This is a genomic window from Rufibacter glacialis, from assembly GCF_008271745.1.
GTDB classification, from domain to species: domain Bacteria; phylum Bacteroidota; class Bacteroidia; order Cytophagales; family Hymenobacteraceae; genus Nibribacter; species Nibribacter glacialis.
Genome location: NZ_VKKZ01000020.1, coordinates 1 through 57,671, shown reverse-complemented (window position 1 = coordinate 57,671; position 57,671 = coordinate 1). Strand labels below are relative to the sequence as shown.

Genomic DNA, 57,671 nt, shown 5'->3' with positions numbered 1-57,671 from the left:
TGGATAAAGATACTCCATATTAAAGACCTGGGTTGGTTTTCCCTTTCTTTACCGAAAACGCTCCAAAAACTTCAATCGACATTTAACCTTCTCCAAAAAGCTTAAAATACATCGGGTGAGCACTTTATCGCATTGATTGGTTCCTCCTTTCCGGTTTCTTTTTGAAAAAGAGGACCAAAACAAGAATGTTCCAGGTAATTACTTTTGGCTGGTAGCGGATACGGCAGATTGCGTATTTTTGTCTTTTCCTGCCTTTTGGCTTCTACGAGATTCGCTTAGTTTTCCGTTATACATGAAATTTGACACCGCCTCCCTCACTAACCTTTCCATTCACCACGTAGGCAACAAGGGCTTGGAACAGAAACTGACCTTGTCAGAGAACACCTTTGATTTTGGCGACAGCCTCACCGAGAAACTGGAGAAGTTCTTTCTCACCAAGTTTGCCCAGGCCCATGAGCGATTCAAATTCACCCATCCCTCCTCTTTGCAGTTCAATGAGGTGTACAGCTACGCCGACAATATTTTCGCCAACAAGGAAGCGTTCCACGAGAACTCCCGCAACATTGCGCGGCACCTGTTTGAAAGCACCACGCACCCAAAAATCAAGCCTGGGGAATTGTACGTGGCGCACTTCATCAACTGCGAGGTGGAAGAGCGCGTGGTAGAGGCCGTTGGTATTTTCAAGACCGAGGTGAAAAACGGTTTCTTTGACGTAAGCCGGAAAAACCGCGACTTCACCATGTCCTATCTGGAAGGCATTGACAGCAACAAGTTTGACAAAGGCTGTATCATCTTCAACACGCGTGGTGACGAAGGATTCATAGTGGCCATCATTGACAACCAGAACCGCGGCGAGGAAGCCCAATACTGGCGCGAGAATTTCCTGGGTCTGACGCAGGTGAAAAATGAGTTCCACCAAACCAGCCATTTGCTTAACCTCACCAAGGAATTCATCTCAGAGCGTATGTCAGAGGAATTTGAGGTAGAGAAAACCGACCAGATCGTGCTTCTGAACAAGTCAGTGGAATATTTCAACAAACACGAGACCTTTGACAAAGATGAGTTTGCTACCGAGGTATTCGGGCAACCAGAGCTGATTGAGTCCTTCAGGAACTATGACACCGAGTACCGCCAGAACTATGACGTGGAGTTGGAAGACAGCTTTGAAATCTCTCCCCAGGCGGTGAAGAAACAAGCCCGGGTTTTTAAAAGCGTGCTTAAACTGGACAAGAACTTCCACGTGTACATTCATGGTAACAAAGACATGATTGAGAAAGGCGTAGACGAAGACGGCCGTAAGTATTATAAACTCTATTTCGAGGACGAGGAATAACGCTTAATTAGCAAAGGATCAGGGGTTTCACAATCCAATATGGAGCAGGGTCGGTGGGTAATCCTGTTCTTTGCTAAAACACCAGAGTGGGTCTTTACGTCTATGCAGGTAGCCCTTCTTTAAAAAAAGGGCTACTTCACTCCCACTGCTCTCCTTTCTGTTTGAGCCAAAGCTTATTGAAAATGAACCTGTTTATCTTCGCTGACCTGGACCTCAATCAGCAAACGTACCTTTCATCTCAGTTACCCGCCACTATCACGCCTTATTTTTATTCTGGGGATTCCTCTAAAGAAAGTGAGGACGCCTTTGCGGCTGCGGACCTTCTTTTCGGGAACCCTCCCTCCTCCTGGTTTCAAATCTCTTCCCCGGCTCTCTTATTCTGGCAATTAGAATCAGCGGGATTTGACCAGTACCAACAGGTGGAGCTAACTGGGCAGGTGGCCAATATGGGGGATTATTTCGCCCAGCCCTGTGCGGAAACGGTGGTGGCCGGAGTGCTGGCTTTTTACCGGGGCCTTCCCTCCCTGCTCCGTCTCCAAGGGGAGAAAACCTGGCAAGGGAAAGAGGTACGGGCCCGGCTGGAGTTGCTAGGCCATAAAACTGCCATCATCTTAGGTGCGGGAACCATTGCCCAAGCCATAAAGCGCATTCTGGAAGGGTTTGGCACCAGCGTTAAATTGTCGGCTAAAACCAATCCTGCGGCACAAATCCTTTCTTATGATGATTTGTTGGCCCAATTACCCAAAACAGATCTGGTGATCAACACCCTGCCGGGCAACCTGGACAACTACGTTTCTGAGGCGTTTTTACAGAAAATGAAGCAAGGGAGCGTGTATGCCAATGTAGGCCGAGGCAACACCACAGATGAGGCGGCCCTCATCAAGGCACTAAAAGAAGGGCATTTGGCCGGGGCAGTACTAGATGTAACCGAACAGGAACCTCTTCCAGCGCAAAGCCCATTATGGGAACTAGACAATGTGGTGCTTACCCAACACACAGGCGGCGGGCAAGCCCTGGAGGTGGAAGGCAAAATAGACCGTTTCCTCAAGAACCTTCAGCTGTTCCTGGCCGGCCAGGAAGTACCAGATAAAGTAACGCTCTCCCGGGGGTATTAGAATCCTTTTACTCCATGGTTCAGAAGTTGAAACTTCCTTTTTTATAGAATAGCTTTTTTATAAAAAACCAAAAGCGCCCGCTCCTACTGGAACGGGCGCTTTTGGCTTATAAGGGCTTTATTCCCTTTATCCAATCATGCTGGGTTGCGTGGGCTGCACCAGCGCATTCTGATATTCAGCAGAATCATATTCCTCGTCGTTGCGCTCAATTAAGGTACTGGCAACGGCTAAGGCAATGGCGATCACCAAGGCCGGCCAAAAGCCTTTCACCTCAAAGTTCTTGATCAGGGCATCTACTACTTTAATAATAATGGCCGTCACCACCAGTTTCACCACAAATTGGAGGAAGAACAAGGTTACCAGGTTCAGCGGAAACCGGATAAGCAATCCTAGGGTGGCATTGAGAATACCAATCAAAAAGGCTACCCAAAGGGCAGTCCAGAAACTTTTGATATGTACTTGTGGCATTAGGTAAGCTAACAGCATCAAAATACCAGCACTCACAAGCAGGTTAATTAAAAAGTCCATAGTTTTTCATAGTTAGGTAGAACTGTTGATTCGCGTACCAGACAGTACTTGTCTGTTTGCACATATACTGTAAAAAGTAGGAAGAGGTTAAAGCGCCAGTTTAAAAGTAGCCACCAAGGTGTCCTGAAGCTGCTGCCATTCAGGCCCGTTCTCCACCGGAAAGCGCTGGCTTACTTCCAGTTCTATTCCAGTATATTGGTCGTTGGAATAATTTCTTCGCAACTGCGTCACGAAACCATCTGCGGTGCCTTTGTAAGGGTAATTGTACCTGATTTTGTGTTTGGTTTTCATCTGCATCTGCTGGCGCCAGCGGGCAGCCAGAAACTGCTCCCGCTCCCGTTTAGGGTCATACAAAAACCCGATGTCGGTTTTCCGGGCTTTTCCGTCCAGTTCAGGCGTAAACGTGTGCACCGACAAATGGACCACTAGGAATTTTTGCTGGACCCAATCCTCAATCTTAGCTTCGGCCCTCTGGCGGTAGGGATAGTAATGCTGCTCCAGCACCTTTTCTGCCTGGGCGGTAGATAGCGGGAGCATGAATTCAGAAAACAACTGGGGGTGGTGCAATGACCGGTTCAATTCCACTACCAGGCGGCTGGTGGTACTATAGAGGGAAAAATCTGCTACCGGTTTAAACTTCTGGAACAACTCCAATGCGCCAATGTCATAGCCCCGGTGCGAAGAAAGCACCCCATCCGCGGGTTTGAAACCCGAGGCATATTCTTCAGGAATCTCGTTCCCGCCGTGCTCACACGTCACAATTATTTTGAACCGCTCGTCTTTCACGGCTGAAACAGTTTATTCTCAGACAAACAAGTTGCTAGAATTTTATATACGGCTTTCAACTTTTCTAAGGAAGGATTAGGACCCAGAAACTTTAAAATTCGCAAAGAAAGGCAGCCTTGCCGAAGAAGGACCTCCACGGCCTGGCTTATTTCTGGGGTAAAAGCCTGTTCTTGCTGCACTTCCTGCCACAGATAGTCCCAAATCTCCTGAACAGTAGCCTTTTCCTGACCCAGCCCGAAGTGGCGCAAATAAGCTGCGTCAGCTACCTCAGTTAGGGGCCCGTTTTTCAAAGATTGGATGAAAACGGCCGCTAAACCCACTGTCTGGACTTGCTGCTGTTCTTCATAACTGCTCCAGCTTTGAGCCACCAGTTTCTTTAGCACCTCAGAAACCAGGGTGACAATGGCGATGTCGGCCAAGGGGCATTCCTGGTTGTCAATGATTCTGATCTCAATGGCGCCCCGGCTGAAACGTGCTATGGCCCCCCTGGAATTGAGGAACTCCTCCTGCAGTTCGCCTTCCGGGTCATACAGCGAAATTGCCTGGAACATGGGCTGGAAAATTTGGCTTTGGTAATTGGCTTCTGAAAAGACCGGCTCCGGTACCACTTCCCCCGCTATGAGCGGGATCTTCTGCTGGTTTTTGCGGTACACCTCTAACCGGGTATCCAGCAAGCCAGTGACGGCACTATCCAATACCGGGGAGGCCGCACTAAGGGCCGGGATGAGCGGCAGCAGGAGCCGGATAGCCGCGTGTAGCCTCCCAAATTCCCCATCATCCTGGAAAGGAAGGTTCAGGTGCGTACTTTGCAGGTTAGCCCAGCCATGGCCCTGGCAGTTGAAAATGCGGTTGTAGGCTTCGTAGATCTCGTTGGCTTCATGCGGCCAGAGCTTCGTTTCTGAAAAAGGGTCCATAAACGGATGGGTCCCGGAAGGCAACAACATGGCATTGAACGGCAAGAGCAATTGGTTTACCCGCACCACTTCGGAATGGAACATTTGAGCTAAGGGCGCCAAAGCAGGGGCCGGACCATTTGTCTTCAGTTCCAGCACATGGAGCACCAGTTCATTTGACCAGGCCATGGCTCCCCGTTCCACATCTGAGGTGAGGTGACCGGCTTCTGCCTGTAATACCTGGTCTGACATGGGCCGCACCTGCAGCGTGTCGCGGTCCACGATCATGTATTCCATCTCCACGCCGTAGCCTGCGAACAATCCCAATCTTTTTGCTACGCTCATGGCAGGATAAATTTCTTCTGGTTATCAATACGGCGCTTAATGGACTTTAGAATGGTGAGGTAGAGGCTTTTCTTCAAGATGCGGTCTTCCACGCCATGGTCAATGTTGGGGTTGTCATTTACCTCAATCACATAGGCCTTCCCGTTTATCTCTTTCACGTCTACCCCATAGAGGCCATCACCAATCAGATTGGCCGCCTTGAGCGCCGTGTGGAGCACGAAGAAAGGCACCTGTTCAAAGGGAACGGTCTCAAAATTACCGGTGATGTCTTTTTTCTTGCCTTCCCAGTTGTAGATCTGCCAGTGGTCTTTGGCCATGAAATACTTGCAGGCGTACAGGGGCTGCTTGTCCAATACGCCAATGCGCCAGTCAAAATCGGTGGGTTTGAATTCCTGGCCAATGATCAGGTCAGATTCAGAGAGCATTTCTTTCAGTTGATCCTCCAGTTCATCGCTGGTTTTCACTTTTACCACGCCTTGGGAAAAGGAAGAATCTGGTTTCTTAAGCACACAAGGCAACCCCAATTCCTCCACTACCTTGCAGCAGTTGTCTCTGTGGATGATCATGCTTTTGGGAATAGGCACCTTGGCCTTGGTCAGCAGCTCCGCCAGGTACACCTTGTTCGTGCAGCGCAAAATGGAAACTGGGTCGTCAATGACCACCAGCCCTTCGGCGTACGCCCGGCGGGCAAACCGGTACGTGTGGTGGTTGACAGAGGTGGTCTCTCTGATGAAAAGGGCATCAAATTCAGAGAGGCGCCGGTAGTCTTCCTTGGTGATCAACTCGGTGTAGAAGCCCAAAGATTCTGCGGCCTCCACAAAATTCTGGATGGCTTTGTCATTAGAGGGTGGATCGCTGTCGGCGGGGTTTACAAGGATGGCCAGATCATAGATTTTCTTGTTCATCCGGATGCTGGAGAACCGGTTGCGGGCAAAATATGCCTTGGCAAACCTGAACAGGTCTTTCAGGTGGTGTTCCGGAACCTCGTTCACCGGTATTGGATTGATGCTTTCCAGTACCCACTCTTTGTTGTACACAAACTGGGCGCGCAGCAAAGGCGCCTGGAACAGGTCATGCAACTGTTTGCTTAGCTTATCATACTGTTTGGCCACGTTTTGCCCAAAATAGATGCTTAACGTGAAGTTCTTTGATTTCAGCTTGGCCAGGCTCTTCTGAATGGTTTCATTGATCTCATCGGTGATGGCCCGAACAATGGTCTGGGACTTCAGGTCCTGAATGGTGGTCACATTGGGGATGGCCCGGTGCCCCCTGGCCTCTGCCAGCAAAGAGACGTAATAGCCACTGCTCTGGTATTTATAAGACCGGCAAAGGTTGAAGATACGGGCACTTTTAAGCTCAATGTAGGCGGGGTCTGTCAGGTACCGTTGCGCGTCTACCACTTCCACATCCTCTACATCAAGATCCCAGTCTTTGGGATTATTGACCACTACTAGTTTGCGCATGAAGATTGGGTTGTTCTGATGGTTGGTTTGAGGTGATTTTTGGTTCAATGGCCAATAAATTGGCATCATAGGTCACTATGCCCAGCATGATGGCGTTGAGCAGCCGGGTAATAGGAACGTTGTAGTAATTGTTCTTAGACAGCGGGTTCTCCTGGTAAGGGTCGGCCACGATCACGTTTTCTTTTTCCTGCTCGTTGTCAAAGCCTGCCAAAACCACGAAATGCCCCAGAGGCTCCCCTCTCACATCGTCATAAATGGCCTCGCCCCGGTCATTGGTTCGCTCGCGGGCGCAGTTATAGAGGTAGGTGGCACTGAGGCCCGCCAACAAGGGAACCCCTTTAGAGAAGTACCTGTCCAGCAGGCTAAGGGTAAGGTCTTTGTGAAAAATCTCCCCTCCCAACCGCAGGAACTCAATGTAGGCATGGGTGGCCACGTGCAACTTGGCATCTGATTTATAGATTAACTGCTCCTTGAGGTTGGCAATCAGCTTCTCCTTGCTCAATTTAAACCAGGTGGGGTCAAAAACATGCAGGTTGTAGGTGTAAATGCGGGCCTGGTAACCCCGGCGCAAGGCATGGCAGCCCAACAACACCGCCAGGGTGCCTCCTTCTTCCAGGAAAGACACCTCAGAGATTACCTGGTCCAAGGGGACTGTATCTTTGAAATAATGATACACCGCGTGCAGACTGGTGGGCCCGCAGGTGGAATCATCTGGTTGGGTAAGGATTTTAAGCGAATTGAGTAAGGTAACGGGAAGCACAGGCGACAGTTCTTTTTGTGCCTTTTATACGTGTTTTTTCGAGGTAGTTACCAAACGGACCATTCTGCTTTTTGCTTTCAGGGTTTCTTTTCAATGGTTTTTGATATATTAGCCCAACAATGGCTTTACAGGCTTATTTCCAAAAGGGAAAACTGGATGCCTTAAAAGAATATTTCCTCTGCCTGGCAGGTGAAAAGTGCTAAAGAATAATACCTTTACGGCTAGAGGCGAATTCTTTATAAGTATATAGTACAGATTTCAATAGGACAGATTTGAAAACGCACTCCCCCTACCGCGCTATCATCATTGATGATGATGAGCTGAGCCGAATGATTCTGGAACGCCACATCCAGGCAACCCCTTCCCTGGAATTGGTGCAAGCCTTTGGCTCCAGTGTGGACGGCCTGGCCTGGCTCCTGAAGAATGAACCCATTGACCTGCTTTTCCTGGACGTGGAGATGCCGGAGATGACCGGGTTGGAACTCCTCCGGACCCTTCCCCAGAAACCAGAGACCATCCTGATCACGTCACACAAGGATTTTGCCTTACAGGCCTTTGAGCTGCAGGTGTCAGATTATCTCCTCAAACCCGTTGATTTTACCCGGTTTACCCAAGCCGTGCTGAACACCATCAAGAAGTTGCAGCCTCAGATTGCCCCCGCTCCGGTAGCGGCGGCGGCCCTCCCAGATGAATTGTTTGTGAAGGTGGACAACAAAATCATCAAGCTTAACCTCAACAACATTTCTTTTATTGAGGCGCGGGGCGATTATGTGGTGATCAACACAGACAGCAAAAAACACATTGTGTACACCACTATGAGCGCCATTGACAAAAAGCTGCCCGAAGATCTGTTCCTTCGCATTCACCGCTCTTTCATCATCAACCTCAGAAAGATTGAGCTCATTGAAGACGATTCGGTGTTCATGCAAGACAAATACATTCCCATAGGCGGTTCTTACCAGAGCAAATTCTACGGCCGCATCAATAAACTGTAATAAATCCTACCGGCAGTAGCCAGGTATTTGACCACCCCGTTTAACGTCCTTTTTAGAAAAGAAGGTGGTAAACGGGGTTTTGTTTTCACTGGAATATTCCCGACCTTCTTCCTACAAAAGCCAAAGAAAGATTTAACTCTATTCCTGCTAAAGAAGAACCAAAACGGTAAAAGCCTATATTACTTAGTTCTTCAAGTTAATTAAGGCTGGAAGAGACTATAAGTTAAATAAGGCTTTACCATTGTTAGGACGGGAGATATACGAGGGTAGGCCCTGATAAAGGCATTTGTAATATTATGACCATTAACCACCTATTACTTCCTTAGATAAAGTGGTTTTAGCACCTAAATTTCTGCTTTTCTCATAGCGTAATTAAGAACATTAATTTTGGGCTGCCATGGAAAGACCTGACACGCTTGACCAAACGGCGTATCCTTTTGCCTCCCACTATTTCAGTCAACCGGCTGGAGAGCAGCATTATATTGTGGAAGGGGAAGGTCCTCCCCTATTGTTTGTTCATGGAACCCCCACCTGGTCTTTTTTGTGGCGTAACCAAATCAAGGCTCTTTCCAACCACTATAGCTGTATTGCGGTAGACCACCTGGGGTTTGGCTTATCAGCAAAGCCGCTTCACTTCTCCTATTCTTTACAAGAACATAGTCAAAACCTGGCCCGCCTGGTGAATCACTTGCAATTGACTGAGGTCACTTTGGTGGTCCATGATTTTGGAGGGCCTATCGGGTTAGGGTGGGCTGTGCAGAACCCTGAGAAAGTGGCCCGTATCATTATCCTGAACTCTTGGATGTGGCCCCTCACCCAAGAGAAACGCATGATGCAGGCCAGTAGATTCTTTGGAAGTGCTATTGGGAAGTTTATCTACCAGCAATTTAAATTCTCCCCTCAGGTATTGCTGCCCCAAGCTTTTTACCAAAAAAAGAAGTTAACTAAAAAGCTGCACCAGCAGTACCTGCTCCCCTTCCAGAAAAAACAAGACCTCCTAGGCACCTGGCATTTTGCCAAAGCCCTTCGTCAGGAATCTCCTTTTTTTGAAGAAATAAACCGCCAAAAGGTTTTTTTAAAAGAAAAGCCAGCCTTGGTGCTCTGGGGAACGGAAGACCAATTGATTCCGGCTTCTTTTTTAGAAAAATGGCAGGAAGCCTTTCCTCAGGCTGAAATAAAAACTATTAAAGCAGGTCACTTCTTACAGGAAGAAGCGCCGGAGGAAGTAACCGGAAAAATCAGTGAATTTTTAAAAGGTACTACCTTATAAAAAGAATTCTTCGTCACTTAAATTCTGTACCCATCAGCCTGCCATGGCTGACAAGCCTGAACCAATATAGACAAATAGAAACTCAGGCAGTAGGAACGGGAAGATCCTGTAATGGACCATAGAGGGCTTCGAATTGTACTCGGTGCATGACCCAACGTTTTACAGGCTGCTCAAAATTGATCCAGCCAGGAGTGGTAATGTATTCCTTTTCTAAATGGAACCCCACCTTCTCCAGCGTTTTATTGGGGGCTGGGTTAAGCGCGTAGGGTTCGCAGTAAATTCTTTGGAGGTGCAGGTCCAGGAAGAAGTGCGGCAAGGTGCGCTTCAAAAGTTCGGTGCCAAACCCTGATTTGCGTCCTTCAGGAAACCAAAGGTGCAGGTGCAAATATGCCTCTTCTCCCCAGACAATTTTGTTCACGTTGCTATGCCCAACGGCATTGCCGTCTACTTCCCAAATAAGGCAATACGACTGCTTCTGCGCCAGCGGTGTGTTGATTTGCTCCGTAAGCATCTGGGACCATTCTTCTGGGCTAGGAAGCTTTGTTAAGTCTACTCCCATTCCCTCTAGAAAGGCAGCGTCTGATGTCAACCAATAATGGGTAATAGTGGTGATGTCGGCAGGCTGGAGTTGGCGCAAGGAGAGTTTCATGCTTCTTCAATGAAAGATGGACAACAGTCGGTTCAAAAAGAAGAGGTCTTCATTGGCAGGAGATTTTCTGCGTTAGCCATTGATATTTCACCCTCAATACTATTTACTCTTCCAAAAAATATAAAGTTGGAGTTTATCTCTTCCTTTACAAGAAGTTGGCCTCAGGAATTTAAATATTTTCTTTAATAATGTTTCCCCTACTCCCTCGGTTTATGCCTGCTTTCCAGCACCTGCACTACTTCAGCTAAGGACAAGCCAGAGGCTTCCAACAGCACCAGTAAGTGGAATATCAAATCAGCGGCTTCGCCTTTCATGGTTTCGGTTTTTCCGGCTACGGCGTCAATGACTACTTCCACCGCTTCCTCGCCAACTTTCTGGGCCATTTTATGGAGACCTTTGTCAAAGAGGAAATTGGTATAGGAACCTTCAATTGGGTTTTTCACCCTCTCTTTGATTGTTTGCTCTAATTGGGCAATGAACTGCAGGGCCTGCTCAGTTGGGGTAAACGACTGAAAACTTCTATGGTGGTAAGATTGGGCGGAGCCTTCCGTATCAAAGCAGGTTTCCGTGTTGCGGTGACAGGCAGGACCGGTTGGGTTCACCAACACCAGAAGCGTATCTTGGTCGCAGTCCAGCTCTATGTGCACCACTGTTAAGGTATTGCCCGAAGTTTCGCCTTTGGTCCAGAGGCGGTTTTTGGAACGGGAGAAAAAGGTCACCAATCCAGTTTGCTGGGTCTGCTGGAAGGCTTCCTGGTTCATGTAGCCCAACATCAGAACTTTTCCGGTACCGGCGTCTTGGATGATGGCGGGCACCAAGCCCTCACCTTTCTTGAAATCTATGGTCATATAATTCTTTTTGAGACATAAGAGGCAAGACTTAAAGGATAAGTTTTACTCTGTACAAGTCTAGAGTCTTCTATCCTGGGTCTTGTGTCTCATATACGGATGTCAATATTATTTTGGGCCAGAAACTGTTTCAGTTCCGGCAAGGGCACTTCCTGGAAGTGGAAGATACTGGCGGCCAGGGCGGCATCTGCCCCGGCGGCGAACACGTCCAGGAAGTGTTGCTGGTTTCCGGCGCCGCCTGAGGCAATAACCGGCACAATCACGTTCCTGGAGATTTCACCGGTAATGTCCAGCGCGAAGCCGCCTTTGGTGCCATCGTTGCTCATGGAGGTGAGCAGGATCTCACCCGCCCCACGCTCCACCACTTCCTTCGCCCAGTCCAGAGCAAACAAACCGGTATCAACGGTTCCCGCCTTGCTGAAGACCTTCCAACCTTCTGAGGTGTTCTTGGTATCAATGGCCACTGTCACGCATTGGCTCCCGAACCGGCTGGCCAACTCCGTGATCAACTCCGGGCGGTGCAGCGCAGAAGAGTTTACCGACACCTTATCGGCCCCGTTCTGAAGCAGCACCTCCACGTCTTCCACCGCACTGATGCCACCGCCCACCGTGAACGGAATATCAATGTGCCTGGCCACCTCGCGCACCAAATCGCGCAAAGTTTTGCGTTTCTCATTAGTGGCTGTGATGTCCAGGAACACCAATTCATCGGCGCCTTGTTTGGCGTATAGCGCCGCCAGTTCCACCGGGTCTCCGGCATCTCTGATATCCTCAAACCGCACGCCCTTCACGGTACGGCCGTTCTTGATGTCCAGGCAAGGAATGATTCGTTTTGTTAGCATAGGGTTGGCCTCCCCTGCCTCCGTTTCTGTGGGAAAGCAGAGCAGGGTTCTTCTATTTTATCAGTGGTACGGTTTTAAGGCCTATTTTTCATAAACTGCCTTAAAACAACAGTTTTCTTTTCTCTGACGCAAGTCTTTAAGCTTAGGACGTTTGATGGGATGAATCACCAGGCTCCAGTATTCGGTTAGGCTCCTGGCTCCCGGCGAGTCTGGAGACTCGCTTCATCCTGTGGCACGAGTCTGAAAACTCGCGCCAGATTGAAATCTTAAGTAGGAACTAGAAAAGTAATGGTTTACTGACACTACCGTTCGCCCACAAGATCCTTTCAGGATGACAAATTGAGTAGACAGTCTATCAATTAAATTGGCCGGGAATTAGCCAAAAACCTAGACTGAACACTCAATTCTTAATTCCTAATTCTTAATTCCCAATTAATTTAAACTACTTCCTTCGCCAGATCCTCCAAGGTGATGGTGCCTTCATAGATGGCTTTTCCTATGATGGCACCGTGCAGGCCCGCTTCGCGGAGGTGGCGCACCTCTTCAATGGTGGTTACGCCGCCGCTCGCAATGAATTGCAAAGAAGGGAATTTCAGGATCAACTGTTGGTAAATCTCCAAGGAGGAGCCTTGCAGTTTGCCATCTTTGCTCACATCAGTGCAGATGAAGGTTTTGGCGCCTTTTTCAGAAAAAGAGGTGAGAAACGACTCCAGGGTGAGGTCACTTTGATCAGCCCAGGCATTGATGGCAATGAAGTTATCTTTGAAATCAGCACCTACAATGATTCGGTCCGAACCGTATTGGGTGAGCCATTTCTGAACGGTCTTTGGTTCACGCACGGCAATGCTGCCGGCCGTGACCTGTTTGGCACCGGCATCAAAGGCCTGCTGGATGGCTTCGCTGCTTTGCAGGCCTCCACCATAGTCAATGTGCAGGTTAGTTTCGCGGGCGATGCGGGCCAGAATTGGCAAATTGACAGGCTGCTTGGCGCGGGCTCCGTCTAAGTCCACCAGGTGCAGGCGGCGCAATCCCAAGCTTTCAAATTGCTTGGCTACTTCCACAGGGTCTGAGTGGTAGGTGGTCTGTTGCGAGAAATCACCTTCGGTGAGGCGCACGCACTGGCCGCCTATGAGGTCAATAGCTGGGATTATTTCCATGCTTACAGGTTTAGGAAGTTCTGGAGAATCTGCGCGCCCGGGGCCCCGCTTTTCTCGGTGTGAAACTGGACCGCGTAGAAGTTTTTGTACTGCAGGGCGGCACTGAAGGGCTCTGGGTAAGAGCTTTGGGCAATGGTATATTCGGTAACCGGCGCGTAAAAGCTATGCACGAAGTACGCGTACTCATCATCCTTGATACCAGTGAATAAATCACCCTTAAGGTGGTGCAGGTTGTTCCAGCCCATGTGCGGCACTTTCATGGCTACTTCAAACCTTTTCACCTGCACGGGAATAATACCTAACATATCAGTATCGCCTTCTTCAGAGTGCTGACAGAGCAGTTGCATGCCCAGGCATACGCCTAAAAAAGGCTGCGTCAAGGTGGGCAGCAACTGGTCCAGGTGGTGGGCTTTGAGCGCACGCATAGCCGAGGATGCCTCTCCCACACCCGGGAAAATCACTTTGTCCGCACTTTGGATTTCTTCGGCGTTTGCCGAGACAGTGGCCTGCACCCCCAGCCGCTCCAGCGCGAAAAGGACGCTCTGCACATTGCCGGCTTTATAATCAACAATAACGGTTTTCATTATAAGATGCCTTTGGTGCTGGGAATCTCCATTTTGTTCACGTCGCGCACCAGCGCCATCTTCATGGCTTTAGCCACGGCTTTGTAAATAGCCTCAATCTTGTGGTGCTCGTTCTCGCCCTCAGCTTTGATATTGAGGTTGGATTTGGACGTGTCTGAGAACGACTTAAAGAAGTGCATGAACATCTCGGTGGGCATATCCCCTATCTTCTCGCGACTGAATTTGGCGTCCCACACCAGCCAGGGCCGGCCGGAGAAGTCAATGGCGGCATGCACCAGGGCATCATCCATGGGCAGCAGGAAGCCATACCGGCTGATGCCGCGCTTGTCCCCGATGGCTTGGGCGAAGGCTTCCCCCAGGGCCAAGGCGGTGTCTTCAATAGTATGGTGCTCGTCAATGTGCAGGTCGCCTTTCACCTGGATGCGCATGTCTACCCCTGAATGGCGGGCCAATTGATCCAGCATGTGGTCAAAGAAACCTAATCCGGTCTGCATGTCTGATTTGCCTTCCCCGTCCAGATTAATCTCCACGCTGATCTGCGTCTCATTGGTGTTGCGCTGGATGGTGGCTTTGCGGGCGGGCAACCGCAGGAAGCTATAGATCTCGTCCCAGTCAGTGCTGGTGAAGGTGGCCTCAGGGTGCGCTTCCGGTTGTAACAAGATACTTTTGGCTCCAAGGTTTTGGGCCATCTGCACATCGGTGAGCCGGTCCCCGATCACATAGGAATTGGCCAGGTCATAGTCGCCGGTGAGATATTGGTTTAACATTCCCAGACGGGGCTTGCGGTTGGGGCTGTTCTCGTGTTCAAAGCTGCGGTCAATGTGGATGTGCGAAAACTCTATTCCTTCGCCGGCCAATATTTCCAACATCTTGTTTTGATAAGGCCAAAAAGTGTCTTCAGGGTAAGAATCAGTGCCGAGGCCGTCCTGGTTTGTGACCATCACAAACTCGTAATCCAATTCGGTGTACATCTTGTAGAGGTTCCGAATCAATTTGGGGTAAAAGGAGAATTTCTCAAAAGAATCCACCTGGTAATCGGTGGGCGGCTCCAGCAAGATGGTGCCGTCGCGGTCAATGAATAAGACTTTTTTCATGGTTTGTTAGTAGCAGGTTTCGTGTTGCTAACAACACGACAGTATTTTGTTTTTTCTGTTATTTCTAGGTGTAAAGCATCAGCTTGCGCCTAGGTGTTCTTTATTTGAAGGCAGTTTTCTAAAAACCGCCTGTTTTCCCTTTTCCTTTTCTCAGACGCGCGAGGTAAGTCAGAAACTACCCAATTTTAATAAGCACCAGTCTTGAGAATCGCGCAAGTACGGGCTAGTCTTTCAGTACCTTTACTTTCCGGCCCTGTTTCTGGCGCCTTTCTGAAATAATGGGCACCAAACGCGGTTATACAGCTGTAGCCTGAGCAGCATAAGTTTGAAGGGCTTCCAGCAAATGGTCATTCTCCGCAGGCGTACCAATGGTGATCCGGAGACAGTTGGCGCAACCGGGTTGGGTGGATCGGTTTCTAACCACTACACCTCGTTCCAGCAGATACCCATACAAGGCATTCGCGTTAGGCACTTGCACCAGCACGAAGTTAGCATCAGAGGGAAATACTTTCTCAATCAGCGGAAAAGCTGCAAAGGCTTCCACCAACCGGTCTCGCTCATTTTTGATAACTGCCAGCATGTCGTGCAGTTGGGCGGTTTTATCTAAGGCGGCGCTTACCAACTCCTGCGTCACGGCGTTGATGTTGTAAGGCGGCTTAATCTTGTTCAGGTACCCAATGATCTCCGGTGAGCCGAAGGCCATTCCCAAGCGAAGTCCCGCCATGCCCCAAGCCTTTGACAGCGTTTGCAGCACCACCAGGTTAGGGAATTCCTCTAATCTGGTACTCCAACTGGGGGATTGGGTGAAATCGATATAGGCCTCATCTACCACCACCAAACCGTTAAAGGAGGTGATCAATTTCTCTACGGTGGCAGGTTCTAAAATATTACCGGTAGGGTTATTGGGCGAACAGAGGAAAAGGATTTTGGTCTGCTCCGTCTGTTCAGCAGTTATTTTCTCAAAAACAGGCTGAAAATGCTCGTCGAGCGGCACGCGCTGAATACCAATGTTGTGGATGTTCGCGCTCACCTCATACATGCCGTAGGTAGGCGGCAACAACAGCACCTCGTCACGACCCGGTTCGCAGACCAGACGCACCAACAGGTCAATGGCCTCGTCTGATCCGTTTCCAATGAAGATTTGCTCGGGTTTCACCCCTTTCAGCTTGCTCAGCTTTTCCTTGATGGTTTTCTGGTAGGGGTCTGGGTAGCGGTTATAGTCGGTGCCTCCGGCCAGGCTGCCCAAGTTGTTCTCGTTCGCGTCCAGGTAGACGCTGGCTTCGCCCTCAAACTCATCGCGCGCCGAAGAATATGGCTTCAGCGATAACAAGTGCGGGCGGATGAAAGTCTCTATGGAAAACATTTTATCAAATTTGGAGATAAAGATTTGGGGATTTGGAAATTAGGAGATTTGAAGATGATTTATCTTTTATTTTTCCTCCAAATCCATTCGTTCATCTATAATAAAGCAGTAACCCTTCCTGTGAGAATTCATTTCCAAATTTTCACATCTTCTCATCTTCTAATTTTACCAAGCCTAAGCGTTACTGCATGCTTGTGGGCATGCAATCCTTCGGCTTCTGCCATGATTTCTACGGCGGGGCCGATGCGCTCCAACCCTGCGCGGGTGAGGTGCTGGAAGGTGATTTTCTTCACGAAGCTGTCCAGGGAGACGCCGCTGTAATTTCGGGCGTATCCGTTGGTGGGCAAGGTGTGGTTGGTACCTGAGGCATAATCGCCTACACTTTCTGGGCTAAAGTGGCCCATGAAGACCGAACCAGCCTGTGTTACCTGCTCGGCCAGGGCTTCAGGCTGCGCCACCGAAAGGATTAAGTGCTCTGGGGCATAAAGATTAGAGAAAGCCAAGGCCTCTTCCAAGGAGTCCACCACTACCCCGATGCTGTTGTCCAGGGCTTGTTCCGCTACGGCCTGCCTTGGAAGTTGGGCCACCTGTTCGGCCACTGCGGCCTGTACCTTTTGGAGCTGGTTTTCTGAAACAGTGACCAAAACAACCTGTGAATCCGGACCATGTTCGGCCTGGGAAAGTAAGTCAGCTGCCACGAAGGCCGGATCAGCGGAATCATCTGCGATGACCAATACCTCTGACGGACCGGCTGGCATGTCAATAGCCACGCCTACTTGCGTCACCATCTGCTTGGCGGCGGTCACGTACTGGTTGCCGGGCCCAAAAATCTTGTCTACTGCCGGCACCGTCTCCGTGCCGAAGGCTAAAGCGGCCACGGCCTGGGCGCCACCGGCCTTCAAGATGCGGGTGATGCCTAATCTGTGGGCGGTGTAGAGGATGGTGGCATTGATAGAACCGTCGGCGCTGGGTGGAGTGGCCAGGATGATGTCACGGCAACCGGCAATCTGGGCCGGTATTCCCAGCATAAGCAAGGTAGAGAACAAAGGCGCTGAACCACCCGGTATGTACAAACCTACTTTTTGGATACCTACTGATTTTCGCCAGCAAGTTACACCAGGCATGGTTTCCACCTGCAGCACTGGTTCATGCTGCGCTTCATGGAACTGGCGTATATTGTTGTACGCTAATTCAATAGCCGACTTCAATTCTTCCGTAACTTTTGGTACAGCAGCGGCTACTTCTTCTGGGGTCACCCACACGCTGGAAAGGGTGGCTTTGTCAAATTTGGCAGCTAATTCAATTAAAGCAGCATCGCCGCGCTGTTGTATCAGGTCAAAGGTCTGTTGCACGCCCGCCCGCAGTTGATCCAGTTTCTGCACCGGGCGCTGAGTGAGGGCGGCCCATTCCGCCTGCGCTGGATATAGGTACGTTCTCATCTTAGCTGATCATCTTTTCAATGGGAACCACCAGAATACCTTCGGCGCCGGCTTCTTTCAATTTCTGGATGATGTCCCAGAAATCGTCTTCATTTACCACCGAGTGCAGCGAGCTCCAGCCTTCCGTAGCCAGCGGAATGATAGTGGGTGATTTGATACCCGGCAACAGCGGCTTAATCTGCGGAATGGCGGAGTTAGGGGCGTTCAACACCACGTATTTTGATTTCTGGGCTTTCTGCACCGCTTCCATGCGGAACAAAAGTTGTTGCAACAACCGGTTCTTCTCCTGCCCCAAGTTCTGGTTCGCGATCAGGACTGCTTCAGATTTGAAGACCGTCTCCACCTCGCGCAGGCCGTTGCTGATGAGCGTAGAGCCTGAAGAGACAATGTCACACACCGCATCCGCTAAGCCTATACTGGGCGCTATCTCTACAGAGCCGCTAATGGTATGAATATCGGCGGTCACCCCTTTGGAAGTCAGGAATTCCTGGAGCAGGTTAGGGTAAGAGGTGGCAATGCTTTTGCCTTGTAAAGAAGAAACATCAGGGTAGGTATCTCCCTTAGAGACGGCCAGAGACAGCCGGCATTTGCTAAAACCCAGGTTCTTCACCGTCAACCGCTGCAGGCCCTCTTCCACCAGCACGTTCTGGCCCACAATCCCAATGTCGGCCACCCCGTCAGCCACATAGCCCGGAATGTCGTCGTCGCGCAGGAACAGGATTTCAAGGGGAAAGTTGGTGGCTTCGGTCTTTAATTTAGAGGTAGTGCTGATAAAGGAAATACCGCACTCACGGATAAGCTTGAGGGAGTCGTCTGATAAGCGACCTGATTTTTGGATGGCTAGCCGAATCATGTAGGATAATGCTGTGAAGCGTGTTGTGTGAAAACAAAGATAGAACCAGTCCGCTGCATCTTAACAGAATAGCGAAGGGTTAAATGGAGCCCAGCCCCAGAATGGACGATATGGTAGTAGTATTCCTCCTAAGAGGAATGATGGAAATGAGCACAATGCACCCCGTGCACCGCGGTGGCGGCGAGAGAGAGGAGAGTATTTTTGTTGGTGCTGCTCATAATGTAGGCCAAAGGTAGTACGTTCTCTTAATTATCAAACAAGATTTTAACTCTTTTTGATTTGTTTTGTTTCTGTTTTACTTCGTTATTTGTTTTATCCTATAAAATAAGCAAAAAGACCAAATTGTATGGCATGGTATTTTCTTTGCCCCTGGTGTTGCAATAGGATTCCTTTGTAGAATCCCCTTCGTTAATTGATCTTCTATGGCAAAATTCACGCTTTTCTCTTTCTTGCTCCTTCTTTCTTTCTCCGGGTTCTCCCAAACGGTTTTAAAGCTTCCCCAACCCAGCCCCCGGGCCATCTTAAAATACACCATAGGCGTGACCGATGTCACCATCAATTATGGGGCCCCAGGAGTGAAAGGCAGAGAGGTATTCGGGAAACTTGTGCCTTATGGCCAGGTGTGGCGCGCGGGTGCGAATGAGGCTACCACCATTACCTTCAGCACCGACGTGCGGATCTCGCAGGAGAACATTCCGGCAGGCACTTACACCCTCTATTTTTTACCCGCAGATTCTGTTAATTGGACGTTTATCCTGAGCAAGCAGAAGGGCCTTTGGGGCACCGAGGGGTATGATCCCAAACAAGACCAGGTGAGGTTGCCCTATGGAGCCCAGCCCGCGGCTTTCCATGAAACCTTTCAATACACGGTTCAAGACATTACGCCTACCAGTGGTTTCCTGACCTTAAACTGGGCCAACAAACAAGTTAGGGTACCCATTCGGGTAGATTCCCATAAACAGACCATGAACCTTCTGCGGCAAACTTTGTCCTCTGCTTCACCCAAGGATTGGAATGCTTACGCTCAGGCGGTCAATTACCTGATCCAGCAGAACGCCGACCATGAGCAAGCCCTGGAATGGGTGAATAAATCCATTTCCCTGGAGGAGAATTTCTACAATACCTTTCTCAAGGCAAAGCTCCTGGCCCAAAAAAATGAGTATGCGGAAGCTCTGGAACTGAACAAAAAGGCGCAGAAGCTAGGGAAAAAGTCGCAAGAGGCCTATCAACCCTACGCCACTGAGATAGAAGACGCCGCCGTGCTTTGGAAAGAGAAACGCTTTGCAGGTAATTGATCTGCCTGCTTTTGGGTTAACAGAAAGGCCACTCCTATTGGGGTGGCCTTTCTGTTTGGTAATGGTTACTCACTATACTTACACCTAAAAGGTAATAGCTGGAATTTGATTTGTTTCAGAGGCCTTTTCTAAAAACAACCCCTTTACAGCTTCACGATACACCGCAGGTTGAGGAGTCTTCCAGTAAGATAATTGGGCACTGCGTAGGTAATGCTGTTATAATCCTTCACATAGTTGTAGGAGATCACATTATTAGCCGAGATCAGGTTCAGCACCTCCAGGCTTAACCAAATGCTTTTCAACCCTACCCCATTCTCTTCCTCCGTTTTCCGGAGCGTGAGAAGTTTAGAGAACCCTATATCCACGCGTTTATAGTCTTGACCAGGAAAGGAGCTCCGGAAATTAATATCCCCCGGCGGGCTAAATGGTACCCCGGTGGAGAAGACCATGTTCAGGTACATACGCCAGGTAGGGTGGTTTGGGAGGTGATCCTGGAAAAACACGCCAAAATTGAGGAGTTGGTCCGTGGGCCTGCGCAAGTACCCGCGCTCTGTTCTGGAAACCACTTTCCCGGTACTTGGGTCACGGGTAATAACAGAATCCCCTGCCAGGTTCTCTCTCGTCCTGAGCAGCCCCAGGCTGAACCACGACTCCTCTCCTTTGATAAATTCACCGTTCACCCGTACATCTAACCCCATAGCGTAGGCGGTGGCGTTCACGTGCGGCAAGTAGCGTACCCGCATGTTGTCCAGCTCATAAGGAATCACCGAGGGAAGGTACTTATAATAAGCCTCAGCGGTGAGTTTGAATGGTCGGCCCCATTTTTTAAACCTGTATTCTGTTCCGGAGATAAAATGCCACGATCTTTGGTTGGCCACATCCTTGACTAATTCGCCCTGGGCATCCCGTAACTCCCGGTAAATAGGTGCTTGCACATATACCCCACTCGCTACCTTGAAAGACCAATCAGGCAATTTTGAAAACTGCATGGCATATTGGATTCTGGGACTCAGCGATAGCTGTTGGTTCACCGTCCAGTAATGGAAGCGCACCCCATAGGTAAGCGTCTTCAGGCTATCTACCGCCCATTGATGCTGCGCAAAGCCTTGGAACCGCCAGGAGGAAAGGTCTTGCCGGGATTGTAGCTGGCCAAGGTTATAGACATAGTCGGAAGAATCCTGGAACGAATACTCCTGCAGTATATCAGAGATTTTCTCCCGGGAGCCTTTTATGCCAGCACTGAATTGACTCTGGACCGTAGGCGACCAGGTGGTTCTGGCTTCCATATGTTGCATGGCGGCTTTGAGTCTGTTCCGGGAGTACTCATAGCGGGTTCCTACACCCCGCTCTCCGGCGCAGCGGTTAAAGGGGGAAACGCCAGGGGATGGCATGACATCACAGAACCGGTACCCCGCCTCCAGATCCCGGAATTCCCGCTCCTGGCTGTACAACCCGGAATAAATAAGCTCTGACGAAAGGTTGGCGTTGAAGGCATGTTGAAGCCGAACTCCTCCTTGGTAGGTAGTGTACTTCATTTGCTCCTGCCCGTCATACCCTACCAGTAACCTCAACATCTGGTTCACGGTACCGAAGGTGGTTTCGCGGGTCTCAGGGCGTACTTGGTAGTTGTTCTGCGCAATATTACCCAGGAAACTCAGCTGCGTTTTAGGCTCCAATCCCGCATCCCGGTGGGTTTGCGAGGAAAGGTCATAAGTGAGGTAAGTCTGCACATCAGAGAATTTGGGCCGATAATCCCCTTCTACTTCCAGGCTGTTTAAAACGTAGGCCGCATTCTTATGCCTGGCCCCCACCAAATAAGTAAAACGCCCGGCCGCTGCGGTTCCTTCGGTATGCACAGAGCCACCGGTAAGGCTACCTGAAAGGGTGGCAGCAAACTTGTTCGGGCGGCGATACTGGATGTCCAACACCGAAGAGAGTTTATCGCCGTATTGCGGTTTCCAACCGCCGGAAGAAAAGGTGACATCCTCCACCAGATCTGGGTTCACGAAGCTCAGCCCTTCCTGTTGCCCGCTGATGTTCAGGAAAGGCCGGTACACCTCAATGCCATTCACATAGACCAGGTTCTCATCAAAATTGCCCCCCCGCACAGAGTAGCTGGAGGAGAGTTCATTGTTGCTGGTCACCCCAGGCAGGGTCAAGAGAATCTTATTGAATTCCTGGAACGGGGCCGGTAAGGTTTGGGTGAGCCGGGGATCTAACTTGGTAATGCTGATTTGCTCCCGGGTATCTTCGGGGTTCTTGCCCAAAATCCGGACCTCGGTTAGGTTCGTTTTTTCCTCCTGCAGCTCCACCGTAAGGAACCGCTTCTCCTGCGGCAGTAATTCCAGTTCTTCCCGGTTCGTCTGGAAACCAATGTACCGGACCACCAACCAAACGCGTACGTTAGGCTCCAGGGTGAGGGAAAACCTACCTCGGGCATCAGTAGCTGTGGCAATATTCTTTCCTTCTATGGTCACCGTGGCGCCAATCAAAGGTTGTTGTCTGGCATCCTGCACCACCCCTTGTACATACGCCTGTTGGGCCAGGGCTGGTACCTGTAGCAACACCAAAATAAGCCCAATCCACCAACCTCTGCCCATACTCTTTTTATTTATAGAGCGATTTGTTTTAGGTCTTCAATGGTTTGCGGCGGATTCTGGGACTGAAACACAAAAGATCCGGCCACTAAGACGTCGGCGCCCGCCGCTAATAATTGAGAAGCATTCTCCTGGTTTACCCCACCGTCTATCTCAATCATACAAGGAGAGCCTTTCTCCTTTATCAATCTTTTAAGTTCCTTGATTTTCTGGTAGGTATGCAGGATAAACTTCTGCCCTCCAAATCCCGGGTTCACCGACATGATACAAACCAAATCAATGTCTTGGATCAGGTCAGAAAGGAGGCTGATTGGAGTATGCGGGTTTAAGGCTACTCCGGCTTTGGCTCCGGTGGCTTTTATCTGTTGCAGGGTGCGGTGCAAGTGCGGGCACGCCTCATAATGCACAGTGATGACGTCAGCCCCCGCCGCCCTGAATTGCTCTATATACAGCTCCGGGTGCTCAATCATCAAGTGCACATCCAAAGGTTTGGTCGCCTTTTTCTGGATGGCCTGCAGAACCGGAAACCCGAAGGAGATATTAGGGACAAAGCGGCCGTCCATGACATCTACGTGTATCCAGTCGGCGGTACTTTGGTTAAGCATTTCTACGTCTTGGTCTAACTGCCCAAAGTTGGCGGCAAGAACCGATGGAGCTATTAAATGAGCCATTTTTAAATTGTTATCCTACAAAGCAACACTTTCTATGGGCAAAAAGCAATGTACAGGCTGCCTAACTCCCTATAAAAGGCTGATCCCCTTTAAGGTAAGTTAAAGGGGATCAAAAATGAGGTAAAAGAAATAATATATAAGGTTTGGGAGCGCTAATTGGCTTTCCCTGCCTCCAAAAGTTTCTCAACCCTGTCTAAACCGCTGATGATATACCCACTGCCAATTTCACAATTTGTACCGGGGCCTGCGTCACAGTAATAACGGTTCTTGGCAGCACGGTATACGGGTCCCTGGTCTTTGGAATATACCTCCACTACATCGGTAAAGGATATATCTTTCGGCGTTCCTTCCGCCTTGACCACCGTCACCGTGAAAGGGAAAACCTTTCCTTCCATATCAAAAGGTTGGTCTATCCCTTTGTAAAAATAATGAGATTGGTTTTGTGCTTCCTCGTCTTTGCCGTACGCGCTGTTGAAGGCATTTGGGTTCCACTTTTTACCTTCTGCCATAGGAAAGACAAGTTCAACGGTCGTGCGGTTATTGTCTTTCACCTGCAGATCAGTATTAGTGGCAGCCACCATTTTCACGCCAATGATGTTCCAGGCGCTAGTAGGGGAATTCCTTTTACTCACCTTCATCCTGAACCATTCTTTGCCTAACTGGTCTTTCGTGACCTCGTCAATTTCTTCTCTGATCTGGAAATTGGTTTTGGAGGTAATATTATTGACGTATTTTGTCTCTGTCACGTCAAAAACCCAATACTTACCTACTTGTAAGGGGAAGTACGCCAGGCCCATTTTGTCTGGATCTCTGGTGATTTCATCGTCACCGCAGGAAGAAAGCAGGCTGGTCAGTAAAACCAGGGAGAGCAGGAGTTTTCTCATAAGAAAAAATTGACTGTTTTAGTCTAGCATAAAGCTGGTTTCTATCCATCCGCCTCCAATGACATCGTCGCCTTCATAGAAGACAGCCGCCTGTCCGGGGGCAATGGCATTGACACCTGCGTGGAACTTCACCAGCATCTTGTCGCCCACTTGTTCAATGGTGGCAGCGGTGCCAGGGTCATTGTAACGAACTTTGGTGATGGTCTCCGTAGGAAGCCCCAACAGGTTCTCGTATTTCCCCATGCTCAGCTTGCCCACGTTCATTCCGTTTTTGGCAAGTTGCTCATAGTTACCCAGCACTACCCTATTCGTTTCTTTCTCAATGCGGGTTACAAAAGCCGGGTACCCTAAGGCAACCCCCAGCCCTTTCCTTTGCCCGATGGTGTAGAACGGATAGCCTTCATGCTTGCCTACCACGGTTCCGTCTTCCAACACGAATTCCCCCCCGGCCACTTCGGCCTGTAAGGTAGGAACCCTTCTTTTCAGGAAGCCCCGGTAGTCATTGTCCGGAATAAAGCAGATTTCATACGATTCCGCTTTTTTCACCAAAGCGTCAAACCCCCGGTCCATGGCCATCTGTCTGATCTCGGTCTTGTGCAGTTGCCCCAGCGGGAAGATGGTCCGGCTCAGACTTTCCTGAGAGATCCCCCACAGGGCATACGACTGGTCTTTGTGGTGGTCCTTGCCTTTGGAGATCACGAACCGGCCGTTTTCCTCCCGGATGTTGGCATAATGCCCGGTGGCAATGAAGTCACAACCCAGCTTGTCGGCGCGTCGGAGCAAGGCATCCCATTTAATATGGGTGTTGCACAGCACACAAGGGTTAGGCGTACGGCCGGCAATGTACTCGTCGGTGAAATGGTTGATGACGAAATCACCGAACTCCTCCCGAATGTCAATGATGTAGTGCGGGAATCCCAGCTGTACAGCTATGTCGCGGGCGTCATTAATGGAATCAAGGCTGCAGCAGCCGGTTTCCTTTTTGCTTCCCCCGGAACTGGAATAATCCCAGGTCTTCATGGTCATGCCCACTACTTCGTATCCCTGCTCGTGGAGCAACACGGCTGCCACCGAGGAATCAATGCCGCCACTCATGGCGACCAATACTCTTCCTTTTGAACTCATTTTTTTCTTAGATGAAACGGGATTCACAGTCCCGCCGAAAAACATGGGGCAAATATAGTGAAATTGTAGCGCTTCGCCTTGCCCTGAGACTGAACCACTTACTCTTGTACCTTTGAAAACCAAAAGTCAGAAAGAATAGTTTATAGAACCAAGGCAAGTACCTCTCCAGTAAAAGCCATACAATTTTTAAGGTATCTATAGGCTTGAACTATGAAACGGAGTACTTTTGGCGCAGAAACGGCCATTTAAAGCCTCTTTTCCAGAAAACTAGTAAAAAACACATGGCACTTACTACTATAGTCCTCGTCAACCAGATCTCCAACTTAAGTGACGCCCGGTATTGCGCCGGAATGGGCGTGGAAATGCTGGGCTTCTCGCTGCAACCCGGGCAGCCCCAACACCTGACCCCTGCGGAGTTCAAGGAAATTTCTGGCTGGGTTTCTGGGGTGAAGCTGGTGGGCGAGGTGACAGACCTACCGGTGCAGGAGCTGGAAGAATTGCTCTTGGACTATAAAGTAGATATGCTGCAACTCAACAGCCTCTACTTCATTGAGGAATTAGACGACCTTCCGCTGCCCATTATCCTGCGGGTGCTCATTGACAAAGACACGGTTGAGGAAAACCTCATCAGTACCCTGGAAACGTACCACCACCACGTAGAATACTTCTTGATTGACTCAGAGGATTTCTCCTTTATTGATGATACCAACCTGCGTTTCCTGCGCGATCTCTCAGACAAGTACCCCGTGTTGCTAGGATTTGGCCTGACCAAAGACAATACCCGCGAAGCCCTGGATAAGATCCACCCCGCCGGCATCGCCCTAAAAGGAGGCCAGGAAATCAGGCCAGGCTTCAAGAATTTCGATGAACTGGAGGAAATTTTTGAACAGCTGGAAGACTAATCTTAATGTGCTAATTGTTTAATGTGCTGATGTGCTAATTTTCAATTTGGAGATTTGAAGATTGGGTGATGTGAAGATATGCTAAACAACATTTAGAACAGGATTTCTAAATCTCATGATGATTACAAAGTAAGATCCCTTTTTAGTCTGTTTTAAGAAAAACAGACTAAAAAGGGATCTTACTTTGTAAAGCCTTTATTCTATAGGTTGCCTGCCATTTTAATTATGTAAGTGGCGGTGCAATTAGAAAAACCTCAAGGGTTTTGCAATAATTAGCTCATCTCCAAATCTTCAAATTTATACTTCTTCAAATTAAAGAGTATACTGCAGGTACTTGATGGGAACTTCCTGCTCCAGGTAGGTTTTCTCAAAGGTTGTGTAGATGCCCATGGTGTGTTCCTGCAGGTCTGAGCTGTATAAATCCCAGGTGTGCAGGAAGTTGTTGACATTCCGTTCCGTGAGCACTTCCACTGAGTATTCAAACAGGGAGGCGCTGTCGGTTTTCAGGTGCAGTTTACCGCCTGGTTTCAGGATGCGTTCATACATCTCCAAAAACCGGGGTGAGGTAAGCCGGCGCTTGATATCCCGCTTCCGCGGGCGGGGGTCAGGAAATGTGATCCAAATCTCATCTACCTCCTGCTCCCCGAAATGCTGGTCCAGGTTCTCAATGAAGATGCGCAGGAAGCCTACGTTCTGGAGTCCGGCTTCCTCGGCCATGGTGCTGCCTTTCCAAATGCGGTTGCCTTTGATGTCAATGCCAACGAAGTTCTTCTCAGGATAGCGTTCGGCCATGCCAATAGTGTACTCCCCTTTGCCGCAGCCCACCTCCAAGATGATGGGATGGCTGTTCTGGAAAAAATCACTGTTCCAGCGGCCTTTCAATTGTTCATACAGTTCTTTGCCCGGCTCCACCACATTGCGGCGGGTAGCGTTCACGGCAAACTTTTCTAATTTCCCTCTGCCCATGTTGTTATAGATCGGCGATTTCCGCCACCACAAAGGTACTACCGCCAATGAAAATTACCTCATCTTCCTGGGCAAAGGCTTTGGCGGCCAGAATGGCGTCTTCCACAGTAGGATATGCGTTCCCTTTCAGACCGGCGAACTGCGCTTCCTCATAAAGCTTCTGCACGGGAAGCGCCCGGGGAATCTGGGCCTCACAAAAGTAATACCGGTAACTCACGGGCAGCAGACGCAGCACGCTTTGGATGTCTTTGTCGTTTACCGCCCCAAAAACGAAATGTACCTGCTTTGCCTGTAAGGCTAGTAACTGTTTCACCACCTGGGTCAGGCCGTCAATGTTATGCCCGGTGTCACAGATCATGAGCGGTTGCTGCCCCAACACTTGCCAACGCCCCTTAAGGCCGGTAAGACTTTGTACCTGGCGCAACCCTTCCCGCACTTGACTTTCAGAAATAGAGAAGCCCTGCTTTTGGAGTTCCTCCAGGGTAGCCAATACCCCAGGCAGGTTATGCCGCTGGTAATTTCCTAGGAGCGAAAGCTCCAATTCGTCCAGGTAAGGCTCCCCTTGCCGGACCACGTTGTAATAAGTTGCTGTTCCTGTAGTTCTTAAAGGCTCTACCGTAAAGCGTTGGTCTGCGAAAGTAAGCGGGCTTCTGGTTTCCAGGCTCCTTTCTAAAAACACCTGTGAAATAGCGGCTTGAGTGGTACTTACCACCGCCGGTACCTCAGGTTTGATGATGCCTGCCTTTTCGGCGGCTATCTCTGGTAATGAGTTTCCTAACAAGGCCTGGTGGTCTAACCCGATGTTGGTGATCAGGGAAACCAAAGGCGTGATGATGTTCGTGGAATCCAGACGTCCTCCCAAGCCTACCTCAATGATGGCAATGTCTACCTGCTCTTCCACGAAATGCTCAAAAGCTAAGGCTACCGTCATTTCAAAGAAAGAGGGTTGCACTTGCTCAAACAGTCCTTTGTGGTTGGTGGTGAAGGCGGCTACCTTTTCGCGGCTGATCATCTGCCCGTTCACCCTGATGCGCTCTGTGAACTCCTTCAGGTGCGGTGAGGTGTAGAGTCCGGTTTTATAACCGGCGGCTTGTAGCACCGCGGCTAACATGGAAGAAGAGCTGCCCTTGCCATTAGTCCCGGCCACGTGCACACTTTTGAACTTATGCTGGGGGTGATCTAAGGCCGCGGTAAGGGCCAAAACGTTGTCCAGGCTCTTCTTAAAAGCAGCGTTGCCGATGCGGTGAAACATCGGCAACTGCTGGTAAAGATATTCTAAGGCTTGTTCGTAGGTCACGAAGGTCGTCTTTTAATTGGATCTGATGATAAAGGTGATGGTTCCGGTAGCCCCGGCGCTGGAAGAGCCACTACTTATACGGCTGAAAGAGGTTCTCTGTACCTGCTCTTTGTACCAGTTGATGACTTTGGGGCTCACGTTGCTTTCAATCACTTTCACGCTTACCAGGTCGCCGTCACCGTCAATCTTGATTTGGAAAACCACGCGCCCACTCTCATTCTCATACGGGTCTGGGCTGGGGGCAATGTCATAGCGCCAACCAGGCATGTTCAAGGATCCTCCGCCGCTACCGCCCTTGCCGTTCTTCTTGCCAGGGTAAAGACCAGCAGGATTTCCTTTGTCCCCTACGTCTCCTTCATCACCGTTGTTGTTCCCGGTGGGTTGGTTGCTGGTTCCGGCGGTACCGTTGCCCGCACCCGTTTTGGCTTTCCCTGGGAACAAAGCCCGGTTATCTACTTTCTTTACTTCCTCTTTTGGCTTCTCTACCTCTTTGGGCTTAGGCTCCTCCTTCACTGATACCGGAGACTCCATGGTAGTGGTGACTACCTTTTCAGGTTTGGCTTCCTCTACGGGTTGAGGTTGGGGCTGTGGCGTGGGCGTTACCTTAGGAGCCACGGCAGCTGGTTTGCTGTCTTCGGTATTAGGAGAAGGATTGGGTTGGGCTTTGCTGTGCACATCGCCGCTGCCCGTCTCAGTGGTACCAAAAGACATTTCAATGCCTCCCAATTGATCCAGTGGCGGATCAGGTGCTTGCCAGGCCAGGAAGAAAAAAAGAAAAAGGAGTAAAAGCGCATGTACCACCAGGCTCACGACCATGGCAATGCGTTTGTTTTTTTCTTCTTCTTGCGTTAAGGCAACCATTTTATCTGTTATTCGGTGGCAATAGTGGCGATAGAAACTTTGGCCTTCAAGTCATTGGCAATACTGCCCACTTTCACCAGGTATTCTACCGGTACGGATTTATCTACATTCAGCACTACAACTCCCATGCCATCCTCAGCGCCACCCAGGGCCGCGGCCAACATAGGTTGGAGAGATTCAAGGCTGCTGGCCTTGTCATTTACGTAATACTTGAGGTCTGAGGTAATGGTCACGCTCACCTTCTGCATCACAATACTGCCTTTGGTGCTGGAAGGCAAGTTTACCGGCAAGGCCGTGGGCGTGACAAAGTTGGAGGTCAGCATGAAAAAGATCAGCAGCAGAAAGATGATGTCTGTCATAGACGACATACTGAACTCTGCGCTGATCCTGTTTTTAGATCTTAGGTTCATTAGGCTTGGGGCTCCTGTAATAAGTCAATGAATTCAATGGAACTGTATTCCATGTCATGCACAATGCTGTCAATCTTAGAAACAAGGTAGTTGTACCCAACATAAGCGGGAAGGCCTATGATTAGCCCAGCGGCAGTAGTCACCATGGCCTCATAGATACCCCCGGAAAGGAGTTTAGGGCTAATAGAACCTTCGGCCTGGGCAATGGCAATAAATGCCCCAATCATACCGGTTACGGTTCCCAGGAACCCCAGCATAGGTGCGGCACCCGCTACCGTGGCCAGACCTGAGAGGTTTTTCTCTAAACGCGCAATCTCGATCTTCCCTACGTTCTCAATAGAGGCCTCAATGCTTTTCAAAGGCTGACCAATGCGGGAAATCCCTTTTTCCAGCATGCGGGAAATAGGCGAATTGGTTTGGGCGCACAACATGCGGGCTCCCTGCACGTCGCCGGCAATCACCAGGGCCTTCAATCTTCCTATAAAGTTAGCGGGGTTCTGCGCCGCTTTCTTGATGGTCAGGAACCGTTCCACGAAAATGTAAATGGCTACCAGGGAGAGGGCTGCCAGGGGAAACATAGCCCACCCACCAGCCATGGTGAGGTCTAATAAAGAAACGGTTTCTGGGGTGGTTTCTGCGGCAGTTGCAGCATTGGCCAACGTGTCTACTGGAGCGGAAGTGGTGATCTGGAGCAGTAAAGAGTTCATGTTAATAGTTATATACCCAAAGTTCATTGCTTATTTTAGAACGCAACGCCGGAAGAGCTGCAAAGGCCTCGGCCTCAGAGGCATAATCTGCTACTGAAACCCGCTGCCTTTTGGAATCATAGACAGAGGTAATGATCTTGGCTTCAAATCCTTTCTTGAGTAACCGCTTCTGGTTCATGGTAGCGTACCCGTTGGAGGCGTCAAATACCCCCATGATGATGTAGAAACGGCCTGTCTTGCGTTTAATTGCAGAAGAGGCAGCAGGTGCCGCTTTTTCCTCTTCCTTCACCTCTACCGCTTTCTCCGTTTTGGCGGGAGCGGCTACGGCTACTTTGGGCGCGACAGGGTTAACTTTTTCCGGGGTGGCTTTAACGGGAACAGGCGCCTTGGTTGTGGCCGCTTCCTTAGAAACGGTTTCAGGCGCGGTTTTAGGAAAAGAGGCTAAAACGGAGTCCTCGGCGGCCAGTTCTGCCTCTATGGAAGGCTCAACCGGCAAGGTTTCCTTATACTGTTCCGTTAATTGGGCTTGGTCAAAAGCATCTACCTCAGCTATTTGAGCATTCCCTTCTGGTGCAGGGGCCGAGGTTGTCTCTGAGTTGGACAGCAACGAAATGGGGTTCAATGAGCTTAATGCTACATCACTCTGCAAGGAAAGAAGGTACACCGCAGAAACGGATAACCCGCCAATGACCAGGCTTGCCCCAATGCGGTAAAGCTTCCGCCACTTGGAGGCGCCTTTCTTTCCCGCGGCTTGTTGGGCCATCTGGTCTTGGTATTTGCCCCTCAGGATAAGGGTGTCTTTGCCCGAGATAGGCTTAGCTACCAACTCAGGCAAGCCAAACGCCTGCTCCAGGAAATTGTCGCTTTCAATGGTCTCAAACACCAGCTTGCGCTCCGCGTTATATCGGAACACGCCCACATCCTCCAATTCAAAACGGTGCTGGGTTCTGAGCTGTTCTTTCAGATCTAACACAAATTCGGCCACCGCCATCTGTGCCTGCGTCATGGGCCACTGGTTCTTTTGGGCCAGGGAAGAAATCAGAAGCCCATCATTTGCCTTCAGTTGCTCATTGAAGGCCACCCGCTTAGAGGGCGGAGAAAACATATGTTTTACCGGATGGATTTTGGCCGGCGCATAATGCGTGATCAGCCCTCCAAAATTGGGGATGATCACGCAGTCATATGCGTATAGCAGTGATTTAATGTGGCTTTGAACCATGATGCTTAGAACGAATAGGTAACCCCGCCTAAGAAGGAAATTCCTTGCGAAGGGTAATTCACAAACCTTTGGTACTTGCTCCCCAAGAGATTATTACCCATCAGGAACGCTGAAAACCTTGGCGAAAACAGGTAATCTGCTTTCAGGTTCAGGTCCACGATGGTGTCTGTCTCTTGTAACCAGGTAGAACCATTTGTACGGGTTATTTCCCCGAACGAACTGCTAATATAGTAAAGTTCAGTGTTGAAGAGAATCTTGTCAGAAAGATTATATGTCCCGAAGGCCGTCACTTTCATGTCTGGCCGGTGGTAAGGCGCACGCAGTGTGGTAGTTGTATAGTTATTGTTTTCTGCCTTGAGCCCCAGCCGTAATTCCTCCGACTGGTTGAAGGTCAGCTGCCCGAAGAACTGGAACACCTTGGTCACCCCGTTGTCATACACGAGGTCAAACCGGGAAGAATCTGAGGCGGTGTTATTAAAGAAGTACAGGTTGCGGTAGTTCTGCAGCGCCACCCGGGCGGTGAACTGCACCGTTTTGCTGATGCTGCCGTTGAAGCCCCCGTACACCTCCAGCCCTTTGTTCACGTCAGCGATCTGCAGGTTCTGGTTCAGGAAGGGGTTCTCTTTGCTCAAAGAATACAAGGTAGTCCGCTGTAAATCGCCGCCGGCGCCCACAAAGACCGTCAGCTTATCCTGGATGACCTGGTAATTGGCTTCCAGCGCTGGATAGATGTTGAACTTGCGGGCATCATTGATGGTGTCACCGGTATAAGCAATGGTGGCCCCCAATACCAATCCCAGTTTGTCCATTTGCAAGGCGTAGGCGGGCCGTATTTTGAACAGTCCCCTTCCGGTGGACAACGAATCTTTCAGGTTGGTGTAAGCCAGATCCAGGTCTACCACTACTTTAGACACGTCACTCAGGGCATAGTTAGATTCTAACCTTCCGTACAGGTGGGTTTCTTTGGCGTTGTAGTTGTCATTGGTGTAGTTCAGGCCCACCCTTCCCTCGTACTGGAAAGGATTTTTGACATCTGTGAGGTTGTTCAAGTGCCCCTCCACCCCAAAGCGGTTATATACCTGTTTAATAGTGCCTTTTTCTACTTCAGCTACATTCTTCCGGCCGTAGAAATAGTTCTGGTCGCGTTCGTAGCCCAGTTTCCCGCCCACCGTAAGCGGACCAAAGTAAAGGTCTCCGTTCGCCTTCACGTAGGAGCTGGCTGATCCTGAGTTCTCAATCGGCCCGTGGGCCGAAGACACGTGCCCTACCTGCGCCCCAAAAGAGGATTCGTCGCTGCGTTTGTTATGGAAGTATCCTTTGGCATACACCGTACCGTAGTTCCCAATGGCTCCTTTCACATAGTTGCCATACAGTTTTGACAGGGCTTCCTGCTCAATGGTCAACACCTTCATGGGCAGGTTGATGTAATGTTCCGGCAAACGGTACTCATTGAAGCGGTAGGTTACCTTCCGGTCGCCCAGCTTGGGGGGCTGGATCAGGAACTTCTGAAAATTTCGGTTGGCTTCCGGTAATTCCAGCACGCGGTTTTTCTCTACTACAATCTCTGTACTCTCCAACTTGTTGCCTTCGCCCCAGCCCGTCTGGGCGTGGGCTGCTGGAAGTAAGCCCAGTAAAAACAAGGCGGAAATGCCCGCCCATTTTCTAGTATCTCTCATGGTGCTATTTTTTAGGAGTGGTAGTAACGGGAGCAACGGTGTTCTCCAGTTCTGCCAACTTGGCTCTTGCTTCGGTTTTGATTTCTTCCAGGCTGGTGTTCTCAATGATGGAATTCAAAGTCGCCTTCGCCTGGAAAGCCTCGTTCTGGGCCACATAGATATCTGAGATCAGCAAAAAGGTTTTGCCTAACCATAGCTCATAATCCGCAAAGGACTTGCTGAACTCCAGGGCATGGTCTAACGCTTCTTTGTATTTCTGCTGCTTGAAGAGGATCTCAGACATGAGGTAATGGGCCTCTGCCCCATTGACATCAGTAGCCGAGGTGTAAGCCGTCTTGAACTCCTTCTGGGCCTGCTCTTGCCTTCCTAAGGCGTAGCTGGCTTTGCCTCTGAACAACAAGGCAGAGTTGTAGGCATTCAGGGTAGAGTTGCCGCGGGCAATCAATTCATCGGCAATAAGAATGGTGTTGTTGAAGTCATTGGTGAAGTAGAAACTCTTCATAAGCCCCAGCAAGGCATTGGCCTGCTCCTTCTTGTTCACCGCCAAATCACGTAGACGCGAATAGAAGTTGGCGGCCTCTGTGTAGTTGCCGTTCTCAAACTCCATGTCGGCTACGCGCTGCACCGCTTTGCTCAGGTATTCTGACTTTCCTTCAATGGCTACTTCCTTAAGGCTGCGCAAGGCATTGGCTTTGTCGCCGCTGCGCAAGTAGGAATCTCCCAGGAAGTACCGGGCATTAGCCACGGAGGCGCTGGCCGGGTAGCTTTTCAAGAAGGCTTCAAACTTTGGAATGGCTTGCTGGTATTTCTCATTGAAATAAAGCGACTTAGCCGATTCAAATTCAACACTTTCTAAAGCATCGCTTTCTGGGTTAGCGGTCTTGAATTTGGTGAGGTAGGTATCCAGCTGCTCGGTCTGGTTGGCGGCACCCAAGGCTTCCTGTAGAGAATAGAGGGCATTGTTGGCCACTTCATGGGTTGGGTACTGGTCAATCACCCGTTTGAAGTCCGCGATTCCCTCATTCTGCCGCTTGAGGTTCATATAAGAAACCCCACGTTTCTGCAAGGCATTTGGTACCAGGGTGCTGCTGCCGTAATTGTCAATCAGCGTAGTGAAAGAGGCAATGGCCGGGGCATAGTTGGAGTTCTCAAAGTCAATGACGCCTTTCTGGTACACAGCATCATCGGCGTACCTGGATTTTGGGTAGGTCTTCAGCAAGGTCTGCAAACTTTGGATCCCCTGCTCCCGGCGGCCCGTCAGGTTGTATACCACTCCCTTCTGGAAGAGAACGTAGTCTGCATCGGGGGTACGGGCGGCCAGGGCCTGGTCATAGTAAGAAAGTGCCGAGGCGTAATCTTTGGTCACGTAATAGCAATCGGCTAAGCGAACCATGGCATCTGCGTAGTTGGGGTTGCCCGCTTTGATGGTGTTGTCGTTCAGGTAGGCCTTGAAGTGCGTGAGGGCTTTCTCGTACTGCTTCTCGTTGTAATACGCGTACCCAATGCCGTAGCGGGACTTCACGTAAAACTCGGTGCGGCCTGAGTTCACCGTCTGGAACACGGCTCCGTAGCTGTTGATGGCCTGGGGCCAGCGCTGCCCAATGGAATACGCCTCTCCTTTCAGGAAATGGCTCCCTGCCTCCATCTCTTTGTCATACGGGAAGCCGAGAGACTTATCCAGCATGGCTACCGCTTGCTGGAACAGCTGGTCATTGTAGAGTTTTACGGCTTGGTAGTAGGTAACGCGTTGGTAGGTCTCGTTGATGCGGTGGCTGCGTTTGGGCAGTTTCTCAATGTGCTGGATCGCCTCCACGTAGTTGCTGGAGTTGAGGTAGGCATCGCTCAGGATATCATCCACCTCGTCGCTGAAGCGGGAGTCTGGGTAATCTTTGGTGAAAGAGGCCAATGAGTTGATGACCTCCGAGAAGCGGCCCAGCTCATAGTTCAGCTGCGCGTATTTCACGGTGGCCCCCTCCTTCACATTCTTGTCAATGTTCATCTTGCGGGCCTGGTCAAAGGCGCCCAGGGCGAACTGCTTGTTGTTGTCTTTGAGGTAGCTCAACCCCAGGTGGTAAGAAGCATTCTGACCCAGGGAATCAGAATGGAAGGCTACGGCCTTCAGGTTCTGGATAGCGCTCTTGAAATCGTTGTTCTTGTAGTCGGCAATACCCATTTTGTACTGCACCGTCTTGTCCAGGGTCTTTTTGCCTTGGGCATACCCCTTGAAGTACTGCGAAGCGGATTTGAAGTCGCTGCTCTGGAAATAGGCATCCCCTACCAGCAGCTGGATCTCCTCTGGGTTCTGCACCGGCGGCGTCATTTTCAGAGATTTCTCTCCGTAGCTGATGACCTCCGGGAAGTTCTTCTCCTTGTACAAGACCTCGGTGAGCATGTAGGGCACCACCGTCTTATAATTCTCGTCCTGCTCGGCTACTTTCAGGTCCAGCTTGGCGCCGATATAGTCGCCCTCCCGGTAGGCCAGGTAGCCGGCGTAGTAGCTGGAAGCGTAGGTATAGTCGTGCTTGCCTTTCTTGTTGCGGTCAAACAACACCTTGGCTTTCTTGAAATTCTTTTTAGAGAAATAGGAATATCCCAGCTTGAATTCCGATTCTCGCAGCTGGGCCTCATCTAAGCGGTCGGCCGGTGCTTTCTCCAGGTACTGAATGGCTTTGTCATAATTCTTGTTGTCAAAGAAAGACGTGCCTAACTCAAAGAAGGCCGTGGCTGCCTTGGGGTGCGCCGGGTACCGGGCCGCAAACTGCAAGACCAGCTGTTCCGCGTCTGGGTGAAAGAGGTGCAAGCCACTGATGGCGTAATAATACTGCGCATCAGCGGTTTTCTGCGGGTCATTGATGAGCCGGATGTACTCTCCAAAGGCTTGTTGGGCAGCCCCAAACTTTTCGCGGTCAAACAGCTCTAACCCTTCCTGGAAGAAGCGCTCTTCAGAACGGAAGGTCAGGGTTTGCTGCGCGTGCGCAACCTGAGCCCCTCCCAGCAAGGCGGTAGCCAAGGCTAACTTGTGAGGTAGTTTCATAGGTAAATAGGCTTTAGGCCTTCGGCAGCGCCCAAAGCAGTTTTGCTCTGCCACTGTGCCGGGCCTGTCCTTCAAAATTAGAAAAAAAGTGGGTAAGCGACAGCTTAATTTTACCAGGCTGCTCCTACGTTGCAACGCTTCTTTAGAACCTTTAGCATCTGGGCCGCCACTAAAATTCTGTTTAGGGCCTGGTTTGGAAAAAAGGCAGATCAAACAAAATGCTACGCGTGCACCGGTACCGGATGCATGATCTTGAAGACCAATTCTTTTAAAATAGCGGCATCTGACAGGGAACCGCCTTCTATGCCCTTACTCTGCAAGTCTGCCTGGTGAATAAACCCGATGATCTGCAGCACGCGGCGGTATGGGTACGCCCTCAGGGCCTGCAGGTACTCCTTGGCAAGAAAGCCTCGGTTGCCTAATTCCTTGGCTACCGTCTGCTCCGTGATCTGGGGCAGCAGGTGCAGGGTCATCAGTTTGGAGAAAAAGGAAAACAGCAGCACCAGGTTAGGGATCAGCGGGTTGTCTTTGGGGTTGGACTCGAAATAATTCAGGATGCGGTTGGCTTTGAGTACATCTAGCCGGGTGATGGCATTCTGGAGTTCGAAAATATTGTACTCCTTGCTCATGCCAATGTTCTCCTGCACCAGCCGCTCATCAATGGTCTGCCCTGGTTTCAGGTTAATGGCCAGTTTCTCAATTTCATTGGCTAAACGGGAAAGGTCAGAGCCGATGAACTCGGCCAGCATCATCACCGCCTGCGGGTTAGCCAGCAGGTTCTTGTTTTTGATGTACTGGGTAAGCCAGCCGGGTACCTGGTTCTCATAGAGCTTCTTGGTGGTGAGCAGCACCGCCTTCTTGGCTAGCAACTTACCCAACCGTTTTCGCCCATCTACGGACTTGTGCTTGTGGCAGAACACCAGAATGGTGGAAGGCAGAGGGTTGTTGAGGTAGGCATCCAGTTGTTTGGCGGCTGGGTCCTTCTCCGGGTCCGCCTCCAGGTTGGCCAGGTTCTGCGCTTCCTTCACAATCACCACCTGCCGATCAGACATCATAGGGAACCGCTTGGCTTGCAGCAGCACGGTAGAGATGTCGGTGTCTTTGCCGTACATGACCACCTGGTTGAAGCCTTTCTCCATGTCATTCAAGGCATGCTGCTCAATGTAGTCAGAGAGCATGTCAATGTAGAACGGTTCCTCACCCTGCAAAAAATAGACAGGGGCAAATTCACGGTTCTTGAGTTGCTTCAGGATGTCATCTGCGGTCAGGGCCATGGGCAGTAAAGGATGGGAAGGTTAAACGATTCGCTCCCAAAGGTACCTAATTTTAGTTTTTAGTTCTTCGTGATTAGGAGCTTCCTTATAGGTTCCAGAATATGTTTTGGTGGTGATTTTCTGAAACCAGCTTCAAAACTCCACAACCTTTCCTTTTTTCAGAGGGAGATGCTTCTTCCGCCTCCAACCCCATTGGTAAAAACATTGCCCAGGCAATAACGGGCTGTTTTATTGAAAACGGGGTTGACACGGCATTGGCATAGACACTCGTAGGAGCTGTGCACACTACGAGGTCATTAAAGCAGGGCGCTTAGGGAATCAAGCAGATAAAATGGTAGCGGCTCTAATGACTCTAATGAAGCCTATTTCTTAACTCTAGCATCCTGAAATTACTTACAGGATTTCCTAAGGCTAGGTACTGTTAAGGAGCCCATTGCTTTCTTCCTAAATTTTGAATTAGCTGCACTATCAGCCTTCCACTAAAAACCAACAACTATCAACTAACAACTAATTTTAGGTAACTTTGGCGCTTGTAAAAACCGAAGCTACATGAATTTAATTGAAGAACTGCGTTGGCGCGGCATGTTGCAGGACACCATGCCAGGCACGGAAGAACAACTGAACGCAGGCATGACCACCGGCTACATAGGCTTTGACCCTACCGCCTCTTCGCTCCATATCGGCAACCTGGCCACCATTATGCTACTAGTGCACCTGCAACGGGCGGGCCATAAGCCCATTGCCTTGGTAGGCGGCGCCACGGGTATGATTGGTGATCCATCAGGGAAAAACGCGGAGCGTAATCTCCTTTCTGAGGATGTTTTGCGGGCTAACCAGGATGGGATCAGGAAACAGCTGGAGAAATTCCTGCAGTTTGAGGGGGTGCAGAATGCCGCCGAGATCGTGAACAACTATGACTGGTTCAAGGAGTTCTCTTTCCTGGATTTCCTGCGTAACGTAGGCAAGCACCTCACGGTGAACTACATGATGAAAAAGGAGTCGGTGCAGAAACGCATTACCGCCCAAGAAGGCGAAAACGGTGCCGAAGGCCTCTCCTTCACCGAGTTCTCGTACCAGTTGCTGCAAGGCTATGACTACTACCACCTGTACAAGCACAAGAACGTGCGGCTGCAGATGGGCGGCTCTGACCAGTGGGGCAACATCACCTCGGGCACTGAGCTGATTCGGCGTATGGAAGGCGGCAAAGCGTTCGCCCTCACTACCCCCTTGGTGACCAAGGCTGACGGCAGCAAGTTCGGGAAATCAGAGAGCGGCAACGTTTGGTTGGACCCTACCATGACATCGCCTTACAAGTTTTACCAGTTCTGGCTGAACGTAGCCGATGAAGAAGCCGAGAAGTTGGTGAAGCGGTTTACCCTCTTGACTCAACCGGAGATTGAAGCTTTGGTAGCCGAGCACCAGCAGGCGCCGCACCTGCGCATCCTGCAGAAGGCCTTGGCCAAAGAAGTCACCACCACGGTGCACTCTGCCGAGGAGTACGAGAGTGCTGTAGAGGCTTCCCAAATCTTGTTCGGCAAAGGTGACCTGGAAACCTTACGCAACCTACCGGAAGAAACCTTGTTAGCCGTGTTTGAAGGCGTTCCTCAGATTGAAGTGGCTAAAGAAAACATATCAGACGGCACGCCAGCGGTTGATTTCCTTTCTGACCTTACCCAGAACCAGATCTTTGATTCCAAAGGCGAGGCGAAGAAAATGATACAGAACGGCGGGGTGAGCATTAACCGCCAGAAGGTAGGCAAACCAGATGAGGCCTTGTCCCAGGATTTCCTGCAGGGCAAATACCTGGTGGTGCAGAAGGGCAAGAAGAACTACTACCTGGTGAAGGCGGTATAAGAGGAAATTATCCAAATCATCCAAAAACAACTGGCTCCTGTTTTAAGTCTATTTCTTAGGAAATAGGCCTGAAACAGGAGCTTTTCTAATATCATGAGGCATAAAAAAAGGTGGGTTTTAAGACCCACCTTTTTTTATAATATCTTTTCTAAGAGCAACTTATTTTTTGGAAGCACCAGTGTCTTCGCTGTTCTTCATGTCTTGAACTTCCTTGCGGATGTCTTGTGCCATGTTTTTCAGATCTTGCATGCCTTTTCTTACACGAGTACCGGCAGCTGAATTCTTCTTGTCATAGAATTTCTCGAAGTCACCTTCCAGAGACAGAACCAGATCCTTAAGTTTGGAAAAATTGTTCATTAGAGCTTGTTTAAATGGTTTAACATTTCGTTTTATGGCTCTAATATAGGAATTATAAAATAAGGTGCAAAAAAAATAAGCGTTTGTATTATTTTATTAACAAAGTACGATTCTAGGCTGTTACCGGAGATTTCGTGTAAAGACCTTTGTCCAATTTTGCTGAGATAGCCTCAAACGCGGCAATCGTTTCTGCCACATCCTCTAAAGTGTGCATGGCGGTAGGAATCAACCGGAGCATAATCACGTCTTTTGGCACCACCGGATAAACCACAATGGAACAGAAAATACTGTAATTCTCGCGCAGGTCCAAGGTAAGAGCTGTTGCATCAGAGATCTGGCCGTTGAGCAACACAGGGGTCACCGGTGAATTGGTAGTACCCAGGTTGAAGCCCTTTTCCCGTAAGCCAGACTGCAAGGCCTCCACAATCACCCAAAGGTTTTCTTTCAGTTCAGGTTGGGTACGCAGCAACTCCAGGCGCTTCAAAGCCCCTACCACCAGGGTCATGGGCAACGATTTGGCAAAGGTCTGGGAACGCATGTTGTAGCGCAGGTATTCCACCACTTGCTCATTGCTGGCAACAAAGGCCCCAATGCTGGCCATAGACTTGGCGAACGTAGAGAAGTAGATGTCAATGCCATCTTGCACGCCTAAATATTCACCGGTACCGGCTCCGGTTTTCCCCATGGTGCCAAAACCGTGGGCATCATCTACCAGAAGACGGAAGTTGAATTTTTCTTTCAGAGCTACCACTTCCTGCAGCTTGCCAAGGTTACCGCTCATGCCAAACACTCCTTCGGTGATCACCAAGATGGCGCCGCCGCTTTCCTGGGTGAGGCGGGTGGCACGGGTAAGCTGTTTCTCCAGGCTTTCCATGTCATTGTGCTGGTACACGAAGCGCTTGCCTTGGTGCAGGCGCACCCCGTCAATAATACAAGCATGGGATTCGGCGTCGTACACAATCACGTCATGGCGGTCCACCAGGGCATCAATAATAGACACTACGCCTTGGTAGCCGAAGTTAAGCAGGAAAGAATCTTCTTTTTGCACAAATTCCGCTAATTCCTTCTCTAAACGTTCGTGGTTATTGGAGTTACCAGACATGATACGGGCTCCCATGGGCAAAGCCATCCCAAACTCCGCCGCCGCATCTGCATCGGCTTTGCGTACTTCTGGGTGATTTGCCAAGCCTAAATAGTTGTTCAGGCTCCAGGTCAGAACTTCTTTCCCCCTGAATTTCATGCGAGGAGCGATCTCTCCTTCTAATTTAGGGAAAGCGAAATAACCATGGGCGTAATGGGAATGGCTGCCAAGCGGACCGCGGTTGGCCAATAACTTTTCAAATAAATCCACTTTAGATAATGTTAAGGCGGTTAATGATGTGAAGGGCGTGCAAACAACCTTCTTAAATCAAAAATATAAACCTACAAGAGGTAGGCAAATTTACATTGATTGTTCTCAATTACAAAGCCGCTGCCGCAATGGCCACGTAAATTCACCTTTTAACTTTGGCCGTAATCAACTTTCTTTGAAGAACGAACCGAACTGTACCTGCCCCAATGATAAAAATTCAAAAGCTTCTGGTTGCCAACCGTGGTGAAATTGCCCTGCGAGTAATGCGTTCTGCCCGTGAGATGGGCATCAAGACCGTGGCCATCTACTCAGAAGCCGACCGCCAGGCGCTGCACGTGCGCTTCGCCGATGAGGCCGTCTGCGTGGGCCCACCCGCCTCCAGTGCCTCTTATCTGCGGACTGATGTTATTCTGGACGTATGCCAACGCCTGGGCGTGGATGCCATTCACCCCGGGTATGGGTTTCTGTCTGAGAATGCAGGGTTCGCCCGGCAGGTACAGGCGGCGGGAATCACCTTCATAGGGCCTTCGCCCGAAGCCATTGAACTCATGGGCAGTAAATTGGCGGCCAAAGCGGCGGTAGCCAAATACAACATTCCCATGGTTCCGGGCACGGAATACGCCATCACGGATCTTGAGGAAGCCAAAGCCATAGCCACTTCCATTGGGTTCCCCATCCTGATCAAGGCCAGCGCCGGCGGTGGCGGCAAGGGAATGCGTGTGGTAGACCATGTTGCACAATTTGAAGAACAGATGCAGCTGGCGGTCAGTGAGGCCACCTCCGCCTTCGGCGACGGTTCGGTGTTCATTGAAAAATACGTCTCCTCTCCGCGGCACATTGAAATACAGGTGCTGGGCGATACCCACGGGAACATCGTGCATCTATTTGAGCGCGAGTGCTCCATCCAACGCCGCCACCAGAAAGTGATTGAAGAAGCTCCTTCCGCAGTGCTTACCCCGGAGCTGAGAGAACAGATGGGCCGCTGCGCGGTGGACGTGGCCAAGGCCTGCGACTACGTAGGAGCCGGTACCGTGGAGTTCCTGCTGGATGAGAACCTGAACTTCTACTTTCTGGAGATGAACACCCGCCTGCAGGTGGAACACCCGGTAACCGAGCAGATCACCGGTCTGGACCTGGTAAAAGAGCAAATCAAGGTAGCCCAAGGCGCGCCTCTCTCCTTCTCCCAGGAAGATCTCACCATCACCGGACACGCCATGGAACTACGCGTGTACGCCGAAGACCCGGCCAACAATTTCCTGCCAGACATAGGAACCTTGACCACCTACAAACGCCCCCAAGGGCTAGGAGTACGGGTAGATGACGGCTTTGAGGAAGGCATGGAGATTCCCATTTACTATGATCCTATGATTGCCAAACTGGTGACCTATGGCAAAGACCGCCAGGAGGCCATTGAGAAAATGATCAGGGCCATTGACGAATACCAGATCACGGGCATTGAGACAACCCTCTCCTTCGGCAAGTTTGTCATGGAGCACGAGGCGTTCCGGTCAGGGAATTTCGATACCAAGTTCATTGAGCTGTACTTCCAGGATCCCGGTGTTCTAAAGCCGGCTCCTTCTGCTGAGGAAGAGGAGATTGCAGCGGTGTTAGCGGCCCTGTTCGCCGGCCACACTAAAAAAGCCTCTCCTCAGGCTACTGCAACTACGCCAACGTCCGGAATGTCTGACTGGCGGAAGAACAGGTTAAAGTAAACTTCCTCTTCTCTTATTAAACGCTCTGTTTTGCTTCTGTTTATCTAAAAACGGAAGTAAAACAGAGCGTTTTTGTTCTATACCTTTTATTGCCAGAAGCAAATAGAGTGACCCGTTCCCTCATAAAAGTAGGCCCTTGTCATCCAGGTTAGAAACTATGCGAATATCCTTCTTCCCTCTTACTGCCTTACCGTATGTGGTGAGAACAAACCCTAACTTAAAAAAGAGGCTCCGTTGCAGGCTTGTTCTTTGAAAACAAGCCTGAAATGGAGCCTCTCCTATCCTAAAAGTTGATTTAACTATATCAGGTCAAACAGGTTCTTCACCCCCAGGTACCGCTCTTTGGTGAATCCTTCGCCGTAGGTGGCGCCAATGGCATGACCGAACTCCAAGGCCCTGGCTTCCACAAAACGCATGAACTCCGGGGAAGAGATATAAGTAGGCGGTTCAGAGGAGTCTGGATTATCAGCCGTAAAAAACTGGGTTTTGAAGGCCCTGATCGCTTCTACCTTCTTTTCCCAGAAAGGGGTGATATCCACCACCAGGTCTGGGGTGATGTACCGGTCCTGGATGTAATGGTACACGGCTTTCGGGCGCCAGGGGGCTTGGTCAGCCCCGGACTCGTCCTGCGTTTTCACCTGCCGTAAGCCGGCAAAGAAACAAGCCTCAGAAACCAGTTTGCTGCCGCGGCCATGGTCCGGGTGCCGGTCATGGACCGCATTCATCAACACAATCTCTGGTCTGTATTTCCGGATGGCCTGGATGACCTTGCGTTGGTGGGCTTCGTCGTTCTGAAAAAAACCATCGGCCAGGCCCAGGTTCTCCCGCGCATCCAATCCAATTATTGCCGACGCGTCTGCCGCTTCCTGGGCCCGGGTCTCTGGGGTACCTCTGGTGCCCAGTTCGCCGCGGGTAAGATCTACCACGCCTACTTTCTTGCCCAAGGCTTTGTGCACCAGCAAGGTGCCCACGCACCCCAGTTCTGCGTCATCCGGATGGGAGGCAAACGCTACAATGTCCAGCTTCATGAATTTGATTCTTATTTAATACGGAGGCTTCGGCCTACCCGTAAGGTGGTCTTGGCGGAGATCCGGTTTAACCGGGTAATCTGGGAAACCGGCACGCCATACTTACGGGCTATGCTGCCCAATACCTCGCCGCTTCTTACTTTGTGGTACACCACTTTCCTGGCTTTGCTGGCCGAGGAAGATGACGAGGTTTTCTTCGCCTTGTTGTAATAATTGAAGAGGGCCGAGGTAACCTTGAAATTGGCTCCTTTCAGAAGGTAATCCGGGAAATTGTACAGTTCCTCGGGGTCAATAGGGTTTCCCTCGTAGCGAACCTCATAGTGCAAATGCGGGCCCGAGGAGCGGCCTGTACTGCCGCCCCAGCCAATGAGTTCACCCGCTTTCACAAATTGCCCTACTTTGGCAATGGGCTTGCTTAAATGGCCATAAAGCGTCTCCAGCCCGTTCACGTGCCGTACTACCAGGTAATTCCCGTAGCCGCCACCGTCCCACTTAGAGATCCGGACCACGCCGTCAAAAGCGGTTTTCACTGAATCCCCAGTGTCCAGGTCCAGGTCGGTGCCGTAGTGCCACCGATAGCCCCTGAACCCAAAATCTGATGTGACAGGCGTTTCTACCAGCGGCATTTTATAGCCATGCTTGTTGTCATAGAGTTTCAGATCTATGGTGTCTTTCAGCTGCCGGCCGTCTTTGCGGTAAGGGTTGATATTTCGGGTGTCCCAGATGGCGTAGTAGGCGGCAATCTTTACCCAGACGCTGTCGTCCATCTGGATCTGCTCTGATACCTCTATGATGCTTTGTTCCCCCAGGTCCAGCGAGGTGGTGTCTTCACTTACAATAGAGAGCTTCTTCACGGGGTTGAACTGCCCCCGGTTTGGCTGCTCTTTGTCTTGTGACGTTTCCTGCTTGACTTCAACAGCGGTTTCTGGCTTCACCCGCTTTATTCTGGGAGCCTTGCTTCTGAATTCCTTGTTTGTCCTCTTTTTTTGGGCCTGCGCGGTCTGCCCAAAAAAGGCAAAGCAGGCGAGCAAAAGAAAGAAAATTTGTTTTTTAAAAAACATTTAACCCAATTAATCACCGAGCCTCAGGTTGGCAGGCTCGGCTTTAAAACTGAACAAGCCCCTATTTTATTGCCTCAGCAACCCATAGTGGCTTGTTCTTCCTTTATTTTAATGGTCCTCCAGAGAGGCCAGGTACCGTTCTGCGTCCAAGGCGGCCATGCACCCGGTGCCGGCGGCCGTTACCGCCTGGCGGTACACATTATCCTGTACATCGCCACAGGCGAAAACGCCATCCACGTTGGTCTTGGACGTGCCGGCTACCGTTTTCAGGTATCCGCTTTCATCATGCTCCAGGAAAGGCTGGAAAATCTTGGAGTTAGGCTCGTGCCCAATAGCCACAAAGAACCCCTTCACAGTTATTTCTCTGGTTTCACCGGTTACGGTGTCTTTGATGCGGGCACCTTCCACCCCATGTTCTCCCAGGATTTCCTCTGTCACGCTGTTCCAGAGGATCTCAATGTTGGGAGTATTCTTCACGCGGTTCTGCATGATGGTAGAGGCACGCATTTCACTGCGGCGCACGATCATGTACACTTTGGAGCAAAGGTTAGAGAGGTAATGGGCTTCTTCACAGGCGGTGTCGCCAGCCCCTACAATGGCCACTTCCTGGCCCCGGTAGAAGAAACCGTCACACACGGCGCAGGCAGACACGCCGCTGCCGTTCAGGCGCGCTTCAGACTCCAGACCTAACCACTTAGCGGAGGCACCGGTGGCAATGATCACCGTATCGGCTTCTATTTCCTTTTGCTCATCAATGGTCACTTTATGGGGTTTCCCCGAAAAGTCAACGGAAGTAGCGATCCCGTAGCGGATGTCAGCCCCAAAACGGGCGGCCTGCTGGCGGAAATCTTCCATCATCTGGGGGCCGTTCACGCCCGAAGGGTATCCTGGGTAATTCTCAACGTCATTGGTAATGGTCAACTGACCACCGGGCTGAAGGCCCTGGTACATGACCGGCTGAAGACCGGCCCGTGAGGCGTAGATGGCGGCGGTATACCCGGCAGGGCCGGAACCTATGATCAGACATTTTACGCGCTCCTTTTGGTTTTCCATATCAGGTAATAATTTGGGAGTGCAATATTACGAATTATTTTAAAGACACGGCCAGCAAGGCTGGTTTACTATGGTATCCAAATGAAATTAATTTTATACAAGGGATTGAATACCACGCTTTTCCCTTAGAAAGAAGAGGTTTTTCCTCTTCCAGAATAGAACAAAATAGAGGAAGGAAGAATTCTTCGCCTCAAGAATTATCTTTAGACATCTCCCCAGGCCCAGGGTTTAAACCCCTGCTTGAAAACAGGTGCTTTTAAAACGGAGAGAACCTCCTGCCTATTTCAAGCCTTCTTTTTCCAAACCGGAAAGAAACAAAAAAAGCCTTGGTTCCTATTGAAACCAAGGCTTTGGAAAACTTTTCTACGGCTTATCCCAAATAAGGCTTTAAGGCTTTGCTGCGGGAAGTATGGCGTAAACGACGGATCGCTTTCTCTTTGATCTGGCGAACCCGCTCACGGGTAAGGTTGAATTTCTCGCCTATTTCTTCTAAAGTAAGGGAATGCTCCCCGTTCAATCCAAAGTAAAGAGTTATAACATCTGCTTCGCGTTTGGTTAAAGTAGAAAGGGCACGCTGTACTTCTTTGCGCAACGAATCGTTCATGAGGCCGGTGTCAGGAGACTCTTCGTCTTCGTTTTCCAGAACGTCCAATAAACGGTTTTCCTCGCCTTGCACGAAAGGGGCATCCACTGACACGTGGCGGCCGGAGATCTTAAGGGTATCCACTACCTCAGCAGTCGTGAGTTCCAGCACTTCGGCGATTTCTTCCGGTGATGGCTCCCGCTCAAACTTCTGCTCCAGCTCTGAGAAAGACTTGGAGATCTTGTTCAAAGAACCTACCCGGTTCAAAGGAAGACGCACAATCCTGGACTGTTCGGCCAGGGCCTGAAGAATAGACTGACGGATCCACCAAACGGCGTAGGAGATGAATTTGAAACCACGGGTTTCGTCAAAGCGTTTGGCGGCCTTGATCAAGCCCAGGTTGCCTTCGTTGATCAAATCACCCAGAGACAAGCCCTGGTTCTGGTACTGCTTCGCCACCGACACCACGAAGCGAAGGTTAGCTTTGGTTAATTTTTCGAGGGCGAACTGGTCACCTTCTCTAATGCGCTGGGCAAGTGTTACCTCCTCGTCTGGGGTGAGCAAGTCCACCTTACCAATCTCCTGCAGGTACTTGTCTAGGGATTGGCTTTCGCGGTTGGTAATCTGCTTGCTTATTTTCAGCTGTCTCATTGGAGTGTATTTCTATCTGTGTAAATCTCTGTATTGGTTGGCTGTTAGGGTAACACCTCCCTAGGCTCCAAAAGTTCTCTTAAAATGAAATCACCTGCTAACTCTCGTGCTTCCAGACCTGTTTTTGGGAAACAGCCCCAAAACCCGGCCCCTCACGCCCAGGAATTGGAACGTGCGGAGCCGGGTCAATGGTGAAAACCGCTTAGTCTTTCTTAGGGGCAGACTCCTGGCGCTCAGGCTTTGGCAAAAGAGCCTTGCGAGAAAGTTTGAATTTACCGGTCTTAGGATCAACGTCTACCAGTTTCACCTGGATTTCCTCGCCTAATTCCAATACGCCTTCCATGCTTTCCAGGCGCTCCCATTTCACTTCAGAGATGTGCAACAGACCGTCTTTGCCCGGCATGAACTCCACGAACGCACCGTACGGCTGGATAGATTTAACTTTACCGGTGTAGGTATCGCCCACTTCCGGAACGGCTACAATGGCTTTGATTTTTGACACGGCCATCTGCATTGCTTCCTGGTTGGTAGCAAACACGTTCACGTAGCCTTTGTCGTTTTTCTCCTCAATTTGGATAACCGCACCAGAATCACGCTGGATCTGCTGGATCACCTTACCACCTGGTCCAATGATAGCCCCAATGAATTCTTTCTCAATGATGATATTGGTAGAACGCGGGGTATGCGGTTTGAAGTCAGCGTTAGGCTGCGCGATGGTTTTGTTCATCTCGCCTAAGATGTGCAGACGACCATTTCTGGCTTGCGCCAACGCTTGGCCTAAGATCTCAAAGGAAAGACCTTTCACCTTGATGTCCATCTGGCAGGCAGTGATGCCTTTGGCGGTACCTGTAACTTTGAAGTCCATGTCACCCAGGTGATCTTCATCACCCAAAATGTCAGAAAGAACGGCGAAGTTACCAGTTTCCTCGTCCATGATCAGGCCCATGGCAATACCAGAAACCGGGGCTTTGATTTGGATACCAGCATCCATTAAGGCCAGAGTACCGGCGCAAACAGTTGCCATGGAAGAAGAACCGTTTGATTCCAGGATGTCAGAAACGATCCGGATGGTGTAAGGGTTCTCGTCTTCCGCCGGCAATACCTTCTTCAAGGAACGCATAGCCAGGTTTCCGTGGCCTACTTCGCGGCGACCAGTACCACGCATGGGTTTGGCTTCACCGGTAGAGAACGGAGGGAAGTTATAGTGCAGCATGAATTTGTTGTAGCCAGAGAACATGGCGCCATCAATCATCTGCTCATCTAGTTTGGTACCCAAGGTCACGGTGGTCAACGACTGGGTTTCACCGCGGGTGAATACCGCAGAACCGTGCGCCGAGGGCAGGTAGTTGATCTCTGACCAGATAGGACGGATCTCATCCAATGCCCGGCCATCTAACCGGCGACGCTCTTTCAAGACAGCGTCACGAACGGCTTCTTTCTCCGCGTCATGGAAATACTTCCCAATCAAGGCAGCATCATAAGTATGGTCTTCCGGCAAAGAGGCCACAAACTCTTCTTTGATGGCTTTAAAGGAAGTTTTGCGCTCCGCTTTTACAGCATTGCCGGAAGCGGCCACCTGGTAGGCTTTGTCATACACCGCTTTGAAGATCAATTCCTTTAACTCCAGGTCATTGGTCTCATGGCTGTACTCGCGCTTGGTGGTTTTGCCCACCTCCTGGCCAAGCTCCACCTGAACAGCTACCTGTTCTTTGATAGCGGCATGGGCTACACGGATGGCTTCCAGCATGTCTTCTTCAGACACCTCGCTCATTTCGCCTTCCACCATGGCCACGCTGTCAGCGGTACCACCTACAATCAGGTCAATATCGGCACGCTTCAGGTCAGATAACAAAGGGTTGATCTGGAACTGGCCATCAATACGTGCTACGCGCACTTCAGAGATAGGTCCGTTGAAGGGGATATCAGATACGGAAAGGGCAGCAGAGGCAGCCAGAGCCGCCAAGGCATCAGGAAGGATCTCCGCATCGGCAGAAATCAGGTTGATGATCACCTGCGTCTCAGAATGGTAATCATCAGGGAACATAGGCCGCAGGATACGGTCTACCAGACGGCTGATCAGTACTTCATAGTCAGAAAGACGGGCTTCTCTTTTCAGGAAACCGCCCGGTATTTTGCCCGAAGAGGCAAATTTCTCCTGGTAGTCAACAGACAATGGCAGGAAGTCCACACCTTCGCGGGCACCTACGTTTGATACTACCGTAGCCAGCAGCATGGCATTTCCGCACTTCACCACCACAGAACCGTCTGCCTGCTTGGCAAGCTTGCCGGTCTCAATGGTTATATCACGGCCATTGGCCATGCGGATAGTTTTTGTAATAGCGTTATATGACATCGGTCTTGATATAAGATGCAATCAAAGTAAAAGGCACCCAAAGGCAGAGAGCCCAGGGCGCTGAAAGCAAGAAGGGGAAAGCGGAGGCAATAAAAAAGATTAGGGAATCCCGTGTGTGAATTCCCTAATCTCTTACAAATGTTATTTACGAATGCCTAACTCAGCGATAATAGCACGGTAGCGCGTAATGTCGGTTTTAGTCAGGTAATTCAGGAGTCTTCTTCTCTTACCTACCAGTTTCAAAAGACCCAAACGAGTTGAGAAGTCTTTTTTATTTGATTTCAGATGTTCTGTCAGGTGGTTGATCCGGGCAGTGAACAAGGCGATCTGTGATTCAGCAGAACCGGTGTCGGTGGCTGACTTAGAAAAACCGCTGGTTTGGAAGATTTCTTTTTTCGCTTCGGTAGTTAATTTCATTGCGTGTAACTGTACTTGTCTTATGTATCGCAGTTCTGAATATAAGGCGCAAAGTTAGCAAACAAAGCCTAATATTCAAATATTTCATTCAAATATAGAACTGATATTTCTGCTAGAGCGCTTTCTGGCGCCGCAGCCGGGCGGTAATTTTCCGCCAGAAGTCAAATTCCAACAGGTTGGAGTCGTTACGGGCCTGGTACAGGAAGAATAGCCCCACCGGCAGCAGGATCATATTGGCGCCCCACATGCCCAGGGCCACGGGTGCCACTCCTTCCCTGCCCCATTTCTCGCCCAAGATGCTCAACACGTAGTACACAATGAAGAAGGCGATGGAGATGATCACCGGCATGCCCAAGCCCCCCTTCCGGATGATGGCCCCCAGCGGTGCCCCAATCAGGAACATGATGAAACAGGCGAAGGCCTGGGTGAATTTACGGTGGATCTCAATCTCATAGTTGTTCCGCTCCCGCTGGATGGTGGTCAGCCGGGAGGCATAGGAACTGGTAAAGCTCTTCACGTTACGGGCCGCGTTGGCGGCGGTCTGCACGTCTTGCAATGTCACCGCTGGCAGTTTCTTCAAGGGCACAGGCTTTATCTTGAGGGAATCTGCCGTCTTAAGAGTGGAAAAATGGGAAAAGAACGGCCTTACATTAGGCTCCAGCAAAGTGGTTTCTTTGTTGATCTGTTTCTGGAGCGAGTCCGTGACCTGGTTCAGCTGGTCAATGTTCTTCATCATCTTGTTATCTGCGAACCATTGCGAGTTACTGCGCGTCATCTGGAACGAGGAAAGGTTCACCACGATCTTGTTCTTGGTAAAAGCCTGCCGCAGGTACCCGGTGTTCTGCCCAAAACCGTTGGCGCTGCTGGGGCGCTCCTCGGCGAAGGTCTTGCCGTTGAACATCTCCAATACCAGGTACTGGTCGTTGAACTGGGTGTACATCTTGCCTGAATCGGCGAGCATGATCACCGCATTCCCCTGCCCGTTGGAGTGGTCATAGATCATGATGTCTTTGAGCGTTTGTCCGTCTTCAAACTTCTTGCCCACCCTGATGCTGCGGTTAGGTAGGCCATTGTAGAAAGACCCTTCCTTCAGGTCCAACGACGGTTTCTTCTGCCTTATGTCCCACATGAGGCTGTACGCCTTAAGGTTAGCTTTGGGCACAATGGTGTTATGGAAGAAGAAGGCGGCCACCGTCAGGATAACGGCGAAGAAGAAGACCGGCCGCAGCGCCCTAACCAAAGAAATACCGGAGGTTTTGATGGCCGTGAGCTCATGGTGCTCCCCTAGGTTCCCGAAGGTCATGAGCGCCGAAAGAAGGATAGCCAGCGGAAAAGCCATGGGTGCCAGGTTCAGGCTGAAGTAAAACAACAACTCTGAGATCACGGCCACGCCCAGATCCTTCCCAATCAGATCATCCAGGTATTTCAGGATGACCTGCAGGAGCAGAATGAACTCCACTACGGCAAAGGTGAGAACAAAAGGCCCCAGGAAGGACTTAAGGATAAGTTTATCTAATTTTTTCATGCAGTTAAACCGCTTCCCTCCGTGCCGGGTCAAGCGTACGTGACCATCTTCCAGGGGAAAAGTGGCCCAATTTACGAAAAGCGGCCGAAAGCAGGGCTATCCTCCGATCAACTCCCGTAAGGTTAACACCTGGTTGTCCCACAGTTCGGTTAACTGCTCAACGTCTCCCACGTCTGTATAGTCTACCACGCGCAGGAATTGCTCTTGGGTAAGCTCCCCTGATTCAATGGAAAAATCAATGTAGCTGTAGTCATGGGCCTCTCCTTTGTTGGAGTTGGGGAAGGTGAACCGCACCGATTTGTTCATCCGGTGGCTCGTCATTTCAGCAATGTGTTCTTGGTTGTCCCAGATAAGGTGATACCTCCGTTCTCCTATCTGCTTGGCCGCATCACACAACCACTGAGAGAGCCCAGAGGCAGTGCTCAGGTAAGGATAAAGCATCTTGGGCGATGCATTAAGAGGATACTCTCTCACAAACTTAATTTTGCTCATAGACAACAAGGCTAAAAAGGACAGGGTGTAGTACAGGGTCGTGGGGGAATATGCAACTCAATTAAGGGAAAAAATTTTATACAAAAAAACTTGTGTGGTTTTAAATCTTTCCCCTACATTTGCACCACAATTCGGCGGGGTAGCTCAGATGGTTAGAGCGCAGGATTCATAACCCTGAGGTCGGCAGTTCGATTCTGCTCCCCGCTACAAAAGGCTCAATACATTCTGTGTTGGGCCTTTTTTCTTTTCTGCCCCTTCCCCTGCCGTAACTTACTCCCTCTCATTAAAAGGGGTTTCCTACCCTTTCAGAAGGGAAAAAATTTCTCTTTCTACTGTCCCCTGATGTAAGCCTTCTTTTCCTTTTTTAAGCTGAAAACCTGCTAAGGAAAAAGGCCGTCAAACCTAGTAAAGCAACACCTTCCACTACCCGCCCAATAGCTGCTTCTTCCGCCTTTCCAGATTCAATTAATACCTTACCAAACCCATGTTTACCAGTTTAGGTTGAAGTGGTTACCAAACTTGGTTACAGTAATTATCTAGCTTCTTCCTGGCAGAAAGCCTCTTTAAAAGGAGGAGGGTAAAAATACCGCTGCCTAAAAATACAGGGCGAAAGGATAGCCTGGGAGAATGGCTTATGGCAGGACCTCCGTTTGAAGGGTAATTTTCAAAAAAGGGGGCCAAAATAGGAAACTTTAGCCGGGCTTTTAACTGTAAGAAATGGAGGTGATTTCTACTTCCTCCTCATTTTTCCCAAGCTGCACTTTTACGATTTCGCCTAACCTGCCTCCCATTATGGCCTTGGCCAAGGGGGCTACAAAAGCAATTTTCTTTTCTGTGATAGAGGCTTCATCTACGCCTACAATGGTAAAGGTACGCTCCTGGCCTATCTGGCCGCCCTTGCGGGTCTTCATGGTGACAGTAGTTCCAAAGCGGACCTGATCAGGCGCCTGGTGGGCGGCTTCTATTACTTTGGCAGTGGAAATTCTTTGGGTAAGGGCCTGGATCTGGCCTTTAAGGATGGTTAATTGCCGGGTTCGGTTGGCCTCGTCAGATCTGTCCGACTCGGCCTGGCTTCGGGCTTCCTCTAGGTCACGCAGTTCATTCCGCAGTTGCTCCAAGCCATGCGGCGTCACATAATTGGCCGTTCCTGGGGGTAAGGCCGGCCTGGGTGGAATGAGAGGTGCCTCTCCCGAATCGTCTTCTTTTACAAAAGCTCTACTCATGCTTTTTCAAACGCAAGTCCTAAGCTAGTGTTTCCCATCCATGAACAAGCCGCAAAGGTGTGGCAGCTTTATTTTGTTATCTCCCTCTGCCCCTCTACTCCTTTATTTAAAGGAAAAACAATCCATAAAGGAGGAAAACCACTCCATAAAGCCGCTGAGTTGGAAAACGCACCATTGCGCTCTTTACACCAATAAAGGGTAAGTTTTCGCATTTTCTCCCACTATATAACCCTTTGATTTACAACTTTATCCTGCATTCAGTATAAACCGATAACCCAAATGAGCAGCTGCGATGGGTTTTAAATTTTAAGATAGTAAGAAGTTAAAGGGCTTAAAGGAAGGAGTCACGGTTATAAGAACTAACTTTCTTACAACCGTCTGGTATGATAACTTTTAACAATTTTTTGAATTATTTATAAGGGAAGATCCTCATGCGAGCCATAAATAATACTTTTAATCACAAATTTTTTGATTTTTAAATTATTTCTATCAAATCCCAGTCATTCTATGTATTAGAATACTTCAGTAAATATTACAGCCTTCAAGAATGATGTCTCTAATTGCTATATTAGAATTTTAACAATTTTTCACGGTTTTATTTTGTATTTTACATAATAAAAAGTACTTTTAGTTACGGTTTCGGAAACAAAAACCTTAACGCGTGATTTATATAGCAACAGCCCTATTTTTGGCTTAAGGTCAACCTTCTTTCTCTACCCATTTCCTTAGTGGTAGAGTGTATGGATCACACCTCCCCCCTTGCATCAAGGCTCCCCAAGCTACAGTCTTTACTCCAGACTGATTGAAAAAACGAGATTTAGCTGTTACACAATCTAAGTTGTCTGACCACTAAAACAGTTTTTCCTCTTTTTAATCAAAACCAAATAAGAAAAACACTTCCAACCAATCGTTGATTTTATGCTTCAAATCAATGAAGTGTAAAATGTTTCACCAACCTTCCATGAAGGGTAATATCCATTTATGGACTGGGATCACTTTGTGAGGTAGTATCTGAATTACAAAATCTACTCTTCCATTAAATCAAAAAATCATGGTTAATCCTTACAACTATCATTGTCAGGCCAGGACTATCTTGCCTAATTATTCCCTGGGATTCTTACGATACCTGGCTTTCTTCCTGGCCTTTGGTTTCTTTAGCAGCTACGCTAATGGGGAATCCATTCCTGCTTCTGACTCAGACAAAGTCACCGTTTACAGTGGAGGTACCTATACGCCTCCGTCTCCTTGCCCCCCAACACCTTGTGTCAACCGCACCCAGACCCAGGGCGGGTGGGGTGCTCCCCCCAGAGGAAATAACCCTGCTTCTTACCTATATGCAAACTTTGGATCTGCATTTCCTTCCGGGGTACGAGTGGGCGATATTAACCCTTCAGACGATTGCAGAACAGGGAGAACCCTCCTTCTTTCTTCCCCAGAAGCGGTAACAGAATTCCTACCCTCTGGTAGCAGACCTAGAGCCTTAGAAACAAGCTATATAAACCCTGGAATTTCCGGTCCTGATTACAATAACGTATTTGCAGGACAGGTGGTGGCGCTTACCCTTTCCGTGGGGTTTGATAACAACGATGAGAATTTCGGGGCTTCCGATGTTGCCTTGCAGGACATGGTGATTACCACCGGTGCGTTTCAAGGCAAAACCGTTGCCTTTGTTTTAGCTGAGGCAAACAAAGCACTTGCTGGTTGCCCCACCAGTTATTCCCTTTCTCAGTTGCATGAAGCTTTAACATTGATCAATGAAAGCTTTGTAGACGGAGTAGGCTCTAGCTCTTTCATCATGTGTCCGCCACGAATTCCAATTGTCACCCTACGGGATTGCCCAAGGCTGTGCGTGGGCTCCGGCAGGATCACTCTCTCCGGCGGTCAGCCTGAAGGCGGAACTTATTTCATGAGAAATGAGGCGGGCACTTTTGTGGCAGTAACTACCTTCGACCCTGTCAACGCAGGAGACTTCGAGGTGATTTATCAATATACTGACCCTAGATCCGGTTGCAGAGCCGAGGCAAGATGCACCATCAGGGTGAACGACAGACCACGGGTTACTTTGCGGGAATGTCCTAGGGTATGTGTGGGTTCAGGTAGATTCACGCTCTCCGGCGGGGAGCCAAGCGGCGGCACCTACTTCGTGAACGGTGCGGAGGCCACCACCTTTGATCCTCAGGCACCAGGTGATTATGAACTTGTTTACCGCTACACTGACCGCGAAACCGGCTGCCGTGGCGAAGCCAGATGCATTATCAGGGTCAACGACAGACCCCGAGTAACCCTTCCCGAATGCCCTAGGCTGTGCGTGGGCTCCGGCAGGATTACCCTTACCGGTGGTCAGCCAGAGGGCGGCACTTACTTTGTGAACGGCGTGGAGGCCACCACCTTTAATCCCGAAGCACCGGGCAACTATGAGCTGGTTTACCGCTACACAGATCGTGAAACTGGCTGTCGTGGAGAGGCTCGTTGCACGATAGTTGTCAATGAAAGACCACGCGTTACGCTTCGCGAGTGCCCTCGGCTTTGTGTGGGCTCAGGAAGAATCACTCTTTCCGGTGGGGAACCTGCCGGCGGAACCTACTTTGTTAATGGCGTAGAAGCGACCACCTTCAATCCCGAAAGTCCAGGTGATTATGAGCTGGTCTATCGTTACACTGACCGTGATACCGGTTGCCGAGGCGAAGCCAGATGCACCATCAGGGTAGTGGACAGACCACGCGTTACTTTACGGGAATGCCCTAGGGTATGCGTAGGCTCAGGAAGAATCACGCTCTCCGGCGGGGAGCCTGCTGGCGGTACTTATTTCGTTAATGGAGAGGAGGCCACCACCTTTAATCCCGAAGCACCAGGCAACTATGAACTTGTTTACCGCTATACTGACCGTGAGACCGGTTGCCGTGGTGAAGCAAGATGCACGATAGTTGTCAATGAGAGACCGCGTGTAACTCTACGCGAGTGCCCTAGAGTGTGCGTGGGTTCAGGTAGGATTACTCTTTCCGGTGGGGAACCTGCTGGCGGAACTTACTTCGTGAATGGACAGGAGGCTACTACCTTTAACCCAGAAAATCCAGGTGAGTACGAACTGATCTACCGCTACACTGACCGCGATACCGGTTGCCGAGGCGAAGCCAGATGCACCATAAGGGTGTATGAAAATCCAAGAGTCAGAGTAGAGACCAGTCCTTCCTACTGCGTAAGAAATGTAGCTACGGTTAGGATTACTGCTACCGCAAGTGGAGGATCAGGAAGCGGATATACTTTTGACTGGACAGTACCAGCAGGGGCCATGGATCCAGGAAATGTGGCAAGCTTTGATGCAACGGTACCTGGCACCTACAGCGTGGTGGTAACCGATGACCGACGCTGCACCGGTTTTGGATCAGTAACTCCTCGGTTTGACCGTTGCCGTCCATTGGCAGGTTGCACTCCTGGGTACTGGAAAAACCACCATCAGTCATGGGGATGCGGGTATGAACCAGGTACTTCCTTCTTTGGAGTGTTTGGTATAAGCCAAACCCGTGGATTAAGCTCAGGCCTTACCCTTGATGGAGCATTGAATGAAGGTGGTGGTGGCTATTCTGCCTTGGTTCGCCATGCCACAGCTGCGCTTTTGAATGCCTGCCACAACGGTGTCAACTACCCCTATGAACGAAATGATATCCTACAAGCAGTAGCAAGCGCCTTTAACAATGGCACGGCCACTTTGGGCGGAACCTACTACGGAAGTGTGGAAGCTTTGAAAAACGAATTGGACAGAGCCAACAACCTAGGTTGCCCGCTCAACAATTCCAACTTTGATCCTGGTTCAACCTCTTCCTCCTCTGCCATTGCTATCACAGGTAAAACAGGTAGATCTAGCATTGAACTACGGGCCTTCCCTAACCCCTTCACTGAATCGGCCACCCTTGACTTTACCATTGGGGAAGCGGGCGAGTATTCTTTAGTGCTCCATGACATGAAAGGCAGATTGGTGCGGCAGGTAAGTGCAGGAAAAGCAGAAGCAGGCAGAAGCTACAGCTTCAACCTAGACGGAAGCTTACCAGCAGGTATCTACCTGGCCAAACTGAGAATCAACAACCAAACTAAAACCATCAGAATCATGCACAGGAAATAAGCGGATACCGTTTATGACCTAAAAATAAAAAAGGCCGGAGCTTTCGCTTCGGCCTTTTTTGATGGGACTCATGGTCGGTACAAGATGGGGGCTCAATGCCGTTTAGCTCTAGATTTTTCAGAAACAGGTCCAAAACATTAAGCCGGCCTTCACCTTACCCCATTACCTCCACTACTGCCTGTAGTGGCAAGCCTCAACTTATTTTTTAATCACCTTTTTCACCTCATTCAACCCTTTGCCTTTTAAATGGATAAAGTAAAGGCCGTTGGTCAGGTTCTCCAGAGACAAGGTTTGGGTGATTTCCTCCGGCTGTTTTTTCAAGGAAATATTTTTCAGGATCCGGCCTGATGCATCCATCAGGATGATCTGCAGGTCTCCTACTATTTTACTTCCAATCTGCACTTGCACCTTGTCAGTGGTAGGGTTAGGGTACACCGACCAGGTAAGGGCAAAAGCATCCTCCTTCAATAGGGCAGGATCAGCTACTTGCGCGGAAGACATGCCCGTAGCTCCCATTGCACCAGTAGTGGCTTCGAACCAGTTGAGGTTCCAGCCGCCCCTGGGGGCGAAGAGGCGCAGGGTCTGCTCGCCGGCCGGCAAGGTTACCGTGGCGCGCAGGGTGGCGTAGGTCTGCCAGCCGCCAGTGGCCGGTACCGGCA

48 protein-coding genes and 1 tRNA gene are annotated in these 57,671 nt (G+C 50.0%); 10 read left to right on the top strand and 39 right to left on the bottom strand.

Features of this window, described 5'->3' with window-relative positions:
• Nucleotides 1-292 precede the first annotated feature (292 nt).
• Nucleotides 293-1,333: a nucleoid-associated protein gene (locus FOE74_RS08470; RefSeq protein WP_149098178.1), complete on the top strand. Its 1,041-nt coding sequence runs from the start codon at nt 293-295 to the stop codon at nt 1,331-1,333.
• 182 nt (nt 1,334-1,515) lie between these two features.
• Nucleotides 1,516-2,448, top strand: coding sequence for a D-2-hydroxyacid dehydrogenase (locus tag FOE74_RS08465; protein WP_149098177.1), 933 nt, complete (start codon nt 1,516-1,518; stop codon nt 2,446-2,448).
• Nucleotides 2,449-2,574: 126 nt separating this feature from the next.
• Here FOE74_RS08465 and FOE74_RS08460 read toward each other — a convergent pair whose 3' ends face one another.
• The 5 genes from FOE74_RS08460 to FOE74_RS08440 form a co-directional block, all read right to left on the bottom strand.
• Nucleotides 2,575-2,916, bottom strand: a complete 342-nt coding sequence (locus tag FOE74_RS08460; protein ID WP_372428437.1) for a phage holin family protein — start codon at nt 2,914-2,916, stop codon at nt 2,575-2,577.
• 147 nt (nt 2,917-3,063) lie between these two features.
• Nucleotides 3,064-3,762, bottom strand: coding sequence for an N-formylglutamate amidohydrolase (locus FOE74_RS08455; protein WP_149098175.1), 699 nt, complete (start codon nt 3,760-3,762; stop codon nt 3,064-3,066).
• Entirely contained in the window at nt 3,759-5,000 is a 1,242-nt protein-coding gene (locus FOE74_RS08450; protein ID WP_149098174.1) for a carboxylate-amine ligase, read from the bottom strand. Before FOE74_RS08450 ends, FOE74_RS08455 begins: the two co-directional genes overlap by 4 nt.
• Complete coding sequence (locus FOE74_RS08445; protein WP_149098173.1) at nt 4,997-6,463, bottom strand: RimK family protein; 1,467 nt, start codon at nt 6,461-6,463, stop codon at nt 4,997-4,999. The genes FOE74_RS08450 and FOE74_RS08445 overlap by 4 nt, the downstream gene beginning before the upstream one ends.
• Nucleotides 6,438-7,223: a cysteine peptidase family C39 domain-containing protein gene (locus FOE74_RS08440; RefSeq protein WP_149098172.1), complete on the bottom strand. Its 786-nt coding sequence runs from the start codon at nt 7,221-7,223 to the stop codon at nt 6,438-6,440. Before FOE74_RS08440 ends, FOE74_RS08445 begins: the two co-directional genes overlap by 26 nt.
• Before the next feature lie 272 nt (nt 7,224-7,495).
• Here FOE74_RS08440 and FOE74_RS08435 point away from each other — a divergent pair, with 272 nt between their 5' ends.
• Nucleotides 7,496-8,218: a LytR/AlgR family response regulator transcription factor gene (locus tag FOE74_RS08435; RefSeq protein WP_149098171.1), complete on the top strand. Its 723-nt coding sequence runs from the start codon at nt 7,496-7,498 to the stop codon at nt 8,216-8,218.
• A 397-nt stretch (nt 8,219-8,615) separates the two neighbouring features.
• Nucleotides 8,616-9,488: an alpha/beta fold hydrolase gene (locus tag FOE74_RS08430; RefSeq protein WP_149098170.1), complete on the top strand. Its 873-nt coding sequence runs from the start codon at nt 8,616-8,618 to the stop codon at nt 9,486-9,488.
• An 82-nt stretch (nt 9,489-9,570) separates the two neighbouring features.
• On the opposite strand, the gene FOE74_RS08425 is transcribed toward FOE74_RS08430, so the two are convergent.
• The 9 genes from FOE74_RS08425 to hisG all read right to left on the bottom strand — a co-directional run bounded on the left by FOE74_RS08425 (nt 9,571) and on the right by hisG (nt 18,317).
• The gene (locus FOE74_RS08425) at nt 9,571-10,137 is read right to left on the bottom strand and encodes a GNAT family N-acetyltransferase (RefSeq protein WP_149098169.1); all 567 of its coding nucleotides are present in this window, start codon (nt 10,135-10,137) and stop codon (nt 9,571-9,573) included.
• Nucleotides 10,138-10,334: 197 nt separating this feature from the next.
• Complete coding sequence (gene hisIE / locus FOE74_RS08420) at nt 10,335-10,985, bottom strand: bifunctional phosphoribosyl-AMP cyclohydrolase/phosphoribosyl-ATP diphosphatase HisIE (RefSeq protein ID WP_149098168.1); 651 nt, start codon at nt 10,983-10,985, stop codon at nt 10,335-10,337.
• An 89-nt stretch (nt 10,986-11,074) separates the two neighbouring features.
• Nucleotides 11,075-11,827: an imidazole glycerol phosphate synthase subunit HisF gene (gene hisF, locus FOE74_RS08415; RefSeq protein ID WP_149098167.1), complete on the bottom strand. Its 753-nt coding sequence runs from the start codon at nt 11,825-11,827 to the stop codon at nt 11,075-11,077.
• A gap of 437 nt (nt 11,828-12,264) precedes the next feature.
• Nucleotides 12,265-12,984 carry a 1-(5-phosphoribosyl)-5-[(5-phosphoribosylamino)methylideneamino]imidazole-4-carboxamide isomerase gene (gene hisA / locus FOE74_RS08410; protein WP_149098166.1) on the bottom strand — a complete coding sequence of 240 codons (720 nt, stop codon included), beginning with the start codon at nt 12,982-12,984 and terminating at the stop codon, nt 12,265-12,267.
• 2 nt (nt 12,985-12,986) lie between these two features.
• The gene (gene hisH / locus FOE74_RS08405) at nt 12,987-13,568 is read right to left on the bottom strand and encodes an imidazole glycerol phosphate synthase subunit HisH (RefSeq protein WP_149098165.1); all 582 of its coding nucleotides are present in this window, start codon (nt 13,566-13,568) and stop codon (nt 12,987-12,989) included.
• Nucleotides 13,568-14,662 (bottom strand): bifunctional histidinol-phosphatase/imidazoleglycerol-phosphate dehydratase HisB, encoded by a 1,095-nt coding sequence (gene hisB / locus FOE74_RS08400; RefSeq protein WP_149098164.1) that lies wholly within the window; start codon nt 14,660-14,662, stop codon nt 13,568-13,570. Before hisB ends, hisH begins: the two co-directional genes overlap by 1 nt.
• A gap of 295 nt (nt 14,663-14,957) precedes the next feature.
• Complete coding sequence (gene hisC / locus FOE74_RS08395) at nt 14,958-16,025, bottom strand: histidinol-phosphate transaminase (protein ID WP_149098163.1); 1,068 nt, start codon at nt 16,023-16,025, stop codon at nt 14,958-14,960.
• Between the two features lie 152 nt (nt 16,026-16,177).
• On the bottom strand, nt 16,178-17,464 hold the full coding sequence (gene hisD / locus FOE74_RS08390; RefSeq protein WP_149098162.1) for a histidinol dehydrogenase: 1,287 nt from the start codon (nt 17,462-17,464) through the stop codon (nt 16,178-16,180).
• 1 nt (nt 17,465) lies between these two features.
• Nucleotides 17,466-18,317, bottom strand: a complete 852-nt coding sequence (gene hisG / locus FOE74_RS08385) for an ATP phosphoribosyltransferase (protein ID WP_149098161.1) — start codon at nt 18,315-18,317, stop codon at nt 17,466-17,468.
• A 422-nt stretch (nt 18,318-18,739) separates the two neighbouring features.
• Between hisG and FOE74_RS08380 the strand changes: the two genes are divergently transcribed.
• A complete protein-coding gene (locus tag FOE74_RS08380; RefSeq protein WP_149098160.1) occupies nt 18,740-19,612 on the top strand; it encodes a DUF2911 domain-containing protein in 873 nt (290 codons plus the stop codon).
• Between the two features lie 143 nt (nt 19,613-19,755).
• Here the strand turns inward: FOE74_RS08380 and FOE74_RS08375 are convergent, their stop codons facing one another.
• The 4 genes from FOE74_RS08375 to mnmA form a co-directional block, all read right to left on the bottom strand.
• Nucleotides 19,756-22,212 carry a TonB-dependent receptor gene (locus FOE74_RS08375; protein WP_149098159.1) on the bottom strand — a complete coding sequence of 819 codons (2,457 nt, stop codon included), beginning with the start codon at nt 22,210-22,212 and terminating at the stop codon, nt 19,756-19,758.
• An 11-nt stretch (nt 22,213-22,223) separates the two neighbouring features.
• On the bottom strand, nt 22,224-22,880 hold the full coding sequence (gene rpe / locus FOE74_RS08370; protein WP_149098158.1) for a ribulose-phosphate 3-epimerase: 657 nt from the start codon (nt 22,878-22,880) through the stop codon (nt 22,224-22,226).
• Nucleotides 22,881-23,032: 152 nt separating this feature from the next.
• The gene (locus FOE74_RS08365; protein ID WP_149098157.1) at nt 23,033-23,764 is read right to left on the bottom strand and encodes a hypothetical protein; all 732 of its coding nucleotides are present in this window, start codon (nt 23,762-23,764) and stop codon (nt 23,033-23,035) included.
• A gap of 18 nt (nt 23,765-23,782) precedes the next feature.
• Entirely contained in the window at nt 23,783-24,889 is a 1,107-nt protein-coding gene (gene mnmA, locus FOE74_RS08360) for a tRNA 2-thiouridine(34) synthase MnmA (protein ID WP_149098156.1), read from the bottom strand.
• Nucleotides 24,890-25,170: 281 nt separating this feature from the next.
• Here mnmA and trpF point away from each other — a divergent pair, with 281 nt between their 5' ends.
• Nucleotides 25,171-25,791 carry a phosphoribosylanthranilate isomerase gene (gene trpF, locus FOE74_RS08355; protein ID WP_149098155.1) on the top strand — a complete coding sequence of 207 codons (621 nt, stop codon included), beginning with the start codon at nt 25,171-25,173 and terminating at the stop codon, nt 25,789-25,791.
• A gap of 312 nt (nt 25,792-26,103) precedes the next feature.
• Here the strand turns inward: trpF and trmB are convergent, their stop codons facing one another.
• The 9 genes from trmB to holA form a co-directional block, all read right to left on the bottom strand.
• Nucleotides 26,104-26,757, bottom strand: a complete 654-nt coding sequence (trmB, locus tag FOE74_RS08350) for a tRNA (guanosine(46)-N7)-methyltransferase TrmB (RefSeq protein WP_149098154.1) — start codon at nt 26,755-26,757, stop codon at nt 26,104-26,106.
• A gap of 4 nt (nt 26,758-26,761) precedes the next feature.
• Entirely contained in the window at nt 26,762-28,054 is a 1,293-nt protein-coding gene (locus FOE74_RS08345) for a bifunctional folylpolyglutamate synthase/dihydrofolate synthase (protein ID WP_225840744.1), read from the bottom strand.
• A 12-nt stretch (nt 28,055-28,066) separates the two neighbouring features.
• On the bottom strand, nt 28,067-28,915 hold the full coding sequence (locus FOE74_RS08340; RefSeq protein ID WP_149098153.1) for a hypothetical protein: 849 nt from the start codon (nt 28,913-28,915) through the stop codon (nt 28,067-28,069).
• 8 nt (nt 28,916-28,923) lie between these two features.
• Nucleotides 28,924-29,325: an ExbD/TolR family protein gene (locus FOE74_RS08335; protein ID WP_149098152.1), complete on the bottom strand. Its 402-nt coding sequence runs from the start codon at nt 29,323-29,325 to the stop codon at nt 28,924-28,926.
• Nucleotides 29,325-30,032, bottom strand: a complete 708-nt coding sequence (locus tag FOE74_RS08330; protein ID WP_188686532.1) for a MotA/TolQ/ExbB proton channel family protein — start codon at nt 30,030-30,032, stop codon at nt 29,325-29,327. The genes FOE74_RS08335 and FOE74_RS08330 overlap by 1 nt, the downstream gene beginning before the upstream one ends.
• 1 nt (nt 30,033) lies before the next feature.
• Nucleotides 30,034-31,251: an HU domain-containing protein gene (locus FOE74_RS08325; RefSeq protein ID WP_149098151.1), complete on the bottom strand. Its 1,218-nt coding sequence runs from the start codon at nt 31,249-31,251 to the stop codon at nt 30,034-30,036.
• Between the two features lie 5 nt (nt 31,252-31,256).
• Nucleotides 31,257-32,927, bottom strand: a complete 1,671-nt coding sequence (locus FOE74_RS08320) for a TonB-dependent receptor (protein ID WP_149098150.1) — start codon at nt 32,925-32,927, stop codon at nt 31,257-31,259.
• A gap of 4 nt (nt 32,928-32,931) precedes the next feature.
• On the bottom strand, nt 32,932-35,961 hold the full coding sequence (locus tag FOE74_RS08315; protein WP_149098149.1) for a tetratricopeptide repeat protein: 3,030 nt from the start codon (nt 35,959-35,961) through the stop codon (nt 32,932-32,934).
• A gap of 221 nt (nt 35,962-36,182) precedes the next feature.
• Nucleotides 36,183-37,235 (bottom strand): DNA polymerase III subunit delta, encoded by a 1,053-nt coding sequence (gene holA / locus FOE74_RS08310; protein ID WP_149098148.1) that lies wholly within the window; start codon nt 37,233-37,235, stop codon nt 36,183-36,185.
• A gap of 549 nt (nt 37,236-37,784) precedes the next feature.
• Between holA and tyrS the strand changes: the two genes are divergently transcribed.
• Nucleotides 37,785-39,089: a tyrosine--tRNA ligase gene (gene tyrS / locus FOE74_RS08305; protein ID WP_149098147.1), complete on the top strand. Its 1,305-nt coding sequence runs from the start codon at nt 37,785-37,787 to the stop codon at nt 39,087-39,089.
• Between the two features lie 159 nt (nt 39,090-39,248).
• Here tyrS and FOE74_RS08300 read toward each other — a convergent pair whose 3' ends face one another.
• Together FOE74_RS08300 and FOE74_RS08295 are read right to left on the bottom strand one after the other, a co-directional pair.
• Nucleotides 39,249-39,446 carry a histone H1 gene (locus tag FOE74_RS08300; protein ID WP_149098146.1) on the bottom strand — a complete coding sequence of 66 codons (198 nt, stop codon included), beginning with the start codon at nt 39,444-39,446 and terminating at the stop codon, nt 39,249-39,251.
• A 112-nt stretch (nt 39,447-39,558) separates the two neighbouring features.
• The gene (locus FOE74_RS08295; RefSeq protein ID WP_149098145.1) at nt 39,559-40,797 is read right to left on the bottom strand and encodes an aminotransferase class I/II-fold pyridoxal phosphate-dependent enzyme; all 1,239 of its coding nucleotides are present in this window, start codon (nt 40,795-40,797) and stop codon (nt 39,559-39,561) included.
• Between the two features lie 206 nt (nt 40,798-41,003).
• On the opposite strand from FOE74_RS08295, the gene accC reads away from it, so the two are divergent.
• On the top strand, nt 41,004-42,509 hold the full coding sequence (gene accC / locus FOE74_RS08290; protein WP_149098144.1) for an acetyl-CoA carboxylase biotin carboxylase subunit: 1,506 nt from the start codon (nt 41,004-41,006) through the stop codon (nt 42,507-42,509).
• Nucleotides 42,510-42,808: 299 nt separating this feature from the next.
• Here the strand turns inward: accC and bshB1 are convergent, their stop codons facing one another.
• The 8 genes from bshB1 to FOE74_RS08250 form a co-directional block, all read right to left on the bottom strand.
• Nucleotides 42,809-43,537, bottom strand: coding sequence for a bacillithiol biosynthesis deacetylase BshB1 (bshB1, locus tag FOE74_RS08285; RefSeq protein WP_149098143.1), 729 nt, complete (start codon nt 43,535-43,537; stop codon nt 42,809-42,811).
• 11 nt (nt 43,538-43,548) lie between these two features.
• Nucleotides 43,549-44,472: a peptidoglycan DD-metalloendopeptidase family protein gene (locus FOE74_RS08280; RefSeq protein ID WP_225840743.1), complete on the bottom strand. Its 924-nt coding sequence runs from the start codon at nt 44,470-44,472 to the stop codon at nt 43,549-43,551.
• Nucleotides 44,473-44,706: 234 nt separating this feature from the next.
• Entirely contained in the window at nt 44,707-45,651 is a 945-nt protein-coding gene (trxB, locus tag FOE74_RS08275) for a thioredoxin-disulfide reductase (RefSeq protein ID WP_149098142.1), read from the bottom strand.
• Nucleotides 45,652-46,021: 370 nt separating this feature from the next.
• Nucleotides 46,022-46,885, bottom strand: coding sequence for a sigma-70 family RNA polymerase sigma factor (locus tag FOE74_RS08270; RefSeq protein ID WP_048920485.1), 864 nt, complete (start codon nt 46,883-46,885; stop codon nt 46,022-46,024).
• Nucleotides 46,886-47,087: 202 nt separating this feature from the next.
• On the bottom strand, nt 47,088-49,238 hold the full coding sequence (gene pnp, locus FOE74_RS08265; RefSeq protein ID WP_149098141.1) for a polyribonucleotide nucleotidyltransferase: 2,151 nt from the start codon (nt 49,236-49,238) through the stop codon (nt 47,088-47,090).
• Between the two features lie 141 nt (nt 49,239-49,379).
• Nucleotides 49,380-49,655, bottom strand: coding sequence for a 30S ribosomal protein S15 (gene rpsO / locus FOE74_RS08260; RefSeq protein ID WP_062545232.1), 276 nt, complete (start codon nt 49,653-49,655; stop codon nt 49,380-49,382).
• A gap of 112 nt (nt 49,656-49,767) precedes the next feature.
• The gene (locus FOE74_RS08255) at nt 49,768-51,180 is read right to left on the bottom strand and encodes an LptF/LptG family permease (protein ID WP_149098140.1); all 1,413 of its coding nucleotides are present in this window, start codon (nt 51,178-51,180) and stop codon (nt 49,768-49,770) included.
• Between the two features lie 96 nt (nt 51,181-51,276).
• Nucleotides 51,277-51,672 (bottom strand): START-like domain-containing protein, encoded by a 396-nt coding sequence (locus FOE74_RS08250; RefSeq protein ID WP_225840742.1) that lies wholly within the window; start codon nt 51,670-51,672, stop codon nt 51,277-51,279.
• A gap of 133 nt (nt 51,673-51,805) precedes the next feature.
• Between FOE74_RS08250 and FOE74_RS08245 the strand changes: the two genes are divergently transcribed.
• Nucleotides 51,806-51,879: transfer RNA gene (locus FOE74_RS08245), tRNA-Met, on the top strand.
• A 497-nt stretch (nt 51,880-52,376) separates the two neighbouring features.
• Here FOE74_RS08245 and FOE74_RS08240 read toward each other — a convergent pair.
• Nucleotides 52,377-52,895, bottom strand: coding sequence for a GreA/GreB family elongation factor (locus tag FOE74_RS08240; RefSeq protein ID WP_149098138.1), 519 nt, complete (start codon nt 52,893-52,895; stop codon nt 52,377-52,379).
• Nucleotides 52,896-54,441: 1,546 nt separating this feature from the next.
• On the opposite strand from FOE74_RS08240, the gene FOE74_RS08235 reads away from it, so the two are divergent.
• Nucleotides 54,442-57,012: a T9SS type A sorting domain-containing protein gene (locus FOE74_RS08235; RefSeq protein ID WP_188686526.1), complete on the top strand. Its 2,571-nt coding sequence runs from the start codon at nt 54,442-54,444 to the stop codon at nt 57,010-57,012.
• A 198-nt stretch (nt 57,013-57,210) separates the two neighbouring features.
• Here FOE74_RS08235 and FOE74_RS08230 read toward each other — a convergent pair.
• On the bottom strand, nt 57,211-57,671 hold a 461-nt coding region (locus tag FOE74_RS08230), incomplete at its 5' end, for a T9SS type A sorting domain-containing protein (RefSeq protein WP_149098136.1).

Excerpts from the sequence above, each read along its gene's own strand:
- FOE74_RS08255 (WP_149098140.1), bottom strand. The coding sequence starts at position 51,180 with ATGAAAAAATTAGATAAACTTATCCTTAAGTCCTTCCTGGGGCCTTTT.
- hisF (WP_149098167.1), bottom strand. The coding sequence starts at position 11,827 with ATGCTAACAAAACGAATCATTCCTTGCCTGGACATCAAGAACGGCCGT.
- hisG (WP_149098161.1), bottom strand. The coding sequence starts at position 18,317 with ATGATTCGGCTAGCCATCCAAAAATCAGGTCGCTTATCAGACGACTCC.
- FOE74_RS08365 (WP_149098157.1), bottom strand. The coding sequence starts at position 23,764 with ATGAGAAAACTCCTGCTCTCCCTGGTTTTACTGACCAGCCTGCTTTCT.
- hisA (WP_149098166.1), bottom strand. The coding sequence starts at position 12,984 with ATGGAAATAATCCCAGCTATTGACCTCATAGGCGGCCAGTGCGTGCGC.
- hisIE (WP_149098168.1), bottom strand. The coding sequence starts at position 10,985 with ATGACCATAGATTTCAAGAAAGGTGAGGGCTTGGTGCCCGCCATCATC.
- mnmA (WP_149098156.1), bottom strand. The coding sequence starts at position 24,889 with ATGAGTTCAAAAGGAAGAGTATTGGTCGCCATGAGTGGCGGCATTGAT.
- hisC (WP_149098163.1), bottom strand. The coding sequence starts at position 16,025 with ATGTTTTCCATAGAGACTTTCATCCGCCCGCACTTGTTATCGCTGAAG.
- FOE74_RS08270 (WP_048920485.1), bottom strand. The coding sequence starts at position 46,885 with ATGAGACAGCTGAAAATAAGCAAGCAGATTACCAACCGCGAAAGCCAA.
- holA (WP_149098148.1), bottom strand. The coding sequence starts at position 37,235 with ATGGCCCTGACCGCAGATGACATCCTGAAGCAACTCAAGAACCGTGAA.
- FOE74_RS08460 (WP_372428437.1), bottom strand. The coding sequence starts at position 2,916 with ATGCCACAAGTACATATCAAAAGTTTCTGGACTGCCCTTTGGGTAGCC.
- FOE74_RS08445 (WP_149098173.1), bottom strand. The coding sequence starts at position 6,463 with ATGCGCAAACTAGTAGTGGTCAATAATCCCAAAGACTGGGATCTTGAT.
- hisB (WP_149098164.1), bottom strand. The coding sequence starts at position 14,662 with ATGAAAAAAGTCTTATTCATTGACCGCGACGGCACCATCTTGCTGGAG.
- FOE74_RS08470 (WP_149098178.1), top strand. The coding sequence starts at position 293 with ATGAAATTTGACACCGCCTCCCTCACTAACCTTTCCATTCACCACGTA.
- trpF (WP_149098155.1), top strand. The coding sequence starts at position 25,171 with ATGGCACTTACTACTATAGTCCTCGTCAACCAGATCTCCAACTTAAGT.
- FOE74_RS08250 (WP_225840742.1), bottom strand. The coding sequence starts at position 51,672 with ATGAGCAAAATTAAGTTTGTGAGAGAGTATCCTCTTAATGCATCGCCC.
- FOE74_RS08325 (WP_149098151.1), bottom strand. The coding sequence starts at position 31,251 with ATGGTTCAAAGCCACATTAAATCACTGCTATACGCATATGACTGCGTG.
- FOE74_RS08425 (WP_149098169.1), bottom strand. The coding sequence starts at position 10,137 with ATGAAACTCTCCTTGCGCCAACTCCAGCCTGCCGACATCACCACTATT.
- hisD (WP_149098162.1), bottom strand. The coding sequence starts at position 17,464 with ATGAGAACGTACCTATATCCAGCGCAGGCGGAATGGGCCGCCCTCACT.
- hisH (WP_149098165.1), bottom strand. The coding sequence starts at position 13,568 with ATGAAAACCGTTATTGTTGATTATAAAGCCGGCAATGTGCAGAGCGTC.
- FOE74_RS08430 (WP_149098170.1), top strand. The coding sequence starts at position 8,616 with ATGGAAAGACCTGACACGCTTGACCAAACGGCGTATCCTTTTGCCTCC.
- FOE74_RS08330 (WP_188686532.1), bottom strand. The coding sequence starts at position 30,032 with ATGAACTCTTTACTGCTCCAGATCACCACTTCCGCTCCAGTAGACACG.
- rpsO (WP_062545232.1), bottom strand. The coding sequence starts at position 49,655 with ATGAAATTAACTACCGAAGCGAAAAAAGAAATCTTCCAAACCAGCGGT.
- trxB (WP_149098142.1), bottom strand. The coding sequence starts at position 45,651 with ATGGAAAACCAAAAGGAGCGCGTAAAATGTCTGATCATAGGTTCCGGC.
- FOE74_RS08450 (WP_149098174.1), bottom strand. The coding sequence starts at position 5,000 with ATGAGCGTAGCAAAAAGATTGGGATTGTTCGCAGGCTACGGCGTGGAG.
- FOE74_RS08300 (WP_149098146.1), bottom strand. The coding sequence starts at position 39,446 with ATGAACAATTTTTCCAAACTTAAGGATCTGGTTCTGTCTCTGGAAGGT.
- FOE74_RS08465 (WP_149098177.1), top strand. The coding sequence starts at position 1,516 with ATGAACCTGTTTATCTTCGCTGACCTGGACCTCAATCAGCAAACGTAC.
- FOE74_RS08240 (WP_149098138.1), bottom strand. The coding sequence starts at position 52,895 with ATGAGTAGAGCTTTTGTAAAAGAAGACGATTCGGGAGAGGCACCTCTC.
- FOE74_RS08335 (WP_149098152.1), bottom strand. The coding sequence starts at position 29,325 with ATGAACCTAAGATCTAAAAACAGGATCAGCGCAGAGTTCAGTATGTCG.
- FOE74_RS08315 (WP_149098149.1), bottom strand. The coding sequence starts at position 35,961 with ATGAAACTACCTCACAAGTTAGCCTTGGCTACCGCCTTGCTGGGAGGG.
- bshB1 (WP_149098143.1), bottom strand. The coding sequence starts at position 43,537 with ATGAAGCTGGACATTGTAGCGTTTGCCTCCCATCCGGATGACGCAGAA.
- rpe (WP_149098158.1), bottom strand. The coding sequence starts at position 22,880 with ATGGCTCATTTAATAGCTCCATCGGTTCTTGCCGCCAACTTTGGGCAG.
- tyrS (WP_149098147.1), top strand. The coding sequence starts at position 37,785 with ATGAATTTAATTGAAGAACTGCGTTGGCGCGGCATGTTGCAGGACACC.
- FOE74_RS08380 (WP_149098160.1), top strand. The coding sequence starts at position 18,740 with ATGGCAAAATTCACGCTTTTCTCTTTCTTGCTCCTTCTTTCTTTCTCC.
- FOE74_RS08340 (WP_149098153.1), bottom strand. The coding sequence starts at position 28,915 with ATGGTTGCCTTAACGCAAGAAGAAGAAAAAAACAAACGCATTGCCATG.
- trmB (WP_149098154.1), bottom strand. The coding sequence starts at position 26,757 with ATGGGCAGAGGGAAATTAGAAAAGTTTGCCGTGAACGCTACCCGCCGC.
- pnp (WP_149098141.1), bottom strand. The coding sequence starts at position 49,238 with ATGTCATATAACGCTATTACAAAAACTATCCGCATGGCCAATGGCCGT.
- accC (WP_149098144.1), top strand. The coding sequence starts at position 41,004 with ATGATAAAAATTCAAAAGCTTCTGGTTGCCAACCGTGGTGAAATTGCC.
- FOE74_RS08320 (WP_149098150.1), bottom strand. The coding sequence starts at position 32,927 with ATGAGAGATACTAGAAAATGGGCGGGCATTTCCGCCTTGTTTTTACTG.
- FOE74_RS08375 (WP_149098159.1), bottom strand. The coding sequence starts at position 22,212 with ATGGGCAGAGGTTGGTGGATTGGGCTTATTTTGGTGTTGCTACAGGTA.